Source organism: Lautropia dentalis (assembly GCF_003892345.1).
GTDB classification, from domain to species: Bacteria; Pseudomonadota; Gammaproteobacteria; order Burkholderiales; family Burkholderiaceae_E; genus Lautropia; species Lautropia dentalis.
Window position 1 is genome coordinate 1,369,456 of record NZ_RRUE01000001.1, and the last position, 57,671, is coordinate 1,427,126.

The following is a 57,671-nucleotide window of genomic DNA, read 5'->3' on the forward strand; positions in this document are numbered from 1 at the left end:
TGCCGACGGCACGGTCGAACAGCCGCTGCAGCGCGAGCGCCAGCCGCAGCCGGCCCAGGGCGCCCCGGCCAGCCACGCTGCCGGGGACGCCCCTGTCACCCGCACTTCTGCCGATGGGAGCAGCACGGGCAACGACCGCGCCGTGGCCGTGGCTACCGTGGCCGGGGCCGTGTCACCCGTCGAGGTCTCGGCCGAGATCCTGAAGGTGCTGCGCGACCGGGCGCTCGACAGCATGGGAGCCGGCCCGGAGGAGCTGGCCGGTGCCGTCATCACGGTGCCCGCCTACTTCGACGATGCCCAGCGCCAGGCCACGAAGGACGCGGCCCGGCTGGCCGGCCTGAACGTGCTGCGCCTGATCAACGAGCCCACCGCCGCCGCCGTCTCCTATGGGCTGGACGAAGGCGAGGAGGGCGTCTATGCCATCTACGATCTGGGGGGCGGCACCTTCGACGTGTCGGTGCTCAAACTCACCCGCGGGGTGTTCGAGGTCCAGTCCACCGCCGGTGACGTGGCCCTGGGCGGTGACGATTTCGACGCCCTGATCGCTGCCGGCTTCGTCCGCGATCACCAGCTGGGTGAGCCGGCGCAGCTGGCCAGCAAACAGCCGCAGCAGTGGCGCGCACTGCTGCTGATGGCCCGTCAGGCCCGCGAGGCGCTGACCGACGATGAGGTCGTCCGGCTGATGTTCGACCCCGGCACCGCCACCGCCCAGGTCGTACGTGTGGGCACACCCGTTGCCGGGGCCGCGGCGCAGGCGCCTGCCCCTTATGTTTCGAGCCTGTCACGCGCCCAGTTCGAGGCGCTGGTCGAGCCCCTGGTGGCCCGCACGCTGCGCATTGCCGACACGGCACTGCAGGACGCTGGTTTTTCCCCCGCCACCATCGATGGTGTCGTGCTGGTGGGCGGCGCCACCCGCATGCCGGTCATCCGCCAGGCGGTGGAAAGGCACTTCGGCAAGGCGCCCTACACCGGGCTGGACCCGGATCAGGTGGTGGCACTGGGGGCCGCCATGCAGGCAGCCCAGCTCATCGGCCAGCGCCGCGAGGGGCAGGACGACTGGCTGCTGCTGGACGTGACTCCGCTGTCGCTGGGCCTGGAAACCATGGGCGGCATGGTGGAAAAGATCATCCCCCGCAACTCGCCCATTCCGCTGACACGGGCACAGGATTTCACCACCTACAAGGATGGCCAGTCGGCCATGGCCATCCATGTGGTGCAGGGCGAGCGCGAACGCGTGCAGGATTGCCGTTCGCTGGCCCGCTTCGAGCTGCGCGGCATTCCACCGATGGTCGCGGGTGCGGCCCGCATCCGCGTGAGCTTCCAGGTGGATGCCGACGGTCTGCTGTCGGTGTCGGCCGTCGAACAGAGCACCGGTGTGGCGGCCTCCGTCACCGTCAAGCCCAGCTACGGGCTGGAAGATGCGGACATCGAACGCCTGCTGAAGGAATCGATCACCAGTGCCCGCGAGGACATGCAGTGGCGGGCGCTGCGTGAGCAGCAGATCGAGGTGGTGCAGCTGCTCGACATCACCCGCAATGCGCTGGCCGAAGACGGCAGCCTGCTGTCTCCCGAAGAGCGACAGGCCATCGATACCGCCATGGCGGCCGCCGATGAGGTGCTGGCCCGGGTGAAGGCGCTGGATGAGGGGGCATCGTCCGGCGGGACTGCCGGTGACAGCCAGACCGCCCCCGGGCGCGTGGATGCCTCTGCGGCTGCGGGAACCGGTGACACGGGCGCCGTGACGGATGCAGAGGCTGCGACAAGCAGTGATACGACTACTGTGACGGATGCCCCGGCTGTCGCCACCCCCGACGAGGCCACGCTGCTGGCCCTGCGCGATGCGCTCTCCGGCGCCCGGCTCGACCTGCAGAAAGCCACCGAACACTTTGCGGCCCTGCGCATGGACCAGGCCATCCAGCGGGCGCTGGCCGGCAGATCCATCGACGGCCTTTGACTGAACACACTGGGAGAAAGACTTGGCAACCATCAAGGTTCTGCCGCACGAGGAACTCTGCCCCGAAGGGGCCACATTCGAGGCGCCTGCGGGCATCTCGCTCTGTCAGGCACTGCTCGATCAGGACATCGAGATCGAGCACGCCTGCGCCATGTCCTGTGCCTGCACCACCTGTCACGTCGTGATCCGTGAGGGTTTCGACGAGACCGGCGAGCCCTCCGACATCGAGGAAGACCTGCTCGACATGGCCTGGGGCCTGGAGCCCGAATCGCGCCTGTCCTGTCAGGTCAAGCTGGAAGACGACACCAACCTCGTCATCCAGATTCCCAAGTACACGATCAACCACGCCAAGGAAGATCACTGAGCCCAAGGGAGCCTCTGCAAAAGTCTTGCGGCACTTTGGTCTCCATGCTCGGGCGATCCAGTGCGTTGCCATTTGCCGCCAATAGCGCTGCTGTTGCCGACAAATGGCGCCTTCTGGCTCATCCCGATCCTGGGCCCAAAGCGCTCGCAGACTTTTGCAGAGGCTCCCAAGCGTTACACTACTGCGCTGATGCGCATTGCACGGGGCCGCCGGGTCCCGTGCGCAACCCCTTCCTGCTGCCCGACCGTGCTGCCGTTTTTTCTGCAGAGGCCGGGCAGTTGTCGTTGCGGGTGTACGGAAGGCCCTGCGTGGCCGGGCAGTTTTCCGGGGTTCTGTCGTCGGACAGGGGCCGGGAACCAGGCCCCACCGCCTGTACCTTCTGGCCCGCCTTGCCGGCATTGCCGGTTTTCTCCTCCAACCCCTCGCGCATTCGAGGACATCGGCCGCACGGCCTGCCGTCCCTGCGCCTGTATATGTCAATGAACAAAGAGAAGTTGCCCTTCAAGACCTGGCTGTATTTTCTGGGTCAGTCCATCACCATGATCAGCATGGTCATGGCCGTTTCCATGGCGGCCCTGGCCGGCACCTCCCTGGCCCCGCAGGCGTGGATGGCCACCATTCCGTTCGGCTTTCAGTACCTCACGCTGATGGTGGTGGCCTATCCGGCCGCCCGCCTGATGGCCCGGCTGGGGCGCAAGAAAGTCTTCCTGATGGCTGCCGTGCCGCTGATGCTGGCCGGCGTGGCCGGCTACATTGCCATGCAGGAGCGCTCCTTCGTGCTGCTCATCTTCGCGCACATGATGCTGGGTGCCTTCATCTCGTGCGGCAACTTCAACCGTTTTGCCGCTACCGACGGCGTTCCGCCGGCCCTCAAGCCACGGGCCATCTCGCTGGTGGTGGCCGGTGGGGTGATTGCCGCCGTGGCTGGCCCGTACCTGAGCAGCACACTGCGTGAGGTCGAAGGGCTGCAGATGTTCGCGGCCAGCTACGCTGCCTTCCTGCCCATGGGCGTGCTGTCGTTCATCATCAACCTGCTGGCACCGGCCGATGCACCGGCCACGGGGTCGGCCCCACATGCCCGGGGCTTCTTCGGCAGCCTGCAGCTGGTGGTCAGCAACCCGATGGTGCTGCTGGCCGTGCTGTCCGCCGCGCTGGGGCACGCCATCATGAGCCTGCTGATGGTGCAGTCGTCGCTGCAGATGTCGTGCCTGAACATTCCGTTTGCCAGCGCCAGTACCGCGCTGCAGTGGCACGTGCTGGCCATGTTCATGCCGTCGTTCTTCACCGGACGGATCATCCAGGCCATCGGCATGCGCAGCATCATCTACGGCGGCATCGGCCTGCTGATCGCCAGCTGCATCATCAACGTCTATGGCCATTCCTATGGCGTGCTGACCTTCGGCCTGATCATCCTCGGGCTGGGCTGGAGCTTCTGCTACGTGGGCGGCGCCGCGCTGCTCACCCGCGTGACCGAACACATGCACGGCAACGTGGAAATCCAGGGCATCAACGACCAGATCATCGCCGTGATGGCCACGCTGACCGCCTTCACCGCCTCGATGCTGATGGCCTGGCCGGGCTGGTCCGGCACCAACCTGATCTCCATCGCCGTCTGCGTGGGGCTGGGTGTGCTGGCCGTCCGTGCCTTCCGCAGGGAAGGGCAGGAAGGAACGCCTGCCTGAGCAGGGCGCTCCTGCGCCCTGGGCTGCAGAAAAATGCCCGCGCGAAGCGGGCATTTTTCTGGACAGGCCGATGTGCAGGCCGCGGTGGCCTGCCTGACCACTGTGGCCTACTGCTCCCGCTTGAGCGCCGGGAAGAGGATCACGTCACGGATCGTCGGGCTGTCGGTGAGCAGCATCATCAGGCGGTCGATGCCGATGCCGCAGCCTCCGGTCGGGGGCATGCCGTATTCCAGCGCCCGGATGTAATCGGCGTCGTAGTACATCGCCTCGTCATCACCGGCTTCCTTGGCCTCGACCTGCTTTTTGAAGCGCTCGGACTGGTCCTCCGGATCGTTCAGCTCGGAAAAGCCGTTGGCAAACTCACGGCCCGTCATGAACAGCTCGAAACGGTCGGTGATGGTTGCATCACGGTCGGCTGCCCGGGCCAGGGGCGACACTTCGGCCGGGTAGTCGATGATGAAGGTCGGCTCCCACAGCTTCGATTCGGCCACTTCCTCGAACAGCGCCAGCTGCAGCGCACCGACACCCGCGCCGGCCGGCGGCTCGACGCCGTGTTTCTTCAGCTCGGCCCGCAGCCAGGTGGCGTCGTCCAGGCGGTCGGCCGGCAGTTCCGGCGCATGTTTGCGGATGGCCTCGACGATGGTCAGCCGGGCAAAGGGCTTCGACAGGTCCACCTCGCGACCCTGATAAGGGATGACCGTGCTGCCGCGGGCCTGCTGCGCGGCGTGGCGGATCACCTGCTCGGTGAAGTCCATCATCCAGCGGTAATCGGTGTAGGCCGCGTAGAACTCCATCATCGTGAACTCGGGGTTGTGCCGCGGGCTCAGCCCCTCGTTGCGGAAGTTGCGGTTGATTTCGAACACGCGTTCGAACCCGCCGACGATCAGTCGCTTCAGGTACAGCTCCGGCGCGATGCGCAGGAACATGGCCTGGTCGAGTGCATTGTGGTGCGTCTCGAAGGGCCGGGCCGTGGCGCCACCCGGAATGGGCTGCAGCATGGGGGTTTCCACTTCCAGAAAGCCGGCATCCACCATGAACTGGCGGATGGCGGCCATGGCCTTGCTGCGGATGATGAAGGTCTGGCGGGTGGCCTCGTTGCTCATCAGGTCCACATAGCGCTGGCGATAGCGCATTTCCTGATCGGCCAGTCCGTGGAACTTGTCCGGCAGCGGCCGCAGCGACTTGGTCAGCAGGCGCACGTGGCGGCAGCGAATGGACAGCTCGCCTTTCTTCGTCTTGAAGAGCGTGCCCTCGGCGGCCACGATGTCGCCCAGATCCCAGCGCTTGAAAGCCTCGTGCGTATCGGCACCGACGCCGTCGTCGTTCATCCACAGCTGGATGCGGCCGGTGGCGTCCTGCAGGGTGGCAAAGCTTGCCTTGCCCTGCACCCGCTTGAGCACCATCCGCCCGGCTACCGACACCTGCAGGTTCAGGGCCTCGAGTTCTTCGCGGGTCTGCTGGTCGTGTCCGGCTAGCAGGGCGCCTGCGCGGTGGGCTGGCACGAAGTCGTTGGGGAAGGGGACGGCCGTACTCTCGCGCAGGGCGGCCAGCTTGGCACGCCGCTCGGCGATGATCTGGTTCTCGTCCACCGCCGGCTCAGCGGCCGTGTCATGCGGCGCCGCAGTGCCTGTGGCCGCCGCAGCGTGCCGGTCCTGTCTGTCCATCGTATCGTTCGTGTTCATGGATCACACCCCCTGTTTCAGGCTTTCGGCGATGAAGTCGTCCAGATCGCCATCCAGCACGGCGCGGGTGTTGCTGGTCTCGAAATTGGTGCGCAGATCCTTGATGCGGGACTGGTCCAGCACGTAGGAACGGATCTGGTGCCCCCAGCCGATGTCGGTCTTGGCGGCTTCCACCTTGTCCTGCTCGGCGCGGCGCTTGCGCATCTCCAGCTCGAAGAGGCGGGCGCGCAGCATCTTCATGGCCTCGTCCCGGTTGCGGTGCTGCGAACGGTCGTTCTGGCACTGCACGACGGTGTTGGTGGGCAGGTGGGTGATCCGCACGGCGGATTCCGTCTTGTTCACGTGCTGGCCACCGGCACCGGAGGCCCGGTACACGTCGATGCGCAGGTCGGCCGGGTTGATGTCGATCTCGATGGAATCGTCCACTTCCGGATAGACATACACCGACGCAAAGGAGGTGTGGCGCCCGCCGCTGGAGTCGAAGGGGGACTTGCGCACCAGCCGGTGAATGCCGGTTTCGGTACGCAGGTAGCCGTAGGCGTATTCGCCCTCCACCTTCAGCGTGGCCCCCTTGATGCCGGCCACATCGCCTTCGCTCTCTTCGAGCAGCGTGGTGGTGAAGCCGCGGCGCTCGCAGTAGCGCAGGTACTGGCGCAGCAGCATGGCGGCCCAGTCGCAGGCCTCGGTACCGCCGGCACCGGCCTGGATTTCCAGGAAGCATGGGCTTGGGTCGGCCGGGTTGGAGAACATCCGGCGAAACTCCAGCGCCTCCACGCCTTCCTGCACCTTCAGCGAATCGGCTTCCAGGGCCTCGAGGGTGTCGTCGTCGTTCTCGTCGCGGGCCATGGCGAAGAGGTCAGACGTATCGCCCAGCGTGGCGGTCAGGCCCTCGATGGCGCCGACCACGTTGTCGAGCGCCCGTTTTTCCTTGCCCAGCTCCAGTGCAGCGGCTGCATCGTTCCAGATGTCCGGCGCCTCGAGTGCCGAGTTGACCTCGGTCAGGCGGTTTTTCTTTTCTTCGAAGTCAAAGATACCCCCTGAGATCCTCCAGCCGCTGGCCGAGGTTCTCCAGGCGGGCCTCAAGCTGATTCAAGCGCTCGGCATCCATCTGAGTGTGTTTTGTGGTGGTCAGAGTAACCCCCGATTATATCAGGTGAGTGAGTGTTACAGCGCGTGCTGCCTGTGATGGTGGCCGATGTGGTGAGCGCTTCGATACCGGCCTGCTGTATCTGTCCGACCATGGCGAGTCGCTGGGGGAGTCGAGGTCGGCCCCGAACACCACCCGCTGGCCGGCCGCGCCAAGGACATGGGATCGGCCACGGTGCTGGTCAGCCTGCTGCTGGCGGCATTGGGGTGGTTGGCCACGGTCGCGCACAATTTTCTGTGAAAACTCTGTTCTCCGGGCAGTATCCGTGCAGCAAGCGCTTACGGCTACCGTGAAGTCACCGCAGTGCCTTCCCCGTCCGGACCTCTTGTGTCAGAGCGCGCCATGAACACGCATGCGTTGTTACCGTGGATGAAAAAGAGGCGATGCTCAAAAGGAAGCCATTTTCTGCAGCGTGTTGGCGTTGCGGGTGGTCAGCGTCAGTCCAAGCTTCTTTTCCAGAAACACATTGCCCAGCCGGCTGCGTGCAGCACTTCCGGGGATGTACATGTAAGCACAGTGTGGCCGGATGCACAGACACTCGCTGCCAAGGTCGAGCTGCTGCAGGCCGGCGGTGTCTGACAGTGGCTGATTGCACAGGGCAAAGAATACCCGCCGGATATCGAATGCTGCCCCGGTGAACGGATTGCCCTCCAGTGCCTCCCGAAGCTGTGTCTGCGTCTTGATGATCACAGGCAGATCGACTTGCAGGGCCGTTTTCAGCAGGTGGTGAATGTGTTCCGCTGCTGCTTCGGCCGTCAGCGACGTGTTCAGAATGATGTTGCCACTCTGGATCCAGGTGCGCACGTCGTTGAAGCCATGGTCGCTCAGCACTGCGCGGACATCAGCCATTTTCACAGCGTTTCTGCCACTGGGCATCAGGCCGCGAAGGAATGCAACGAAGGTGTTCTGATTCATGGTTAAAGGGGAAACCATTCAATATGCTGCCAAGCGCCCCGGCCCGGTAAGCCGCTGCGGCGACTTCGCGGTACGCGTGAACGACTTTCTGACGGCCGGGCGTCAGCCCGATTGTCGGAAAGTGTTATAGAGCAGCCCCATCACTCACCCTTCGGCGCCACCACCGTCTCCACCGACTGCCTCAGCTGCGCCTGCATCTCCCGGTTGGTCTTCTCCACCGACAGCACGAAGTCCTGCCACGGCACATCGGTCATGCCCACCAGCCCCAGATGGCCATTTTCGCCATCCAGCCAGCGGCCCGTCACCGGCTGGTCCAGATACTGGAACCAGTGCGCCCCCACGAACTGCCGGTTGGCCAGCACCGATTCGAGCATCTTCCGGTAGGCCGGCCCCCGCTCCGCCTCGGTGTTGACCACCATCACCCCCGGCCAGAAGGGACCGCGGTCGCTCGAACCGAAATGGAACTCCGTCAGCAGCGCCGGCTTGTCCGTACGGGCAAAATCCTCGGCCTCGAAGCCTTCCTTCAGCGACGGAATGTACAGATTGAAGCTGATCACGTCGCACCATTTGGCGCACGAAGCCACCGATTCCGGCGTACGTCCCGCAAAGCGGCTGCCCAGATACAGATGGTGCGGTGCGTGCTTCTTCAGGGCCTTCTTCACCTGGCCATAGTAGCTGTCGGCATGCAGACGCAGGAAGGCCGACAGGTCGGCCGCCACCTGCGGATTCTTTCCGTCGGGCAGCTGTTCGCCCTGCAGGGCACCCTCCACCTGTTTCCAGTCGTTCACCGGCCGCTGCCAGGCTTTGGCCAGCTCCTGCACATTGCCGTCATAACGTTTTTTCAGCAGACCGACGAAGGCCCGCTTGGCGTGCGCCTGCGGTTTGGCGGCATCCATGGTCAGGGCAGAATAGGCCACCGCATAGCGCACCTGCGGATCCTGTGCCGAACCATCGCCCCAGCCCAGTTCGTTGTCGACGAACCAGCCGATCAGGTAGGGGTCGTTCTCGCTGCCGGTGGCTTCCTTGCGCAGCGTCTGCTCCAGCGCCATGCCGAAGGCTGGATCGAAGGGGTCCGGAATGCCCGACCACCAGTTGCTGCCATCGCTCAGGCGGGCAAAGGGGCCGGAGACGTGGGCAATGCGGGTGTAGGGCATCCTGCTGTGCATGATGCTCTCGTCGCTCCAGGCGCCCACGGTGTTGAAGCCCCAGGCCTTGAGGCGCTTGCCGGTACGGGTGACCCAGCGCTGCGGCCAGTCCTTGCCGTCACGGCGGAACAGGTTGGCCTGGTAGAAGTTGAAGGTCTCGCCCTTCAGGAAGCGGCGGTTCTGCTGGGCGCCGCTGTCGGCGGGCAGGGCTTCGGTACTGTCCTTCCTGCGTAGGAAACGGTACTCCTGCATGCCCTTGACGGGCAGGCCGGTGAACTGGAATTTACGCCCGCCCACGAAGGTCTCGCTGTTGTCGCGCTGCACGGCATTGACACCGAAGGAAAGGAAGGGGTTGCCCTCCGGCGTGATCAGGATGTGGCGCTGGCTGCCATCCTTCAGGACGAGCTTGCCGGTGCGGAACCAGCCGGTACCGTGACCACCGCCTTCCAGATCGCGCAGCCCGCCGAAGCGGTCCAGCGCTGTAGCGTTCGCGCCTGATTCACTGTCCTGCTGGGCCGCCAGCGCCTTCGCAAGCTGCTGGTCGGCCTGCCGGGCGTAGAGCGCGAAGTCGGCCCGGGCATCCTTAACGGCTGCATCCCAGGCCTTTTCCCGACGGGCCTTCTGGGCCCGGGTCAGCTTCCTGCCGTGGGCGCGCTGCTTCGCAGCGGATTTCCGCGCGTGCCGGCGGCTGCGTTCGGACTTGCCATGCCGCTTTTTGGTGGTGGCCTCATGCCCGTTGCTGCTGCCGGCGGCAGCCGATGCACCTTTCTGCAGGCGGGCGGCCTCGGCGCGCTGTACTTCCTCGGGGGCATTGGCGGCGAGTGCACGGGCGATCTTCGTGGGCAGATGGTATTTGCCGGGCCAGTCGCTCCGGGTGTACTGACCCCAGGCATCGACGATGTCGGTGTAGGCGTCACGCAGGTCATCGGTCCCGATGGGTGCAAGGAACAGCTTGCCCAGCCGGATCTTCTGCTCGGCCCCGGGGGGCGGCATGCCGATGCGGACAGCCTTGATGTGTGCCGTGTCGATCGTGCCGGTGGTGGTCTCGACCAGACCCGTTGCCGCGTCTTTTGCCACCCACGGGATGACGGGACCGGCACGCATGCCCATCTGCAGTGGCAGTGTGGCCTGCAGGGGCAGGCCGAGTGCGAAGGGGCCGCTGGGCGGCAGGGCCAGCGTGGCCTGCAGCTGCTGGCCCTTCTCGTCTTCGAGCTGCAGCAGCAGCGTCAGCGCCCATGGCATGGCGTTCTGGATGTGCATGCGCAGGCTCTGCACGGCCTGCCAGTTCCAGACGCCTTCGCGAGGTCGCAGCACCAGCCAGCCGGGTTCCTGCGCACCATTGGCAACCGGTGCGAAGGCCAGCGTCACGAAGCCATCGCTGTCGACCGGGCTGACATTGGGGGCACCGGGCCCCGCCTTTTCAACCACATAGGGCAGGGTGTCCTTCTGGGCCGCTGCGTCGGTGACGGCCGGATCGGCCACCAGCTGGGCCGAGGCCATGGGAAGCGGGAGAGCCAGGGCCAGGGCCAGGGTCACCCGTGCAAGGCGCCGCCGGGTGGACGACGGGGTGGCAGAAACGGGGAAATCGTATGAAATCAATGAAACGCCTCCGAAAAAGGGGGGCCGGCCAGCCTTGCCCGCGCAGTACACCCTGTCGGCACACGGGGTTGGCGCCAGCGCGGGGACGAATGAGTCCGTGACACGCTCTATCCCCTTGCGAACGCGGGAGCAACGAAAATGGCCGACAGGGCACGGCGAACTGGCAGTGCCCGAAGATCCCGCGGCCCTGACGCCCTGGGAGCCTCTGCAAAAGTCTGCGAGCGCTTTGGACCCAGGATCGGGATGGGTCAGAAGGCGCCCTGTCGGCAATAGTGGGGCTATTGGCGGCAAATGGCAACGCACTGCTCAGTCATCCAGCAGCAGCTGGTCGATCTGCAGCGAGACGGCACCGCGGCCGCGAAAATCGTCCCGCTGGATCCGGTACGACAGCAGGGCCTCGGGGGGCAGGGCCTCGGTACGGCCGAAGAAGATGGCCGACAGGCGCTGGCCGGGCTCATCCGCGGGGCTGAGTTCGAGCTTCAGGTGCCGGTTGTTGATCAGGCGCTGGTTCCGGACATTGAAACGGCCGGAAAACAGCGGTGGGGGAAAGCCCTGCCCCCAGACCTGGGTATCGAACAGGTCCAGGGTACCGATGTTCAGGGATTCGGGCGGCAACGGGCCGTCGGTGGTGACATCGCGCAGGAAATCCTCGTCGCGTGACAGGGTGCGCACGGCGTCTTCGAACGCCTCGCGAAAGGCATCCAGCTGGCCGGCCGGCAGGGTCAGGCCCGCTGCCATGGCATGGCCGCCGAACTTCACCAGCATGCCCGGGTGGCGCTTGTCGACCAGATCCAGCACGTCCCGCAGGTGCACGCCGGCAATGGAACGGCCGGAACCGCGCAGCATGCCGTCCTGATCGGGCGCCAGTGCGATGGTCGGCCGGTGATAGCGGTCCTTGATGCGGGAGGCCACCAGGCCGATCACGCCATGGTGCCAGTCATCGTCGTGCACCACCAGCGAACGGGCGTCCGGGGCCGGATCACCGATCAGTGACAGCGCCTCTTCGCGCATGCTGCTCTCGAGGTCGCGCCGCTGCCGATTGATCTCGTCCAGCGCAGTGGCCAGCTCCGTGGCATGTGCCATGTCGGGCGCCAGCAGGCATTCCACGCCGATGCCCATGTCGGCCAGACGCCCGGCCGCATTGATGCGCGGACCGATGGCAAAGCCCAGGTCCATGGCGTTGAGGGTTGGCCCTGCACGGCGCGCCACCTGCAGCAGCGCGGCGATGCCCGGCCGTGCCCGGCCGGCGCGGATGCGCGACAGCCCGGCGTTGACGATGACCCGATTGTTGTGGGTCAGTGGCACCACGTCGGCCACGGTACCCAGCGCAGCCAGATCGAGCAGCGGTGACAGCGACGGCGGTGCCCCCTCGAAGCGCCCCAGCTGGCGCCGGTGGCTGCGCAGTGCGATCAGTACGTAGAGCATCACGCCCACACCGGCCAGGTTCTTGTCCGGGAACGGACAGCCCGGCTGGTTGGGATTGACGATGGCCAGGGCTGCCGGCAGTGTCTCGGCCGGCAGGTGGTGGTCGGTGACGATCACCGGCAGGCCCAGGCTGTTGGCATGCTCGACACCGGCCACGGAGGCAATGCCATTGTCCACCGTGACCAGCAGGGCTGGCCGCCCCAGCCGGGGATGGACGAGCGCGGCATCGACCACCTCGGGGGTCAGCCCATAGCCGTTCTCGAAGCGGTTGGGCACGAGGTAATCGACCGTGGCGCCCAGCATCCGCAGCCCCTCCACGGCGAGCGCAATGGCGGTGGCGCCATCGCAGTCGTAGTCACCCACGATCAGGATCGGCTCGTGATCATCGATGGCGGTACTGATGCGTGCCACGGCAGCCGGCAGGCCCAGCAGTGCATCCGGGGGCAGCAGGGCGCCCAGATCCAGTTTCAGCTCGTCGGGGTGACGGATGCCGCGTGCTGCCAGCAGCCGCGCCATCAGGGGGTCGACCCCCGCCTGCAACAGGGTCTGGCGTGCGCGCAGATCCACCGGGCGGGTATGGAGCCGGACGGCCGGTGCGGCTGGCGCGGGGACAGGTGAAGCGGAAACGGTCGAAGGGGTCTGCAGCGTCATGGGGCCTCATCGCGAAAGAGCAGGGACAGGGCGTCGTGATCCCTGCCGGGGGTGGCGGGATTCTCAGCCCCCTTTCGGCCGGTCGTCGCGCCACCGGCTGGCCTTCCTGTGGCGGATGGTGTACCCCGGTGATCCCCTCGGCGATCCATCAGCCAGCGCACCAGCCGGGACAGCAGACCACCTGCCGTGGCCTGCCGGGAGGCCGCACCGGTGTCTGCTGGCGTGATCGCACGGGCCGGGAATGGCACCATGGATGTCATGGCGGCCGGCAGGCCGGTGGCATGCAGCCAGTGCACCCCCTGGGTGCCGGCCAGCAGGCACGAAAAATGGGCCGGATCGGTGGCCAGCCAGTCATCGAGTACCGGCAGGGCGTCCAGCCAGGCGCCGAGATCCTGCTGCACGCGCGATGCCAGAAAGCGGGTATCGGGCTGCAGTCCCTGTGCAAGAAGCCCCTGCAGTGCACGGGCGGCCTCCGGACGGGCCGGGCCATTGAGCCAGACCCCGTTGACGGGCAGGTCGTGGGCCTCGTGCAGGTTCAGCTGGTGCCAGGTCATCTGGATTTCGTTGAGCAGCTGGCGAAAGCGCCGGTCATCCGGGCCCTCGGGCATCAGCGCATCGACGTGCTGTTCGCCGGCCGTCTCCAGCGGCGTGCATTGCAATTGCCAGCTCCCGGCACCCGGTAGCGGCGTCACCAGCCAGTGCGTGGCGTCCAGCATCGTGATGGCGTGTTCCCGCTCGGCCAGCAGCGGGGACATGGCTTCGACCAGCCGGCGGGCCAGGGCATCGTCCACCAGCGCCTGCAGGCGCGTATCGACCAGCATGGCGTCGGTGGTGAGGCGGAAGGTGACCGGCTGTATCAGCCAGCAGGGCGCCTCGTGGCAGGCAGACGCTTCGGCTGCGGCCGGGGGATTGCCGGCATGTCCGTGTTCCAGGGCGGTGTCATGCATCTGCCGCCCGGCTGCCACGCCAGCCGACTGCGCGCCGGCCAGCGCCTGGACGGCCGCCATGGCCCCGTCGGGCAGCTGCAGTGGCGCAAGGGCCGGATGCTGGCGCAGCCAGCGGTCATGAGCCCAGTCGGTGCCGGGCGACAGGGTCAGCGTCTGCATCTGCAGCGTTCCCCGTGCCAGCGCAGCGCGGACGCCGGGCAGGGCGTCCTGCAGCAGCCCGCCCGCCAGCCAGGGGGCCGGCAGCAGGGCGCCCGGCAGAAGCCGGGTAGGGCGTTCAGACGGATTCCGGGATGAAGTGGTGTTCACGGCAGCTATTCTAAGATATGGGGCATGTCGGAATGTTTGCGTCATGCGGCCAATATTTCAGGCGCCGGCTGTGGCAAACTGCCGTTCCTTGCCGCTGTCCTTGCCGGGGCCCCTGCGACAGTTCCGCGGCACCCTGGTTCCCAGGCCCGGGGTCCAGTACGCTGTCATTTGCCGCCAATGGCTCTGCCGTTGACGACAGGACGCCTGCTGGCTCATCCCGGTTCCGGACCCAGGGCGCTCGCAGACTTTTTCAGGGGCTCCCCGGCATGGGATGGTTCAGCCACCGTGCCAACGGATGGCCGGCATCACCCGGATGGGGCGACATCCCGTCGCATCCATCCCCGCCCGGCGCGGTTCGCCGGTATGGTGGAGTCTGGTTTTGCTGTCCCCCTTCGAATGGTTCATCGGTCTGCGCTATACCCGCAGCGGCAAGCGCGCCGGCAAGAAAAACGGTTTCATTTCCTTCATCTCCACTCTGTCGGTGGCCGGCATTGCCCTGGGCGTGGCGGCCCTGATCATCGTCATGTCGGTGATGAACGGCTTCCAGAAGGAGGTCCGTGACCGCATGCTGTCGGTGCTCTCCCACGTGGAGGTGCTGCATGCCGACGGCCCGCTGCAGGACTGGCAGCCCCTGGCCGACAGCCTGCGGGGCAGGGATCACATCACCGGTGCCGCGCCCTTCGTGGCCGGGCAGGTGGTGCTCAGCCGCGGCGAGACGGTGCGTGGTGCCCTGGTGCGGGGCATCGAACCCTCGCTGGAATCGCAGGTGTCCGACATGACGGAACAGGTCGTCACGGGCAGCATGGATGCACTGCAGCCGGGCAGCTTCGGCATCATCATCGGTCGGGTGATGGCCGAGCAGCTGGGGCTCTTCGAAGGGGACCGGCTGGCCCTGATCGCGCCGCAGGGCACGGTGAGCCCCGCCGGCGTGGTGCCGCGGATGAAGCAGTTCGTCATCAGGGGGATCTTCGAGTCCGGACACTACGAGTACGACAGCACGCTGATCCTGATGAACATGGCCGATGCCGCCACCTTCTTCCGTACCGGGGGAGCGATGGGGCTGCGGCTGCGGCTCGACGACATGCAGCAGGCCCTGGCCGTGGGCGAGCAGCTCAAGAAGCAGCTGGGCCCCGCCTACCTCGTGCGCGATTGGTCGCAGGAGAACCGGGTCTGGTTTGCGGCCGTGCAGGTCGAGAAGCGCATGATGTTCATCATCCTCGCGCTGATCATCGCCGTGGCGGCCTTCAACCTGGTCTCGATGCTGGTGATGACGGTCACCGACAAGCGTGCCGACATCGCCATTCTGCGCACACTGGGTGCCTCACCGAAGTCGATTCTCTCGATCTTCATGGTGCAGGGTTCGCTGGTCGGGCTGCTGGGCACGGCGGCTGGCGTGGCACTGGGCGTGCTGGTAGCACTGAACATCGGGCCGGTGGTGGGCTTTTTCGAGCAGCTGCTGGGTGTGCGTCTGCTGCCGCCCGGCATCTACGTGATTTCCGCCCTGCCCAGTGACCTGCGTCTGGCCGATGTCAGCTGGGTGGCCCTGATCTCCTGCGTGCTGTCGCTGCTGGCCACCATCTACCCCAGCCTGCGGGCCGCTGCCGTGCGCCCGGCCGAGGCCCTGCGCTACGAGTGAGGGCATCGCCCGCATTTCCGGCATTCCGGCTCAGGCATCCAGGCATCCAGGCATCCAGGCATTTTCGCCCATCGTCGATCTTCCCTTGCAGATTCATTCCGCCCGTGACCGCATCCTCCCACCACGACACCTCCGCCCCGCATCCAGCGGCGTCTCCGGACAGCCGGCATCCCGTCCTGCACTGCGAGGGCCTGAAGAAGGACTACGACCAGGGCGGGCGCCAGCTTGCCATCCTGAAGCACATCGATTTCAGCGTGGCGCCGGGTGAAGTGGTGGCCATCGTCGGCGCCTCCGGCTCCGGCAAGAGCACGCTGCTGCACCTGCTGGGCGGGCTGGACCAGCCCTCGGGGGGCTGGGTGGCGGTCGATGGCGAGCGGCTCGATACCCTCACGGAAAAGGCCCGCGGGACATTGCGCAACCGCAAGCTGGGCTTCGTCTACCAGTTCCATCACCTGCTGGGCGAGTTTTCTGCCCTCGAGAACGTGGCCATGCCGCTGCTGATCCGTGGCAAGCCCCGTTCCCGGGCGCTCGAGGCCGCGGCCGCCATGCTGGCCCGTGTCGGGCTGGCAGAGCGGGGCGAGCACCGGCCCGGCGAGCTGTCGGGTGGTGAGCGCCAGCGGGTGGCCCTGGCCCGTGCGCTGGTCACGCGCCCCTGCTGCGTGCTGGCCGATGAGCCGACCGGCAACCTGGATGCCCGTACGGCCGCTGGCGTGTTCGGCCTGCTGCAGAATCTGGCCCGGCAGCTGGGCACTGCCGTGGTGATCGTCACCCACGATCTGGAGCTGGCCGCCCGTGCCGACCGTCGTGTCACGCTGCGTGACGGACGGCTGGTTGCGCTGTGACGGTCCGTACCTTTGCTTGCCCCCTTCGACACCTCCCGGAGCGTGTCATGGACTCATTCGCCATCACGCTGGCCCAGTCGTGTACTGACCTGGGCGCAGCACAGGCAAGGCCGGCAGCCTGATCTGGCAGGGTAACGCCGATAGCGCACGGCTGGGACCAGTCCGCAGGGAAAACCTTTTGGGCGCGCATGACTGTGCTGGCAGTACCTTGAAGCCATCGGGATCTGCGACCCAGCCTCCTTTTCCTGCACGCCCAGAAAGGACATGCGGGGATGAATGAGTCCCTGACACGCTCCACGCTCCAGTCATGCTGATCGATACCCACTGCCATCTCGACGCCCCCGAATTCGATGCCGACCGTGACGCCGTGCTCGCCACGGCCCGTGCGAACGGTGTGGGGGCCATCGTCATCCCGGCCGTCTTCCGTCACGAATGGGACGATGCCCAGGCGCTGGCCGACGCCCATGCCGACGTGTATTTCGCCCTGGGCATCCATCCGCTCTACGTGGATGACGCCGCCGATGACGACCTCGACGCCCTGCGCCAGCGTATCGAGGCGGTACGGCACCATCCACGCCTTGCGGGCATTGGGGAGATAGGGCTGGACCATTTCGTGCCGGGGCTGGACCTGGTGCGTCAGCAGCGCTTCTTCGAGGCCCAGCTGGCCATGGCGCGCGACTTCGACCTGCCTGTGATCCTGCATACCCGCCGCTCGGTCGATGCCGTCACCAAACAGCTTCGCCGCTACCGCCCATCTTCCGGTATTGCCCATGCCTTCAATGGCAGCCCGCAGCAGGCCGGCATCCTGATCGGTCTGGGCATGGCCATCGGCTTCGGGGGGGCCATGACCTTCGAACGTGCCCGCAACATCCGGCGCCTCGCCTGCAGCCTGCCCGACGACTGTCTGGTGCTCGAAACGGATGCCCCCGACATTCCACCCGCGTGGGTGCATCCGGGCCGCAACGCCCCGGGTGAGCTGGCGCGGATCGCCGATGTACTGGCAGGGCTGCGCAACCACAGCACCGCCGGCATCGCCGCGCTGACCACCCGCAACGCCCGCCGGGTTCTGCCCGTGCTGCAGGCGGCTGGCTGACCCGTTGCCGCTTCCGGGTTCCGGCTGGCGGATGCATGCCACCCCGATACCCCGGTCTGGCAGCCGTCGCACAAGGCATCCATTCGTCGGATGATGGCTGCCATCTGTCGGTACATCTGGCGTTTTGCAAATTCTTCCACGCCCTCTGTAGCAGGGGCGTAGCCGACGTTACTTTCGTCACATCGGCGCGGGCCTGCCGCTCATAAGATCGCGCTTGATAACGCGGCTGGTCTGTGCCCGGCGTCATGCCGGTCAGTGCCGGGGTGCCGTCCTGCGGCCCCGCCACCAGCCATTTCCCTGATGGCTGTTTCACGTTCCCAGAGGCAAGTTCGTGTCCTCACGCATCGATCCCTCCCTGTACCCCCGCCTGCATGAGCAGCTGGCGGACCGCTTTGGTACCGTGGTGTTCAAGCTCCTGCCCGACATTGCCGACGCCCTGCTGGCACACGGAGCCGAAGGGCTCGACGCCAATGTGGCCGCCAAGCTCACCGATACCGCCCGCCTGCTGCGCGAAGAGGCCGCTGTGCGTGCCGAGATCGCACTGGAAAATTTCGTGGGCATCGACCTGGGCAGCATGTCGGAAGAGTCGTCGCTGCCTGTGACCGTGACCGATCTCGGCCAGCCGGTGGCCGGCGCCGACATCGGCCTGCTCGAACAGATTCTCGCGCGTGAGCTGGCCAGCACCGTGCGCAGCAGCTTCGGCGGCTCGTACCTGAACTACCTGCGCCGGCTCGAGAGCCTGGCCGAAACCCCGCTGCGCGACGACCAGCACCCGCTGGGCGCCCGGGCGCTGGCGCTGGCGCTGATCATGGCGCTCAAGCCGTTCACGCACCTGCAGCCCATCTCGCTGCACCTGCGGCCCATCGTGCTGGCCCAGGCCGTCTTCCCGCTGGCCCGCCTGCTGGCCGACTGCGATGCCGCGCTGCGTCGCGAGGGCGTTCTGCCCTCCCAGCCGGGGGCCAGCCTGCAGATCGCCACGCCCACGCACAGCAGCGTCCGGACGCTCTCGAATGTCCCGGCTGCAACTTTTGCAGAACACGGAGAATCCTATACTGGTATCTTTCCAACCGAAGACCTTCGAAACAGCTTTGTACAGCACGCCTCGCACCAGGTGCTGAACGATATTCGCGCCTCCGCCGTCATGGCCGCCAATCCCCTGTCGACCCGACATCCCCGTCTGTCTGCCCACCGCAATGCCACGCGCCTCCCGCATGTGGAGGATATCGAGCGTGATGCCGTTGCGTTCGCACAACACCTGAAGGTGGCCCCGTTCAGCCAGCAGGCGCGCACCCGGTTCTTCGACCAGATCCGCCAGCAGATCATCGCTGCCGGTGGCGATACCGCCGTGCTGGCCGTGGTCGATCTGGTGTCCACGCTGTTCGACTATGCCGGCAGCGATACCCGTCTGCCCGAGGGCGCACGCATCCTGCTGTGGCGCCTGCAGATGCCCGCCATCACCCTGGCCAGCCTCGATGCCGGCTACCTGAGCGACGACTCGCGTTCGGTGCGCCGCCTGGTCGAGCAGCTGGCGGCCATCGCCATCAGCTATCCGGAAGACATGCGGCCCGACAAGCCGCTCTACCAGCGGCTGCAGACCATCGTGCGCGCGGTGGAAATCGTCGCCCACGCCTTCCACATCCGCAGCCAGGTGCTGACCGACCAGGTCGATCACGAATATCACCGGGCCACCGAGGGCATGCGGCGCCTGCTGTCCAGCCTGTCGCGCAGCCGCCGGCACACGCATCGCCAGCGCCGCCAGCGCCCGAACCGGCGCGATTTCAGTCGCCGTCCGTCGCCGGCCCGCGAAAGAACGGTGTCGGAGGACATCCGCCGCCTGCTCGATCACCGGCTGGGCGCCAACAGCATTCCCGCCTCGGTCCGGATGTTCCTGTACGACGTGTGGCTGCGCCACCTGCGTACGGCCGTGCTGCGTGACGGCACCGACAGCCAGGCCTACCGGCTGGCCCTGAAGGTGGTGGACGACCTGCTCTGGACGCTGGGCCGCGAGGGCGCCGATCCGCGGGCCCGCACCGAGCTGGTGCAGAGCATTCCGCCCATGCTGCAGATGATCAGCAGCGGCATCCGCGATGTCGGTGGCGAACCGGACAACTTCCGCACCTTCTTCGACGAGATCTTCGTCATCCACCTGCGCCGTATCCAGGGCGAGGAAGGCTCGGCAGCCACGCTGATCGCCCGCGAGGCGGCCGAGGTCACGTCGCTGCCCACCGGCACGGCACCGCAGGCCGGCACGGGCTATCTGCACGAAGGCAACGTGCGGGATGCCCAGCAGATCCATGCCCAGCTGCAGCAGCCGCGCACCGCGCCTGCCCGTGCGCGACACGATGCCACGCAGCCGGCCGCACCGGCTGCGCCTGAGCAGGGTGATGCACACCCGGCGGCCATGCCGGCCGGAACGCCTCATGACGGGCAGTCCCCGGCTCCGGCAACGCAGACGGCTGGCGCACACGCGGCCGACCGTCATGCGCCCCACACCCTGCAGGCAGCCCCGGAGGCACACGCCACGCAGACCTGGCCTTCGACGCTGGCGGCCCGGGTGGCAGCCCAGGCCATGTCGGCTGCAGCGGCCGGCGCCCAGGCGGCCGCTCACCCCGGGAAGGCGGGGCTGGCAACACAGGATGTCCGGACGCACACGCGTGTGACGGTAACAGACGGCGGCGCCACCGTACCTGCCACGCTGACCGGTCTCGATCCGGCCAGCGCGGCCGCGGCCCGCGAACGTCTGCTGGACCTCATTCGCCGCACACGCATGGATGACCTGCCCAATGCACCGCGCCGCTTCAACCTGCCGCCCGAGCGCTTTGCCTCGGCCCTGGCGCCCGGACGCTGGCTGGAACTGATCAGCCGCACCACGGGCCGCGTCGAGCACGCCAAGGTTGTGTGGATCAACGAACGGCGCTCGATGGTCCTGCTGCTGCTGGCCCCGGGCAACCGGATCATGACGCGTGAGATCAGCTCGCTGGTCAAGCGTGCCCGCCAGGGACGGGTCTTCTTCGTCTGGTAAAAGGGGGGGGCAGGCCCAGGCAAAAGGTGGCCAGAGGCGGCAAAAGCCCGCAAAAGGCCGCCCCGGAAAAATTTTTCCCCGAAGGGTTTGCATTTTCTGCAAACCCTTCTATAATGCCGACTTCACTGCAGGACAGCAGGCGCGTAGCTCAGTTGGTTAGAGCACCACCTTGACATGGTGGGGGTCGTTGGTTCGAATCCAATCGCGCCTACCACATTTCTCAAAACGGGTTGCGACTTCGGTCTCGGCCCGTTTTGTTTTTTGGGCCCGGCTGCACCTTCTGCCAAACCGCGCTGCAAACGTGTTATCATCACAAGCTTACTTCTGAACGTCGGGCGGGTCTTAGAAGTGCCGCTGGGGTTCTGGTACGGGTGTAGCCGGAAAAAGGCTGTTTCAAGGCTGTTCTGCGGGTTTTCCCGGGCAGCAGCTTTTTCCCGGGCGCCGGTATCGCCAGTCGCCACCTCGATCGGACGCAGAAGCTATCTTGAGAAGACAGACCCATGTCCAAGATGAAAACCAAGAAGAGCGCGTCCAAGCGGTTTCGCGTTCGTCCGGGCGGTACCGTCAAGCGCGGTCAGGCCTACAAGCGTCACATCCTGACCAAGAAAACCACCAAGAACAAACGCCACCTGCGTGGCGCGGTGGACGTCCACGAGGCAGATACCCGGAGCATCCGGGCCATGATGCCCTACGCCTGAACCTGACCGAACCGGAGTTTTCATACCATGCCACGCGTCAAGAGAGGGGTTACCGCACGGGCCCGTCACAAGAAAGTCCTCGACCAGGCCAAAGGCTATCGCGGCCGCCGCAAGAACGTATACCGCATCGCCAAAGAGGCGGTCATGCGTGCCGGGCAGTATGCCTACCGCGACCGTCGCAACCGCAAGCGCGTCTTCCGCGCCCTGTGGATCACCCGCATCAACGCCGCTGTGCGTGAACACGGGCTGACCTACAGCGTCTTCATGAACGGCCTGCTGAAAGCCAACATCGGTCTGGACCGCAAGGTGCTGGCCGAGCTGGCCGTCAACGACAAGCCGGCGTTCAGCGCCATCGTCGAACAGGTGAAATCGACGCTGGGCGCCGCTGCGGCCTGATCGGCTGAAGGCGTACCGGAGGGCTGGCCTCCACCGGGGTTCGCTGTCCTGGCCGTTGCACGACGGGGTATCGGCCGGCGCAGATGAATCACACGGATGGAGGTGGCCACTGCCGGCGCCCGAAGGACGAATGGGGATCGATAGCCGCACCGCTCTGGTGTCCGGGTATCGGTCCCCATTTTGTTTGTCGCACCACGCCATTTTGTTCGTCGTGCCGCACCGTTTTATTTGACGCCCCATGCCGTTTCGTTCATCGTGCCGCAGCGTTCTGTTTGTGGCGCCACACCGTTCCGGTTATCGTGCAGCCCCGTTTTGTTGGCGCTATGCCGTTCCGTTCGTCGTGGCGCCCCCTTGTGTTGTGGCGCCATGGCGTTTCGTTCGCCGCACATCCGGAGGTGGCAGTGCGATCCGAACATGGCAATGCGATTCGGGCATGGCAGTGCGGTACCTGCCGGGGCCGGTGGTGCTGACGATACATCGTTGCACGGCATCGCCCGGGCGGGCGCCGGTGTGCCGCAGGCATTTTGCAGAGGTTCCCAAGGACACGGAAACACATGAAGCATGATCTGAACACGCTGATCGAAGAGGCGCGCAGCCGCTTCGCGGCGGTCAGGGACGAAGCAGCCCTGGCCGATGCCAAGGCCGCCTTTCTGGGCAAGACCGGCGCGCTGACCTCGCTGCTCAGGGAGCTGGGCAAACTGGTGGGGGCCGAAAAGGCCGAACGGGGCAAGGCGCTCAACCAGGTCAAGCAGCGCATCGAGGCGCTGCTGGCCGAGCGCGCCGAGGCCATTCGCCAGGAGCGGCTGGAGGCCCGTCTGGCCAGTGAGCGTCTGGACGTTTCGCTGCCGGGGCGCGGTGCCGGCCGGGGCGGGCTGCATCCGATCACGCTGGTCATCGAGCGCATCGAGCAGATCTTCCGTTCCATCGGTTTCGATGTGGCCGACGGCCCCGAAATCGAGGAAGATCATTTCAACTTCACCGCGCTGAACATTCCTCCCAACCATCCGGCCCGCTCGATGGCCGACACGTTCTACATCGAACGTCCTGGCAGCGTACCGGCGGATGCCGCCGCGGAACCCCTGGTGCTGCGCACCCACACCAGCCCGATGCAGGTGCGCTATGCCCAGATGAACAAGCCGCCGCTGAAGGTGATTGCCCCGGGCAAGACCTACCGGGTCGATTCCGACGCCACCCATTCGCCGATGTTTCACCAGGTCGAAGGGCTGTGGATCGACGAGAACATCAGCTTTGCCGACCTGAAGAGCGTCTACACCGATTTCCTGCACCAGTTCTTCGAACGTGACGACATCGAGGTGCGCTTTCGGGCCTCGTATTTCCCGTTCACCGAACCCTCGGCCGAGGTCGACATGCGCTTTGCCGACGGGCCGCTGGGTGGGCGCTGGCTGGAAGTCTCGGGGGCCGGGCAGGTGCATCCGCAGGTGGTGCGCAATCTGGGGCTGGACCCGGAGCGCTACATCGGCTTTGCCTTTGGTTCGGGCATCGAGCGGCTGGCCATGCTGCGCTACGGCGTGGATGACCTGCGCCTGAACTACGACAACGACCTGCGCTTCCTGCGGCAGTTTGCCTGATGCGCCGGACGGCGGTACACGTGCAGCGGTACCGCTGTCCCGCTCTTTTCTTCATTGTGCATTCGAACACGAAGCGTCCCGCAGCGCCCTGATCCCGGCGGCGCCACACCATGCCGGTGGCGGTCTCCACTTTTGCCCGCCGGAATTGGGCCTGCCGGAATCCGCCCCCTGTCCCGACTGACAGTCCGGGACTCCGGAATGACGGGCTGGGGCGCTTCGTTCAAAACCTGGTTGATCCGATCATGAGAATTCCCGAGAAATGGTTGCGCCATTACTGCAATCCGCCGCTCGATGCGGCGGGGCTGGACCATGTCCTGACGATGGGCGGGCTGGAAGTCGAGGCCCGTGAGCCGGTGGCTGCGCCGTTTTCCGGTGTGGTGGTGGCGCGCATCCTCACGGCCGAGAAGCATCCGGACGCCGACCGCCTGCAGGTCTGCCACGTGGAAGTGGGGCAGGGTGAACCGGTGCAGATCGTCTGCGGTGCGCCCAACGCCCGAGCCGGTCTGGTCACGGCCTGCGCGCTGCCGGGGGCCGTGCTGCCCGGAGACTTCCGCATCAAGAAAACGAAGATGCGGGGGGTGGAAAGCGGCGGCATGCTCTGCTCGGGCCGCGAACTCGGCATGGGCGATGATCATGCCGGCATTCTGGAGCTGCCCGCTGATCTGACGCCGGGTGAGGATCTGCGCCAGGCGCTGGATCTGGACGAGGAAGTCCTCGAACTCAAGCTCACGCCCAACCTGGCCCACTGCATGTCGGTGCTCGGGGTGGCGCGCGATCTGGCCGCCCTGGCCAATGCACCGGTGCAGCTGCCCACCTTTGCGGCAGCTCCCGTGTCCATCGACGACAGGCTGCCGGTCGATATTCAGGAACCCTCGCTGTGCGGCCGCTTTGCCGGCAGGATCATTCGCGGTGTGAATGCGGCAGCGCCCACGCCCGACTGGATGAAGCAGCGGCTGGAACGTGCCGGCCAGCGCCCGCTGTCGGCGCTGGTCGACATTTCCAACTACGTGCTGCTGGAACTGGGCCGGCCCACCCACATCTTCGACCTGAATGCGCTGAAGGGCGGCATCCAGGTGCGCTGGGGCCGGCAGGGCGAACGGCTCGAACTGCTCAATGGCCAGACGGTCGAGGTCGGGCCGGATGCGCGAGCGCTGCCGGTGGGCGTGGTCTGTGACGACACCGGTCCGGTGAGTCTGGCCGGCATCATGGGCGGTCAGGGCACGGCGGTCGATCCGGAACGCACGACGGATGTGTATCTGGAGGCGGCCTTCTGGTGGCCGGCAGCCATCATGGGCCGGCCGCGCCGCTTCAATTTCACCACCGACGCGGCCCAGCGCTTCGAGCGTGGGGTCGATGCGGAGACGGTGGTCGATCACCTCGAATACCTGAGCCAGCTGGTGCTGCAGATCTGCGGTGGCCAGGCCGGTCCGGTTACCGATCAGATCACCGGGCTGCCCGAGCGCAGGCCCGTGCAGATGCGCCTGTCGCGCCTGCGCCGGATCAGCGGCCTGTCGCTGGAGGCCGCCGACTGCGTCGATGCCTTCACACGGCTGGGCTTCGTGTTCGAGCAGAAGGCGGTCCCGGCGGCAGACGGTCAGGATGCCGATGCCGTATTTCTCGTCACGCCGCCGTCGCGCCGTTTCGACATTGCCATCGAGGAAGATCTGATCGAGGAAGTCATCCGCCTCTACGGTTACGACCGCGTGCCGACCCGGCCGCCCCTGGCCCGCATCCAGATGCGTCCTGCACCGGAAAGCCAGCTCAGTGCCCTGCGCCTGAAGCGCCGCTGGGCCGACCGCGGCTATCAGGAGGTGATCAACTACAGCTTCGTGGCCGAGGAGGACGACCGGCGCTTTCGCACCGAAGGCGAGGCCATTCACGTACAGAATCCCATCGCCTCCCACATGAATGTGATGCGGACCTCGCTCTGGAGCGGGCTGCTGACCAACCTGCGGCTGAACCTGAACCGCAAGGCGGAGCGGGTACGCCTGTTCGAGACGGGCCGTGTGTTTCTGCCCGCACCGGGACAGCCGGCCGGTCCGCTGGCGCTGGCCGGCATTGCCCAGCCCATCCACCTGGGGCTGCTGGCCTTTGGTCCGGTGCTCGAACCGCAATGGGGCGCCTCGCCCCGTGCGGTGGACTTCTTCGACCTGAAAGGCGACATTCAGGCCGTTCATCCGGAGGCGAAGCTGCAGTTCGTGGCCGACACCCATCCCGGTCTGCACCCGGGCCAGTCGGCCCGTATCCAGCTGCCCGATGGCACTTTCGTGGGCTGGATCGGGGCACTGCATCCACAGCTGGTCGACGCGCTGGACCTGCCGGGGCCGGTCTTCCTGGCCGAACTGGATGGGGCCCCCCTGATGACCCGCACGCTGGCATCGGCACGGCTGGACAGCCGCTTCCCGCCGGCCATCCGCGACCTGGCCGTGGTGCTGGACGAAGCCGTGCCGGCCGCGGACGTGGAAGACGAGATCTGGGCTGCGGTGGGACAGGATCCATCGGCTGCTTGCGTCCGACACGTCATCCTGTTTGATCAATATCGCGGTAAGGGATTGGAAAATAAGGAGAAAAGCCTTGCGTTCCGCCTCTGGATGCAACATACTGACCGTACGATGAACGATGAGGAAGTCGAGGCCGTGGTGGCCATGGTCCTCGGGCGGCTGACGGCACGCTTTGGTGCCCGGCTGCGGGCCTGAGCAACTTCTATAATGACGCACATGGAACCGGAAACCACCGAACTGGAGCCCGGGCAGAGCCTGGCCGATGCGCTGGCCAGGCCCGCCTTCACGCTGACCAAGGCCGCCCTGGCCGACATGCTGTTCGAGCGGGTGGGGCTGAACAAGCGTGAGGCCAAGGACATGGTCGAGACCTTCTTCGAGGAGATCAGCGCTGCGCTGATCCGCGGAGAGAGCGTCAAGCTGTCGGGCTTTGGCAATTTCCAGCTGCGCGACAAGCAGCAGCGTCCCGGGCGCAACCCCAAGACCGGCGAGGAAATTCCCATTTCGGCCCGGCGGGTGGTCACCTTCCATGCCTCGCAGAAGCTCAAGGCCCAGATCGAAGCACCCCGCCGTCCGGGTAGCCCGCTATCCCTTGGCGCCATTTCCGGCCAGACTGAATCATGAGTGCATCCGCCGCCAGGGCAACCGAAGCCCGCAACACACCGCTGCCTCCCATTCCCGCCAAGCGTTACTTCACCATTGGCGAGGTGAGCGAGCTGTGTGGTGTCAAGCCGCATGTGCTGCGCTACTGGGAGCAGGAGTTCACCCAGCTGCGCCCCATGAAGCGTCGCGGCAACCGTCGCTACTACCAGCACCACGAGGTGCTGCTCATCCGCCGTATCCGCGAACTGCTGTACGAACACGGCTTCACCATCAGCGGTGCCCGCAACCGCCTGGCCGAAACGGCCCAGCCCGGCCGCAAGAAGGAAGCCGAGCTGACCCAGCCCGTGGACATCACGCTGAACCTGCGCCAGTCCGATGTGGAAGCCATCCGCCAGGATCTGATGGTGGCGCTCGACCTGCTGCGCGACCTGCCGGGCTGATCCTGCGCCCCTGTCGTCCTGTCCTGCTCGACATGCTGAGTTCCGCCGCCTTCACCACGGGCTTCGGCGTGAGCCTGAGCCTGATTCTGGCCATCGGCGCCCAGAATGCCTTCGTGCTGCGGCAGGGCATCCGCAACGAACACGTGCTGCCCGTCGTACTGGCCTGTGCACTGTCCGACGCCATCCTGATTTCCTTTGGGGTGGGCGGCTTTCGGGAAATTCTCGCCGGGGCACCCTGGATCGATCCGCTCCTGCGTTACGGTGGCGCGGCCTTCCTGGCCTGGTATGGCGCCTGCAACCTGCGTTCGGCCTTCCGCGCTACCAGCGGTCTGGCTGTGGATGGCGGGCAGGCGGCCAGTGTCTGGCGAACGCTGGGCATGTGCCTGGCCATCACCTGGCTCAACCCGCACGTCTATCTGGACACGGTGGTGCTGATCGGCACCATTTCCACCCAGTTTCCGGGTCAGGAAGGGGCGTTTGCCGCTGGTGCCACCTCGGCCTCGTTCGTGTTCTTCTTCGTGCTGGGCTTCGGGGCGCGCTATCTGCGCCCCTTCTTTGCCCTGCCACGCAACTGGCGGGTGCTGGAAGGGGCCACCGGGTTGCTGATGTGGGCCATTGCCGCCAGCCTCGTGACCGGGGGCTGAGACGCCGTCATATCCCGGACTGGACTGGCCCCAAATCCGTATGCTGCCGGCTCAGGGCTTGCGGTGGAATTCTGCGCCGAAGCTCACTGGCACCTGGTCGGCAATGGTCAGCAGGCCCATCACATCGATCAGTTTGTTCACGCCTTCGCCCAGACCCAGTTCCTGCGTGTTCAGGATGACCGGATTGACCGTCTGCACGTCGATGATGTCGGCCGTGCGCCGGTAGACGCTCAGGGTGGCGTCGATGTCGGCCTTGCTGCCGTGCAGATCCAGTTTCAGCGGCTGTTCCAGCGTCAGACGCTGGCCCACGGCCAGTTTGTCGATGGTCGCCATGTCGACCTTGCCGGTGATGGTGGCGGCACCGAACTTGCCGGTCTCGAACACCCAGTCACGCAGGCGTTCATCGCGCAGGTCGACGCTGGTTTTGACGCTCTTCAGGTCCACATTCAGCGTGAAGCTGCCGTCGGCCTCCAGCCGGGCGGTCGAGGCGGTGAAATTCGATTCCTCGGTGACGCTGCGTTTTTTCTGGTTGACCTTGATGCTCAGAAAATCGATATCGGCATTGTCGGCCTGCCAGCTGGCGGCGCCGGCCTGCGAGGCAAAGGCAATCAGGGCAGCGGCCAGAACGGTCAGCGATTTTTTCATCTGTATATCTCCTTGGGGGCGCACGGCATGATCTGCCTTCAGGTGCCATGAAAATGAAAGAGCAGGGTAGAGAGGGAACAGGCGCGTGCCGAGGCATGGAAGGAACCGGGAAGCTGCAGGGAGGAACCCCGAAGCTGCCAGGGTTCTGTGACACCTTGACGCCATGCCCGGACGAGGCATGCACCGGATACCCGGCACCCGGGTGCATGCCGACAGAGCACGCCATGATAGTCGTTCGGACCCGGCGGATGCTTACAGCAGGTGAGAGATGAGAGGTATCAGGGCACATCCAGTCCAGAGGCCCTGCAACCGAACGGCCCTGCAACCGAACCGGGATTTCCGGGCTTGCAGAATGAGGCACCCGCGAGTCTCTGCAAAAGTCCTGCGGCATCCCGATGGACCGAATTCCACCCAGCCTGCCGACGCTGCAGTCGCGCGGCATTGCCATGCAGACGATCCCGATGGACCGAATTCCGCCAGCCTGACGACGCCTCGCGGTACAGGAGCAGGCCAGCACAGCGGCATGCCATGACCGCGTGAACGCTCCACTTCTGATGCCGATCAAAATGGGGGGCGCAGCAGGACAAAAACGAGAAGGACAAAACGGAAAAGCCGGCTGGCCATCCGAAGATGAACCAGCCGGCTCTTGAGGATTTTTGGTCGGGACGGAGTGATTCGAACACTCGACCCCTTGCACCCCATGCAAGTACGCTACCAGACTGCGCTACGCCCCGACAGATCTGCAGTATAACCGAAAATTTCCGGGCTTGCCAAGTCACATGGGGCCAGATTGCAGCGGATTCGAACATCCTGCGCCCCTGCATGGGGCAACGGTACAACTGCCAGGCAGCCACACGCCAGCGAAGGGTATCCCGGACAGCACGCGGGTGTGCCTCTCTGCACTGGAGCGTGTCATGGACCCATCTGTCCCCGTGCCCCCCGAATCCCTGTTCTGGCAAGCCCACATACCCCCAGACAGTACGAAGAAACCCCGCATTCAGTGCAACACCGACGCCCCGCCCACCGTGTTGCTCACCGACGGCGCCGCCGTGGCCGTGCCGCCCACCAGTGGTGCGGCCACCGGGGTACCCGAGAGGTTGCGGGCCGTGGGCTGGCGCAGGTGGGCCGTGGTGGGGGCCTGGCGTTCGAACATCTCCGGCAGCGGCATGGCCTTGCCGAAGAAGTCGCCCTGCAGGTACGACACGCCCAGATCCGTCAGGCGTTCGTAGATGGCGGCGTTGTGCACGTGTTCGGCGACGGTGCGCAGCTTCAGGCGTTTGGCCACCCGCACGGTGGAAAGAATGATCTCCTCGTCGATCGGGTTGGACATCAGGTTGCGCACGAACGAGCCGTCGATCTTCAGATAATCCAGCGGGAAGCGCTTGAGGTACTCGAAGGTGGCCAGACCGGTGCCGAAGTCGTCCAGTGCAATGCCGAAGCCCTGGTCCTTCAGGTCGTCCACCAGTCGCGAGGCGGCAGCCGGGTTGCGGATCGCCTCGCTCTCGGTGATCTCGAACACCACCTTGGCGGCCGGAATGGCGCAGTTGGCGCGCTGTTCACGGATGAAGCCGGCAATGGTGTCGTCGCTCATCGTGGCCCCGGCCAGGTTGATCGAGCATTTCCAGGTCAGCGCCAGTGCCTCGGGGTTGGCGGCCAGCCATTCGAAGGTCAGGCGGATGACGGCCCGATCCAGTGGTACCGACATCTGCGCCTGCGAGGCCAGTGTGAGGAACTCGGGCGGGCGTATCAGCTGGCCGGCCTTGTCGCGCAGCCGGGTCAGCACCTCGTAGGAGCGCATCTGCGAGGGCGCCTCGGGGTCGATCAGCGGCTGGGCATACAGCTCGATGCGGTCGTTGCGGATGGCGTCGCGGATGTGTTCGATCTTCTTCTGGTGGGCGCGGCGTGCGTCGATCATCGTCTGCGACAGGGGCTCGACGAAGAGCTGTGGGTCGCGCACACTGGCCGCAATGGCCTGCGCATCCGACAGCGCCGACAGGCAGTCCTCGCTGCTGATCTGTGAGTTCGGATCCAGCAGCAGCCCACCGATGTGACATTGCAGGCGGATACTGCCATGCTCGGTCTGGAACACCTGCCCGGAGAGCTGGGTGTAGATCTCGCGGGCCACGGCACGCACCTGCGCCACCGTCTCGGCATGAATCAGCAGGGTGTAGCGGCCGGCCGACAGGCGCGCCGCCAGATGGGTACCGTTCTGCTGGATCAGCAGCTGGGCCGTGGCCTGTTCCAGCTGCATCGCCTCCACGGTGCCACACAGGTCGTGAATGGCGTCGTAGTTGCTGATGTAGAGGCCGATCAGGCCACAGCGTGGACGCTGCGGCGCAGCCAGCCAGTCGGTCAGTTCGGCAATCAGGCCGCGGTCGTTGAGCAGACCGGTGCTCATGTCCTGTCGTGCCTGACGTGACATGCGGGCCAGCGCCAGACTGCGGTCGGAAGCCAGTGCCTGCAGCAGCTGGGCGGCCAGGACGGCGCAGCACAGCAGCAGCGACACGCCCACCGTATCGGCAAAGCCCTGGCCATGGCTGTCGCTGACCGCATAGGCGCGGCTGGCCAGCAGGGGCAGGCCAGCCAGCAGCAGCGTGTAGGCATCCACCCGGCCTGCAGCCTGCGAGGCCGCTGCCCAGATCAGCGGCACGAACACGGCAAACAGCACGAGGCCGGCATACTGGCTTTCGCCCAGCCGGTGCAGCACGAAGGCCACGGCACCGATGCCCAGCACCACCAGCACGGTGGGCAGGCTGAAATGGGGAGCGGGTTGCCGCAGGGCCGGCAATTCGGCCTCGTCGGCCGTCAGGTGGGCCGGGCGCAGCAGCGCCAGCAGGGCCGGACAGATCAGCAGCATGCCCTGCGCGTCGGCCAGCCAGCTGGCCAGCAGCAGCTGGGGCAGCCCGTGGACATTGACGGGTGGAACCTGGAAGAACCAGACGAGCCCCGCATAGAGCAGGGCGTTGAGGGGGGCCGACAGCAGCAGCGAGACGGCCAGAAAACGGCTGACCGAATCCAGCCGGTACTCGGGCGGTTTCCATTCGGCCATGCGCCGCAGCAGGCGGATGGCCTGCCAGGGACCGGGCAGCGACGCCACGGCGATGATCAGGGCATAGCGGGGGTCCTGCGTGGCCAGCAGGGCCCAGGCACCGGCACCGCAGGCAGCCACCGGCAGCCAGCGGATGCCGTAGTACCAGCCAAAGGCAAAGCCCACGGCGGCCGTGGGCCAGACCAGCAGGTGCCAGGCCGAGCCGGCCGAAACCAGCTGGGCCAGCGCGCACAGCGCGGCAGCAAGCCCCGCGGCAACCAGGCAGCGTGCCGCCAGGGGAAGATGCTCGAAATCGGTCAGGCGCTTCAAACCGGCTCCTCGGAAAAACACGGGAAGCGGGAGCCGGCCTGCGGACCCGTGGACGGACGATGCGGGCTTCCGGGTGAAGCCGTCACATCGTCCGTCCGGACAGCTCCGGACAGGGACAGAACCTGGAGTACCTCTGCAGAAGTCCTGCGGAGGTTCCCTTATGCCGCCATCAGCTCGCGCAGCACGAAGGGCAGGATGCCACCATGCAGGTAGTAGTCCACCTCGATCGCGGTGTCGATCCGCGACAGGAGGCTGACCTCGAACGACGAGCCATCGGCACGACGGACCGTCATGTTGATTTCCTGCTGTGGTACCAGTTCATCCGGTACCACGATGTCGATGACTTCGTCACCCCTGATGCCGAGCGATTCCCATGAGTCGTTGTTGCGGAACTGCAGCGGCAGCACGCCCATGCCGACCAGGTTCGAGCGGTGGATCCGCTCGAAGCTGCGGGCCACCACTGCCTTCACGCCCAGCAGCTGGGTGCCCTTGGCGGCCCAGTCACGGGAGCTGCCGGTGCCATACTCTTCACCCGCAAGAATAACCGTTGGTACGCCGTCTGCCATGTATTTCATGGCCGCGTCGTAGATTGCGAGACACTCACCGTCGGGTTGATGCAACGTCATGCCGCCTTCCTCGCGCGAACCGTCCGGTTTGGCCGGCAGCATCAGGTTCTTGATCCGTACGTTGGCGAAGGTGCCGCGCATCATCACGTCGTGGTTGCCGCGGCGCGAACCATAGCTGTTGAAATCGGCCTTCGTCACATCGTTGGCCAGCAGATATTTTCCGGCCGGCGAGGTTTCCTTGATCGAACCGGCCGGCGAGATGTGGTCGGTGGTGATCGAGTCGCCGAACAGCGCCATGATGCGGGCGTTGCGGATTTTCGGCACCGGTGCCGGTTCCATGCCGAACCCGGCAAAGAAGGGGGGCTGGGCGATGTAGGTGGATTTCGGCCAGTCGTACACTTGCCCCTCGGCCGACGGCACGGCATTCCACAGCGGATGGTCCTTCGTGAGGTTGCTGTAGAGACGGCGGAAGGTATCGGCATCCATGGCAAAGCGCATCAGGTCGTGCACTTCCTGCGTGGTCGGCCAGATGTCCCTGAGCCAGACATCCTCGCCATCGCGGTTCTTCGCCACCGGCTCCTTCGTCAGATCCTTCAGCACCGTCCCGGCAATGGCGTAGGCCACCACCAGCGGCGGCGAGGCCAGGAAGTTGGCGCGGATGTTCGGGTGGATCCGGGCCTCGAAGTTCCGGTTGCCCGACAGCACGGCCGCACAGACCAGATCGTTCTCGACGATGGCCTCGTTGAACTCGGGACGCAGGTCGCCCGCGTTGCCGATACAGGTCGTACAGCCGTAGGCGGCCACGGCAAAGCCCAGCGATTCCAGATACGGCAGCAGGCCGGTCCGGGCCAGGTACTCGCTCACCACCCGCGATCCCGGGGCCAGCGAGGTCTTGATGTGCGAGGCCACCGTCAGACCCTTCTCGACGGCCTTCTTCGCCACCAGGCCGGCCGCCAGCAGCACGCCCGGGTTGGAGGTGTTGGTGCACGAGGTGATGGCGGCGATCAGCACGTCGCCACTGTGGATCTTCACATCACCGGCCTGCACTTCGGTCTTCAGGTCTTCGGGCTTCTTGTTGAAGCCGTTTTCCTTCACCGGCGCCGAGAAGAGCGTCTCGAAGGTACGCTTCATGTCGGTCAGCTCGATGCGGTCCTGCGGACGCTTCGGACCGGCCAGCGACGGCACGATGGTATCCAGGTCCAGTTCGACGACCTGCGAGTAGTCCAGCTGGCCGGCGGCCGGAATGCCGAACAGTTCCTGTGCCCGGAAGTATTTCTCGAAGGCGTCGATCTCCTCGTCGGTACGACCCGAGCCCCTGAAGTATTCGATGGTCTTCTCGTCGACCGGGAAAAAGCCCATGGTCGCACCGTATTCGGGGGCCATGTTGGCAATGGTGGCACGGTCGGGCAGGGCCAGCGACTGTGTGCCCTCGCCGAAGAACTCCACGAACTTGCCCACCACCTTGGTGGCACGCAGCAGCTCGGTCACGCGCAGCACCAGGTCGGTGGCGGTCACGCCCTCGCGCAGCTTGCCCTTGAGGTGCACGCCCACCACGTCCGGGGTCAGGAAGTACACCGGCTGGCCCAGCATGCCGGCCTCGGCCTCGATGCCGCCCACCCCCCAGCCGACCACGCCGATGCCGTTGATCATCGTGGTGTGGCTGTCGGTCCCGACCAGCGTGTCGGGGTAGTAGATGGTGCGGTCACCATCGGTCTTCTGGTGCACGCCGCGGGCCAGATACTCGAGGTTGACCTGGTGCACGATGCCGATGCCCGGGGGCACGACCTTGAAGGTGTCGAAGGCCTGCATGCCCCATTTCATGAACTGGTAGCGCTCACGGTTGCGCGAGAACTCCAGCTTCATGTTCAGATCCAGCGCCGTCACGTCGCCATAGTGGTCGATCATCACCGAGTGGTCGACCACCAGGTCCACCGGCACCAGCGGCTCGATGCGCTTGGGATTCTTGCCCAGATCGGCCGCAACGTTGCGCATGGCTGCCAGGTCGGCCAGCAGCGGCACGCCGGTGAAGTCCTGCAGCACCACGCGGGCCACGATGAACGGAATCTCGTCCACCCGTTTGGCGTTCGGTGCCCAGTTGGCCAGCTGCTCGATGTGCGTTTCCGTGACCTTCTTGCCGTCACAGTTGCGCAGCACCGACTCCAGCACGATGCGAATGGAAACCGGCAGGCGGTTGATGTTGGGGAAGCGCCGAGCCAGAGCTGGCAGCGAATAGAAGGATGCGGTCTTGCCCGACGCAAGCGGGTAGGACTGCAGGGTATCGAAGGTATTGTGTGCCATCTCGTAATCCTCGAATACAACGTTCAGACAGGGGACAGGGCAAGACCATGACATCCTGCCAGGCGACCGGGCAGGGACACGGACCAGGGAATGGGAGAGGCAGTCAACATCGTGCGTGGGTCATGATTCACTCCTGGGATTCACTCGTGGGTGTGGGGTGATTCGGGTCGCAGGCCACCATCGAGCATGTTCAGCACGCCCATGCCGGGGATGGTCAGGTCTGCGGGTTTCTGGTTGGACGGGCAGGCACGCAGCCAGCGTGCCTCGGTGTATTCGCGGTCTTCGCGCCGGTTGTTGGGCAGGGGCGGTGAATAGAACACCACCGTGTCGATGCGGTAGTGCGACTGCAGGTCGCCACTGACGGTGGACTGGCTGACGATGGTGCTGCGGCCGGTGTCCCTGCAGACCGAATCGGCCACCCAGCCGAGCCCTTCGCGGCGGAAGGCACCCAGCGTGCAGGCGCCGCGCTTGCCCACCTGGCGGTCGAGATGATGTTCGGGCGTGTCGGTCTGGTCACCCACGCACAGCTTGACCGGTTCGAGCCCCAGCTGTTCGCTGGCACTGTTGCGGATCTCCCAGAGCCCGGGCCTGCGGCGTGGATGGTCGAGCCGGCCGGCGGGGCTGGGGGCAGCGTCGGGAGGCGTGACGACCTCGCTTCTGAGCGGTGCGTCACCGTCTCCATCACCATCGGCTGCGGCGGCAGGCAGGGCAACGAAGAGGCCCGCCAGCATCGCCGGCACGAGCAGGACCGTTCTGCACCACGACGGCACAGACAGGGAAAAGGACGGAAGGGAAAGCAGGGCAGGGTTCTTCACGGAAATATCTACACCATGGCCGGACGACAGACGCGCCCATGGTAATGGGCTGTCAAGTGCCTGTCTTCGATACAGATCATCCGCCGGTGTTGCGTGCAGACCACGGGCAACAGGAGCCGAAGAGCCGGCCTGCGCGGCAGACAGAGGCGGGGCATGGAACTGCACATGGGGTGTCTCCCTGTTTTTTCACTGGCCGGCCGGGTGGCCCGAAGGTGCCCGGCCTGGCCGTCCGGATACCACTGCCGCAGGCATCAGCCTCGCGACAGGGCCTGCTGCTGAGCCGGATGCACGCAGGCGTCGACCAGACGCTGGCCGGTCTTCTGGTTCATCAGCATCGATTTGTTGCGGATCTGGATGAAGAGCGTTTCGGCCCGCACGTCTTCCAGACGCAGCGCGCCGGTGGAAGAAATCACGGGCTTCATCAGCCACTGCTTGCCCTTGAAGCGCAGATCGACATAGCCCGGGTGGGCAGCGCTCTCGCTGATGTGGACCTGCTGGCGAAACTCGCAGGTGCTCACGCCCTGATTCACGCGGGCCATGGCCTCCATCTGGAGGGCGTCGGCGGCCGGCACGGCCATGGGCGCAGCCACGGCAGCCGTCGCAGCGGCCTTGCCGGCAGGCCGGTGGGCCTTGCCATGGGTGTGGCGGGCGTTGGCGGCCGGTTTGCCGGAATCGGCGGCAGCTTCGGCAGCGGGCGCCACCAGCAGCGAGGCAAGCGCGAGCGACACGGCGAGCGTGCAGCCACGCAGCAGCGGCCGGGAAGCCGAAGAGGGGGTACGAACGCCGGAACGGAACGACAGGGTGAGCATGACAGGATTTCCTGGAAGATCGGGCTGCGTGGCAGCCGGGGAAGGGGGAATGCCGCTGTGGCGGGACTGGGCGCCGCCGTCACGGCCGGTTGTTCATCTGCAGCAGGCAGGTCAGCCTGGGGAACTCCGGCAAACCTGCCGAGGTGCCCTGGCTCCCTTCGAAGACATCAGCAGGCAGGACACGAACATCGCCACTGATATCCCCACGGGGTGATAGCCGACCACCGGGAACCCGTCAAGGGCACGAAACATCCTGTTGATGTTGGCCACGACCTGTTCCAGGCACTTGTCACTATCGAACATCTGGCCCCGTTCCGATGGGCTGGAAAAACGGTATTCACTCCCCCTGTTGTCGTCATTGCACATCCCCGGCCTGCGATAGGCTTGCCGGGGCGTCCGGCTTCGCGTCCCTCCGGACGTCGCCAAAGAAGGCAGCCGCTGCCTCTGACGGCAGGGATACCCCCGTACGGTGCGCCCGCTGCAGCACCTGCCACCAGTAGCGGTAACTGGCGCGGTCGTGCAGATGGCCATCGTGCCGGACCGGCCCCCAGCCGGCTTCCCGGGCCGCCAGCAGGATGCCGGCGGCCTGCTGCACCTCGTTCAGCGCCGGGCGGAAGGCGGCGATGATCGGCGCCACCTGCACCGGATGGATGCTCCACTTGCGCTGGTAGCCGAAGTCATGTGCGGCACGCTGCGCATCACGCCCGGCGGCCTCACCGTCACCAATGGCCAGCGTGACGCTGTGCACGGCCACCTTGCCATGGGCGTGTGCTGAGAGGGCGATGTCGGCCAGCGCCCGGGCCAGCAGCGGGTGTTCAAACTGCCGGCTGCCATGCAGGGCATCACTGCCCACGGCGCCACCGAAGCTGCTCACGTAATCCATCAGTCCGAAGCACAGCGCCTCCACCCGCGGGTGGGCCGCGATGGCATCGAGCCGGGCCAGCGCCGCCGGTGACTCGATGAGCACCTGCAGCGGCACCGGGGGCTCCCGGCCGAGGCGGGCCTCGTGCTCGCGCAGCAGGGCATCGGCCTGCGCCACGGCAGCGACATCCTGCACCTTGGGCAGCGTCAGGTAGGCCAACCGCCGGCCGGCACCGCCCATCAGTGCCTCGACCTCGCCGGCAAAGGCCGGATGGCCGACCGCGTGGGTGCGGGCGCCGACGCGGCCGAAGCGGTTGCCCTCACTGGCAATGCCTTCGGCCATCAGCCGGGCATGTGCCAGCTCGTCACCGGCCGCGGCGCCGTCCTCGCAGTCGGCCGTCACGTCCAGTACCGGCCCGAGCCGCGCCTGCAGCGCCAGTGATTTGGCCAGCAGGGCAGCGCTGCCACAGTAATGGTCACAGACCGGCAGACCTGGCTGCCGGTCGTGCTCCCGGTACAGCACCGCGTCGGGAGAGAGGGGCGCTGCCCGGCCAGCCATGCAGCGTCAGCCGACCAGGTGCTTGACACCGTCGCGCTCGCCCTGCAGCTCGGCCAGCGTGGCCTGCATGCGTTCGCGGCTGAAGGCGTCGATGTCCAGCCCTTCGACCAGCGTGTACTCGCCATCCTTGCAGGTGACGGGCATGCCGTAGACGATGTCGGCCGGGATGTCGTAGGCGCCGGTGGACGGGATGCCCATGGTGACCCACTTGCCGTGGGTGCCCAGCGCCCAGTCACGCATGTGGTCGAGCGCCGCGTTGGCCGCCGAGGCAGCCGATGACAGGCCACGGGCCTCGATGATGGCGGCACCGCGCTTGCCCACGGTGGGGATGAAGGTGTCCTTCACCCAGGCGTCGTCGTTGACCAGTTTGGGCAGCGCGTCGCCGTTGCTGGTGGCAAAGCGGATGTCCGGATACATGGTGGGCGAGTGGTTGCCCCAGACCACCAGCTTCTCGATGGAATCGACGGTGCGACCGGTTTTGGCGGCCAGCTGCGACAGGGCGCGGTTGTGGTCCAGGCGCAGCATGGCGGTGAAGTTTTTCTTCGGCAGGTCGGGGGCCGACTTCATGGCGATGTAGGCATTGGTGTTGGCCGGGTTGCCCACCACCAGCACCTTCACGTCACGGCTGGCATGGTCGTTGAGCGCCTTGCCCTGCACGGTGAAGATGGCGCCGTTGGCCTCCAGCAGGTCCTTGCGCTCCATACCCTTGCTGCGCGGACGGGCACCGACCAGCAGCGCGTAGTCGGCATCCCTGAAGGCCACGTTCGGGTCGTCGGTGACGACCACGCCGGCCAGCAGCGGGAAGGCGCAGTCTTCCAGCTCCATCACCACACCCCTGACGGCGGGCAGGGCCGGCGTGATGTCGAGCAGCTGCAGGATGACGGGCTGGTCCTTGCCCAGCATGTCGCCATTGGCAATGCGGAACAGCAGGGAATAGGCGATCTGGCCGGCTGCGCCGGTGACGGCTACACGTTTCGGTGCTTTCATGAAAGTTCCTGAAAAGTTGAAAGAAAGACTGACGTTGCCGGAACACGCCTGCGGGTGCCCGTTGCGGCCCAAAGCCGGGCAGGGCGGCGCCGCGTGTACCGGCTCCACAATGTCGAATGATGCCGGCAATGGTAGGCCGATGGTTGTTGCAGGTCAAGATATCCGCTATCTTATATAAGACATAGGACTTTCCCCGAGGACGCCGTGCTCCTTCGCCCCCGGCGCCTTTCATTCCCCTGATTTCCGGCCATGAATGCACCTGCTCCGCCGCGCTTCCAGCCGCTCTACCAGCAGATCCGCGAAGCCATCCTGCACGCGCTGCAGGCCGGCGAATGGCCGCCGGGCGGGCTCATTCCCAGCGAGACCGAGCTGGCGCAGCGCTTCGGCGTGAGCCAGGGCACGGTGCGCAAGGCCGTGGAGGTGCTGACTGCCGAGGGGCTGCTGGTGCGCCGCCAGGGCAAGGGCACCTATGTGGTGTCGCACGACGAGAGCCAGGCGCAGTTCCGCTTCCTGCGCCTGCGCCCGGACGAGGGGCCGGCCGTGCAGCCGGTCAGCCGGATGATCCACTGCCGGCGCGTGCGGGCACCGGCCGACGTGCAGCGTGCGCTGTCCCTGCAGGGCAGCGACACCGTGCTCTACATCCAGCGGGTGCTGGTGTTCGGGGAGGATCCCGTCATCCTCGACGATATCTGGCTGGCCGGGGAGGAGTTTCGCCGCCTGACCCCGCAGCGGCTGGCCCACCAGTCCAGCCGCCTCTACTCGATGTTCGAGACCGAACTGGGTACCAAGATGCTGCATGCGCGCGAGCGCATCCGTGCCGTGGCCGCCACGGCAGAGCAGGCCGGTCTGCTGGCCATCGAACCCGGACAGCCGCTATTGCTGGTGGAGCGCGTCACCACCACCTTCCACGGACGGCCGGTCGAACTGCGCCGCGGCCTGTGTCGTACCACGCACCATCACTACGCCAACGAACTCTGAGGCTCCCTGTGGCAAGTTCCGCAATGGCCATGTGGCGTGCGTATCCCGGGCGCCGCCGATGGCCATGACGCCGGAACGGTCCCGTGTACGACGCCCGGTTGCCCGAGGGCAGTCAATCCGTGGCCGGCCCCTGTCCGGCACGCACGAGCTTCGGCCTGACGTGCCTCCTCGGTGGCACGAACAGCGCTTTCGGCCTGTTCCGCCTGGGCCGCCTTCAGGGCCTCGTCCGCCTTGCGGGCTTCTTCGATACGACGGGCTTGACGGCTCTCTCCATTCCCGTGATGGGCACCATCCACCCCGCCGCCGGTCAGCTGTGATAGGCATTCCGTTACGTTGCGAAAACACATTTTGCAAACCCGCCGACCGATTGGGAGTAGCTTTGCCACACGGCAAGAACGCTGCATGTTGTTGCCAATACGACCAAAGATCGCAGCGGAATGGCTATGGGAATCATTCCACGCCCATCAGCCCTCACTGACTTTGATCTTGCGCAGAAGGCGGCCCGGTTCGCGTTGTTCGGCCGCAAAAAATGCGCAACAATAGGTCCATTATCCCTATGGTCAGTCGGGCTTTGGCGGCGGCTGGCCCTCTACCGGTTTCCGGGCAGGGGGCAGGGCGCAGGAGACCGCTCGCGCAGGCCCGTCTGTCCGGATGCATTCTTCTCATACACGTGTGCTGAATCACAAACAGGATTGGAGGATCGATATGGCAGATATCGGAGCCAGCAACGGCAATGGGCTGGTCAACAGCGGCGTCTCCATGGCGCAGGGCCACCCCGCCGAAACCCCCGAACAGCGCCGGGCACGACGGGCGGCCGTGAAGAAACCCACCAACGTCGGCCTCGACCAGCTGCTGGGTCACTACCTTCCGGCCATGGCGCCAGCGGCGCAGGTATCCATCCTGCACCGTGCCAGCGGGATGCTGATGTTCCTCCTCGGCATCCCGTTCGTGCTTTATCTGCTCTCCCAGAGCCTCACCTCCGAGGCCAGCTTCGCGCAGTATTCGGCCGTGGTGCATTCCTGGTTCGGCAAGCTCGTCCTGCTGGCACTCATCTGGGCGTTCTGCCATCACCTGTGCGCGGGTATCCGTTTCATCATCCTCGACATGCACTTCCTTACCGAAAAGCCCCAGGCCATGCGCAGTGCCCTGGTCGTGCTGGGCGCCAGCCTGGTCATGACGGCCATCTTCGGCGGCATGCTGCTGTTCTCCTGAACCCGTTTCCCTTTTCCATTTTTCCTTCAAGGCTCGACATGACCATCCAGCGAATCGTGTCCGGCGCCCACTACGGCATGCGCGACTGGCTTGCCCAGCGCCTTACCGGCGTGATCATGGCGCTTTACGTCATATTCCTGCTCTGCAGCATCTGTACGCTGCCCCAGCTCGACTACTACAACTGGTCGCAGCTCTTTTCGGGGCAGTTCATGAAGGTCGCCACCATGGTGGCGCTCCTGGCCGTGCTCTACCACGCCTGGGTCGGCATCCGCGACCTGTACATGGACTACCTGAAGAACACCCTGGTGCGCCTGCTGCTCGAGACCGGTACCATCGTCCTGCTGGCCGGCTACGCCGCCTGGGGCGCCTTTATCCTCTGGAGGGCCTGACGTCATGGTCGACTACCTGAACAAGCTCTCCAACAGCCTGCCGCGGCGCAAGTTCGACGCGGTCATCGTCGGTGCCGGCGGTGCCGGCATGCGCTGTTCGCTGCAGCTGGCCGAGGCCGGCTACAACGTGGCCGTGCTCTCCAAGGTCTTCCCCACGCGTTCGCACACCGTGGCGGCGCAGGGGGGCATCGGTGCCTCGCTGGGCAACATGAGCGAGGACAACTGGTACTGGCACATGTTCGACACCGTCAAGGGTTCCGACTATCTCGGTGACCAGGACGCCATCGAGTTCATGTGTCGCCAGGCCCCGCACGTGGTCTACGAGCTGGAGCACTTCGGCATGCCGTTCGACCGCAATGCCGACGGCACCATCTACCAGCGTCCGTTCGGTGGCCACTCGGCCAACCTGGGCGAAAAACCCGTGCCCCGTGCCTGCGCCGCAGCCGACCGTACCGGTCACGCGCTGCTGCACACCCTCTACCAGCGCAACGTGCGTGCCCGCACCACCTTCTTCGTCGAATGGATGGCGCTGGACCTGATCCGCAACGCCGACGGTGACGTGCTGGGCGTGGTGGCGCTGGAAATGGAAACCGGCGAGGTCATGATCCTCGAGGCCAAGGTCACGGTGCTGGCCACCGGCGGTGCCGGCCGCATCTGGCAGGCCTCCACCAACGCCTACATCAACACCGGTGACGGCCTGGGCATGTGTGCCCGCGCCGGCATCCCGCTGCAGGACATGGAGTTCTGGCAGTTCCACCCCACCGGCGTGGCCAACGCCGGCGTGCTGATCACCGAGGGTGTGCGCGGCGAGGGCGGCATCCTGCTGAACAAGGACGGCGAGCGCTTCATGGAACGCTACGCCCCCACGCTGAAGGATCTGGCCCCGCGCGACTTCGTGTCCCGCTCGATGGACCAGGAGATCAAGGAAGGGCGCGGCTGCGGCCCGCACGCCGACTACGTGCTGCTCAAGCTCGACCACCTGGGCGCCGACAAGATTCTCAAGCGCCTGCCTTCCATCCGCGAGATCGCCCTGAAGTTTGCCAACGTCGACCCCATCAAGGAGCCGATTCCGGTGGTGCCCACCATCCACTACCAGATGGGCGGCATTCCCACCAACTATCACGGCCAGGTGGTCGTACCCAAGGGCGACAACCCGTCCAGCGTCGTGCACGGCCTGTATGCCATCGGTGAGTGCGCCTGTGTGTCGGTGCACGGTGCCAACCGGCTGGGTACCAACTCGCTGCTCGACCTCGTGGTGTTCGGTCGTGCGGCCGGCAATCACATCGTCGAATCCGGCTTCAAAAACAACACCCACCAGCCGCTGCCGGTCAACGCCGGCGATTTCTCGCTGGCCCGGGTGGCCAAGCTCGATGGTTCCACCTCGGGCGAGCGCATCCAGGACGTGGCCGGCGACATCCGCCGCGACATGCAGTCGCACTGTGGCGTGTTCCGGACTTCCGCCCTGCTGTCCGAAGGTGTGGGCAAGATCCTCTCCCACTACAAGCGTGCCGAGCACATCCACCTGCAGGACAAATCGCAGGTGTTCAACACGGCCCGTGTGGAGGCCCTGGAGCTGGCCAACCTGATCGAAGTGGCCAAGGCCACCATCATCTCGGCCGAGGCCCGCAAGGAAAGCCGGGGCGCGCATGCCCACAGCGACCATCCGCAGCGCGACGACGTCAACTGGATGAAGCACACGCTCTTCTACCCCGAAGACAACCGCCTCGAATACAAGCCGGTCGTGCTCAAGCCGCTGACGGTCGAGTACTTCAAGCCGAAGCCGCGTACCTTCTGATTTCCGAATCCCTTTTCAGCATTGGCGGCGTCCGTCATCTCCGGTGACGGACGCGGACACCGAAAGGCACATCATGGCCAACACGAATACCCGGAGAATGAAATTCTCCATCTATCGCTTCGATCCGGACAAGGATCAGAAACCCTACATGCAGGATCTGGAAGTGGAGCTGCTACCCACCGACAAGATGCTGCTCGATGCGCTGATGCGCATCAAGGCCCAGTCCGACGAGAGCTTTGCCTTCCGTCGCTCCTGCCGCGAGGGCGTCTGTGGTTCCGACGCCATGAACATCAACGGCAAGAACAGCCTGGCCTGCATCACCAACCTCAAGACGCTCAAGGAACCGGTGGTGCTCAAGCCGCTGCCCGGCCTGCCGGTCGTTCGCGACCTGATCGTCGACATGACGCAGTTCTTCAAACAGTACGAGTCGATCAAGCCCTACCTGATCAACGACACGCCGCCCCCCGAGAAGGAGCGTCTGCAATCGCCGGTCGACCGCGAGGAACTGGACGGCCTGTACGAGTGCATCCTGTGCGCCTGCTGTTCCACCTCCTGCCCGTCGTTCTGGTGGAACCCCGACAAGTTCGTCGGTCCGGCCGGCCTGCTGGCTGCCTACCGCTTCCTGGCCGATACGCGCGACCAGGCCACCTCCGAGCGTCTGGACAACCTCGAAGACCCGTATCGCCTGTTCCGCTGCCACACCATCATGAACTGCGTCGACGTGTGCCCGAAGGGTCTGAACCCCACGCGCGCCATCGGCAAGATCAAGGAACTGATGGTCCGCCGTACCGTCTGATCCCCCGGGGGCGCCGGCGCGCGTCATGGACTTTCGCTGACCCAGGGGGCCTGGGTCTGTCATGGCGTCTCGCCGACCCGGCGACACCGGAGGTTGTCGAGGGCTCACACTGACCCTGCGAGGCCGGACGAGCCAGCGACGCCGGATCGTGTCATGGGGTCTCGCGGACATGCATGCGTCGATGACGCTTGAGTCCATGACACGCGCCAGACTGCCGGAAAGCCAGATGCACCCTGTGTACGCAAGCTAGGGAAACCGTTAATGCCTGCCATCAGTCACAATTCACTTCCAGATACCGGCGACGATGCAGCTGCCCGTTACCGCCGTCTGCGCTGGCGAACCCGGCGCGGCCTGCTCGAAAACGACATCCTGCTCAATCGTCTGCTGGACAGCCGCGCTGCCGGGCAGGGCTTTCTCGAATCCGAGATCGCCGCGCTCGACCGGCTGCTCGACCTGACCGATCCGGTGCTTCTCGACCTGATCCTGGGACGGACCGAGCCCGAGGGCGAGCTGGCCACGCCGGATATCGTCGCGCTGCTCGCAGAGATCCGCACCCTCTGAGGTGCCGCAGCAGCCCCGAGTCCATCAACCTGGAAGAGATACCAATGACAACCTCAAAGACCGCCTACACTGCCTCGCTGTCGTTTTCGGACGGTTCCGCCGGTGCCGAATTCCCCGTCTACCGGGGAACCACGGGGCCGGACGTCATTGACATCCGCAAGCTCTACGCCAGCACCGGCAAGTTCACCTTCGATCCGGGCTTCATGTCCACCGGCGCCTGCGAATCGGCCATCACCTACATCGACGGCGCCAAGGGCGAGCTGCTGTACCGGGGCTACGCCATCGAGGATCTGGCACGCCACTGCGACTACCTGGACGTCTGTCACCTGCTGCTCAAGGGCGAGCTGCCCACCCCCGAGGAAAAGGCCGACTTCGACTACGTCGTCACGCACCACACCATGGTGCACGAGCAGATGGTGCGCTTCTTCAGCGGCTTCCGGCGTGACGCTCACCCGATGTCGGTGCTGGTGGCCTGTGTGGGCGCGCTGGCTGCCTTCTACCATGACTCGCTCGACATCACGCAGGCCGAGCACCGTCATGTGGCTTCCATCCGCCTCATCTCCAAGATGCCGACGCTGGTGGCCATGGCCTACAAGTACTCGCAGGGCCAGCCTTTTGCCTATCCGCGCAACAAGCTGAGCTACGCTGCCAACTTCATGCACCAGATGTTCTCGACGCCCTGCGACGAGTACGTGCCCAATGAGGTGCTGGTGCGCGCGCTGGACCGCATCCTGATCCTGCACGCCGACCACGAGCAGAATGCCTCCACCTCCACGGTGCGTCTGGCCGGCTCGTCGGGCGCCAACCCGTTTGCCTGCATTGCGGCCGGCATTGCCACACTGTGGGGGCCTGCCCACGGTGGGGCCAACGAGGCGGCACTCGTCATGCTCGAAGACCTGCTCGCCCAGGGCGGGGTCGAGAAAATCGGCGAGTTCATCAAGAAGGTGAAGGACAAGGAATCGGGCGTCAAGCTGATGGGCTTCGGCCACCGGGTCTACAAGAACTACGACCCGCGCGCCAAGCTGATGCAGGAAACCTGCGCCGAGGTGCTGCAGGAGCTGGGCCTCGGCAACGATCCGCTCTTCAAGCTGGCCATGGCGCTGGAAAAGATCGCCCTCGAAGACGATTACTTCGTCTCGCGCAAGCTGTACCCGAACGTCGACTTCTACTCGGGCATCGTGCAGCGCGCCATGGGCATCCCCACCAGCATGTTCACCTGCATCTTTGCGCTGGCCCGCACCGTGGGCTGGATTGCGCAGTGGAGCGAAATGCTGGGCGATCCCGACCAGAAGATCGGCCGGCCGCGCCAGCTCTACATCGGCCAGACCCGGCGGCCGATCACCACACCGTCCACCAAGACGGTCACCTACAGCTGGGAAGCCTCGCCGCACTGAGCGCGGGCGCCGGGGCAGGGCACATTCGTGCGCTGCCCCGGCCAGCGGGGCAGTTGCAGTCCGGAGCAATTTTTCGCCCCACTGCAGCGCCATGGGCCGACGGTGAAACTCTCCGCTCCAGCCCCTCCGACCAGATACCCGGCCGGAAAACAGAGAACGCCAGCGCGTGTCAGGGACTCATCCCTTGCCGCGCTGGCGTTTTTTGCTCTGTCCGTCAAAGCCCGGGTAAGGGGGCTCCCGAACGATCCCGAACCTTACAACCCGAAATTGCGGCTGGTCTCCAGCCGCACGCCATGCAGGGCGGCCTCTTCCAGAAAGGCCAGATGCGCGGCCTCGAAGTTTGCCACCGGGCTCATGCAGTCGGTCAGCAGCACGAAGCGCGCCAGGTGCTCCTTCGGCAGCACCTCGAACAGATCCCGCATCGTGGCTGCCACGCAGTGGGTGCTGGCCTCGCCGGCCACCACCACCTGGCCGCCGGCATCGGCAATGCGCCCGACCAGTGCCGTGTTGAGCTGCGAAGCCGGATCGGCCGGGTCGGGCACCTCGGCACGCAGCGCACTGTAGTGTTCGGTCAGCGGGTGCATGCCCTTGAATACCGTGGTAACGGCCCGGCTGCGCTGCTGCTGCCAGTGCTGCACCGATTCCAGCACCACCGGGTGCAGGCCGTGTCCCCAGCTGCCAATTTCACAATGCACCGGCCAGACCATGTGCGTATAGCGGCCCCGGGCTTCCAGTTCGTCCAGATAGGCCTGCGCGCGTTCGTGCAGCGCCGGATCGGCCGGGCGAAAGCGTCCCGCCCGCATGTCGGCTGCCGGAATGGGCGTGAACGGTGCCACCTCGCCCCCCCTGGCCGTGCGCCAGAAGGTGGGGTGGGCAATGTCGTAATACTGGTGCGAATCCATCGTCAGCACGATGTCATCGATGCGGGCCGCATTGCCCTCTAGCCATGCGCCCAGACGCTGCATGTCGGCATGGGCGCCCATCACGGGCAGGGCGGGATAGACCATTTCACCGGTCACCCCGGACACACTGGCGGGAATGTCGCAGAAATCCTTCTGCGCATCGATGATCAGGACGAGATTGGACGCTGTCATGGCAACCCTGTCACGAAAGGGACTTCCATTTTACGGGAAGCATCCGGCCCGCTGTTGCCGTCCGTCGGCCCGGCCCCGTGTCATGAAACGGAAACGCACCCCGGAGAACGCATGCCCTGACAGAAGTGCCCTGCCCAAACGGGCCGGGAAAACGAGCTGGATACGCCAATCCACCCTGAGCGTATCAGGGACTCCTCTGTCCTCGTGAAACGCCTTTGGGGCGCACGGAACAAGGCGCAGCAGAACCGCATGATCCCCATGGTTCGGGAGGCGCTGCCAGCACAGTCACGCTGGGGGTCTCCCTTCGGACAGGACCGTGACCTTCATCCGCCTCCCATGATGGCCCCGATCACGTGGATCACCACGATCTTCAGGATGGTCATCGACGGGAAGATCATCGCGTAGCCGATGTCCGGCTTGTCGGTGCCCAGCGTGCGGCTGGTGAAGGCGATGATGGCCGGGTTGCCGGTGGCACCCGACATGATGCCGGCCGCCATGTCGAAGGGCAGCTTGAACACGTACAGGCAGATCAGCAGCACCGTCAGGCTCAGCACCGTGACGAACACGATGCCCAGCAGCAGGTACAGCCCGCTGTGGCTGACCGTTTCCACGAAGGTCTTGCCCGACGACATGCCCACCTGTGCCAGAAAGAGCGAGAGACCGAAGTTGCGCAGCGCCAGGTTGGCCGGCACCGGCATCGTCCAGGTCAGCCGCCCGGTGCTGCGGATCTTGCCCAGATAGAGGGCCACCAGCAGCAGCCCGGCAAAGCCCAGCGCAAAGCTCACGCCCGGCAGGGAAATGGGAATGGCCCCGAGGCCCAGACCCAGCGCAACGCCCACACCAATGCCGATGAAGCTGATCTCGCCACTGGCCCGCACTGAGTCGCCGAACACGCGGCGCAGTTCCGGAATGTCCTCGATGTGCGCCAGCACGCCGATCTGGTCGCCGATCTCCAGCGTGGAATCGAGCGTGACGCTGATGTCCTCATCCACCCGGCGCACGTGCAGGAAGCTCGTTTCCACCTTCAGAAGCTTCTTGACCTCGCGGATGGTCAGCCCGGCCAGCTTGGTGTTCGACACGAACAGCCGCAGATAGTCCAGCTCGCCATGGCTGCGGCGAAAGGTGTCGCCCACGTGCACGCCCAGCATCTGCTCGGCCTTGAGCATCTGTTCGGTGTCCACCCCGGTGATCAGCACCACGTCGCCCAGCTGCAGCGGACCGTGGACCTCGGCCGAGTGGGCCTCGCCATCGCGGTAGACCGTGGAGGCCGCCACACCGTCCGGCAGCCAGCCGGCCAGATCGTGCAGCGTCTTGCCCACCACATAGCCGTTCTCGATGCGAACGGCGTACATCTTCAGCGAAATCCGCTCCTGCGGCGCAATTTTTGGGCGAAACACCGCGTTGTACAGGCCGATCACCAGAATGGGGATGGCCACGCCGAACGGGTAGGCCACCGAGTAGCCGGTGGCGGGCAGGTTGTCGCCGGTCAGCGCCATGGCCGCCTGCAGCGAGGAGGTGCTGGTGCCGGCACCGGCAAATACACCCAGTGTCTCGGGTAGCGAGGCATCGGGGAACAGCCAGATCGAGGCTACCGTCATCACCGCCATGATCAGCACGCCGATCACCGATGCCGCATTGGCCTTGAGCCCCAGCGGACTGGTCAGCCCGTCGAAGAACTGCTTGCCGTAGGCCAGACCGACCCCGTACAGGAACAGCAGCAGGCCCAGCGCCCCCATGCTGGACGGCATGGCCGCCCCCGGCGCAAAGGCGCCGACGGCCAGCGCCACGAACAGCACGGCCCCCGAACCCAGCGAGAAGCCGCGGATACTGACCGCACCGGCCATGTGGCCCAGCGCGATGGTTGCAAACAGCGCCAGCATCGGCTGGGCAGTGAGAAAGTCGGCCAACTCGGTCATCAGGTGGATCTCCCGGAGATCATTCTCGAACCTTGAATATTGTGAACGATATCCGTCCGTTGCGGGGGGATGGCCGTGCGTGCAGGTGGGGCGGGCACGGTATCCCGACGCCCAAAGGCACCACTGCCGCTATACTGGCCTGCAGTCCTGTTCCCCCGGCCGGCACGGCCTGCACCTTCGATGATGACCAGTTCCAGTCTGGCCAACGCGCTCGTCTTGTTTCACTTTCTGCTGGCGCTGACGCTGGCCCTGCGCGTCATCTATTCCCGGCGGGCCAGCAGTGCAGCCCTGGCCTGGCTGACGGTGCTGTTCGCCTTTCCGCTGGTAGGGGTACTGGCGTATCTGCTGATCGGCGAGCCGCGACTGGGGCAGGCCAGGGCCCGGCGGCGGGCCGAGCTGGTGAGCTTTCACGGCGCGTTTGCCGACCGTTTCCTGCCGCCCCAGACCGATCCGGTCTGTGAAACGCGGTTCCGGCAGATCGCCCATCTGGTGCGCGCCGATTCCGGCTACGTGGCCACGGGCGGCAACCACACCCGGCTGCTGTCCGACACCGACGCCATCCTGCAGGCCTTCATTGCCGACATCCGCGCGGCGCAACGCACCTGCCTGATGGCCTTCTACATCGTCGAGGGCAGTGGCCGTGTCGAAGCCGTGCTGCAGGCCCTGATGCAGGCAGCCGGGCGGGGCGTGCGCTGCCAGTTGCTGGCCGATGCCCTGGGCAGTGCCGCATTCTGGCGCTCGGGCTGGCCGGCCCGCCTGCGTGGCGCAGGCGTGGAAGTGACCCGCGCACTGCCGGTGGGGCTGCTCAAATCGTTCTGGGTACGCAGCGACGTGCGCAACCACCGCAAGCTGCTGATCGTCGACTACCGGGTGGCCTACACCGGCAGCTACAACCTGGTGGACCCGGCGCTCTTCAAGCAGAATGCCGGCGTGGGCCAGTGGGTGGATGCCGTGATGCGCTGCGAGGGCCTGGTAGCCCAGGAGCTGGCAGCGGTCTTCTACGGCGACTGGGCCGTGGAAAATGCCCACAACCTGTCGGCCACGCTGGAGCAGCTGGCCGGCTATGTGGAAAAGATGCCGCCGCTGGTGGAGCCCTCCACCGGCGGCACGCTGATGCAGGTGATTCCCTCCCAGCCCGGTGGCGACGCGGCGCTGGTCTACGACGTGATCACCAATGCGCTGAACGTGGCGCAGGAACGGGTGGTGATCAGCACCCCGTACTTCGTGCCGGACGATGCGCTGCTCAACACGCTGGTCATGACGGCACGGCGGGGCGTGCAGGTCACGCTGATCGTGCCGCGCCATGTCGATTCGCGCCTGGTGCGCTATGCCAGCCGCACCTACTACCAGCCACTGCTGGATGCCGGCGTGCAGCTGATGCTGTTCGACGGCGGCCTGCTGCATACCAAGGCGGTGGTGATCGACGACAGCTTCGCGCTCTTTGGCACCGTCAACATGGACATGCGCAGCTTCTACCTCAATCTGGAGCTGAGCCTGGCCATCTACACGCCCGAGACGGTGGCCACCATCCGGGCGCTGCTCGATCATTATCTGGCGCACAGCGAGGCGCCGGACATTGCCCAGCATCCGCCCCGCATCCAGCGCTTCATCGAACGCTGCGTGCGGCTGGTCAGTCCGTTGCTGTAGACCCCCATCAACGAAAGCCCGACGGCGGACACCCGTCAGGGAATACACAGGAGGACACCATGCATGATCACGACATCCTCACCAACCCGCTCACCAACAAGGGCACGGCCTTCACCCAGGAAGAGCGAAAAAAATACGGCCTGACCGGTCTGCTGCCCGTGGCGGTGGAAACCCTCGACCAGCAGGCCGCCCGCGCCTACCGGCAGTACAGCAGCTACGAAAAGAACATGGAGAAATACATCTTTCTCGACCAGCTGCACAACCGCAACGAGGTGCTCTACTACCGGCTGCTGGCCGACCATCTGGCCGAGATGCTGCCCGTGGTCTACGACCCGACCGTGGGCGAGGCCATCAAGAAATGGAGCCGCGACTATCGTCGCTCGCGCGCCGTGTATCTGGACGTGAATCACCCCGAAAACATTCGCGCCTCGTTCGGGGCGACCGGCCTGGGGGCCGGTGATGTGGACCTGATCGTCGTCTCGGATGCCGAAGAGATTCTGGGAATCGGCGACTGGGGGGTGAATGGCACCGACATTTCGGTGGGCAAGCTGGCCGTCTACACGGCAGCGGCCGGCATCGACCCGGCCCGTGTCATTGCGGTCAATCTGGACGTGGGTACCGACAACGAGGCCCTGCTCAACGATCCGGCCTATCTGGGCAACCGCCATGCCCGGGTGCGTGGCGAGAAATACGATGCCCTGATTGCCGAATACCTGAAGGTGGCCAGCGAACTGTATCCGCAGGCGCTGCTGCATTTCGAGGATTTCGGCCCCGCCAACGCCCGCCGCATCCTGGTGGAGAACCGCGAGAAATACCGCATCTTCAACGACGACATGCAGGGTACCGGCGCCATCGTGATGGCGGCCGTCATTTCTGGCCTGAAGGTGACGAAGCAGCGCTTTGCCGACCAGCGGCTGGTGGTCTATGGGGCCGGTACCGCCGGCACCGGCATGGCCGACCAGATCAGCGCCGCCATGCAGCGCGAAGGGCTGTCGCGTGAGGAGGCCAGAAAACGCGTCTGGCTGATCGACCGCAATGGTCTGGTCACCGACGACATGCCGAACCTGCCCAACTACCAGCAGGCCTATGCCCGGCCCGCCGCCGAGGTGGCATCATGGGCGCGGGAGGGTCGGTCCGGTGATAACGGTCATGAACATGCGGCAAGCGCGGGTCATGCCGGTGCCGGCCATCAGGGCGGCAATCCGGCCGCTGGAAAAATCGGCCTGCTGGAAGTGGTCAAACGGGTGAAACCGACCATCCTGATCGGCACCTCCACGGATCACGGTGCCTTCACTGAAGACGTGGTAAAGGCCCTGGCTGCCGGTGTGGAACGCCCCATCCTGCTGCCGCTGTCCAACCCCACCGAGAAGATCGAGGTCATGCCCTCGGAGGCCATTCCGTGGTCGGAGGGCAGGGCGCTGATGGCCACCGGCATTCCGCTGCCACCGGTGCAGTACAACGGCACGGCCTTTCACATCGGTCAGGGCAACAATGCACTGCTCTATCCGGGACTGGGGCTGGGCGTGATCGTCTCGGGGGCGAAGCACGTGACCGACGGCATGCTGCTGGCCGCAGCCGAAGCGGTGGCCTCGCAGGTCGATCCGCAGGATCTGGGTGCTTCGCTGCTGCCGCCGGTGGACAACCTGCGCGCCTCGTCCGCCACGGTGGCCGTCGCGGTCGCGAAACAGGCGGTGGCCGACGGGGTGGCCACGAAACCGGCCGACAACTGGGTCCAGGCCGTGCAGGACGCCATGTGGCAGCCGGTGTACCGTTCGTGATCCTCAGAACGGCGCAAACAGGTCGTTCAGCGCCTCGGCCATGGTCGGGTGCGTGAAGATCTGGCTGCGCACGTAGCCGGCCGGCACGCGGTTGTCGATGGCCATCTTGAACAGGTTGATGATCTCGTGGGCCTCGGCGCACAGCAGCGTTACCCCCAGGATCTCGCCCGAACCGGCATCGACCACGGCCTTGAGCAGCCCATCGGTCTGGCCCAGCACCTTGGCTTTGGGAATGGCCTCGGCCTTCAGGGTGCTGACCTTCACGTTGCGGCCGGCCTTGCGGGCGGCCGTTTCGGTCATGCCGATGTGACCCAGCGGCGGATTGGTGAACACGGCGGTCGGGAAGATGGCCCGGTCACGACGGCTGCGACGGCCTTCGCCCAGCAGCTCGTCACGCACGATGCGGTAGTCGTCCAGCGAGATGTAGGTGAACTGCGGGCTGCCGGCCACATCGCCCATGGCCCAGATGTGCGGCGTGGCATGCAGGTGGTCGTCCACCTCGATGAAGCCGCGGGCGTCCACGCGCACACCGGCCTTCTCCAGATCCAGACCCTGTGTATTGGCACGGCGCCCGGTGGCCAGCAGCACGGCGTCCGCAGCAAACGAACCGCCGCTGGTCACCACCGTGGTTTCGGTGGCCGTATTGTCGAAGCGCTCGACCTTCACGCCCAGCTGGATCTTCACGCCACGCGCTTCCAGAATGCGGCGCATCTCGCCGGCGATGTCGCGGTCCTCGCGCGGCAGGAATTCGTCGAGGTTGTCCAGAATGGTCACCTCGGTCCCGAAGGCGCGGTACATGAAGGCAAATTCCAGCCCGATGTAGCCGCCCCCCACGATCACCATGCGCTTCGGGCGTTCGGCCAGCGACAGGATGCCGGTGCTGTCGTACACGCGGGCACCGTCCACCCCCGGAATCGGCGGCACGGCCGGCACGCTGCCGGTGTTGATGAAGATGCGTTCGGCCCGGATCTGCCGCTCGCCCTGTTCACCGGCATTGCCTACGGCACCGGTGATGCTCACCGTCTGCGCATCGATGAAGCGGGCACGGGCGTTGATCACGCGCACCTTCTCCATGTTGTCCAGTTTGGCGAAGTTGGCGGCACGCAGTTTGGGGATCAGGCCGTTCTTGGCCTGCATGGCGGCGCAGAACACGGCATCGCCACTGTCGGCGCAGGCCGCGCGGCGCTGGCCTTCCACCAGCAGTTTCTTGGAAGGGATGCAGCCGATGTTGATGCAGGTGCCGCCATACATCTGGTCGGAAGCCTCGACCAGGATCACGTCCTGGCCGTGCTGGGCCAGATCGGCCGCCAGTGTCTTGCCGGCCTTGCCAAAGCCGATGATCAGGTTCTGGGTGGAGAGTGTTTGCATGATGAACCGGGAAAGAATCCGAAGAAAAGAAGAAGGGGAGTTACCGGGTTGCGGAACATCTGCCTGTCCCATGGGCACACCGCAGCGTGATGCGAATCCATGGCACGCAAACTGATCGATGCCCCACAGGCATGCCGCAGCGTGTGCATGTCAGCACGGCGCCGTTGCGAAACGAACGCGCCCGCTGGCAACCCGGTAACAGCATGGGGTCAAAGATAGCGGCATATCCCCTTCGCCGGTTTAACCGCACGTTCCGGATCCTGTCCCCTCGTGCCTGCGAACCGATGATCGGCCGCATCGGCGGGATGAGCGACAGTGGCCGGTGTGTCAGGCCGTGAATCCTTTGGCGCGCCTGACACACGGCACACCGCCGACGGTCTCTCTGAATCGCCCGGGCAAGCATTTCACGCCACGCACGCGGGATGCGATCCGGGCATGGCGTGCGTGGTGGGCCTGCCTGCACCTCGCTACCCTGTTCATGCCCCGGACAACCGGGGCTTCGGCCAGCCAGACCCGGCATGATTGCGTCCCCATCCCGATACCCCCACGGTTTTCCCCCGACCGTGAATATGCGTCACAATCGGTGCCAGCACGGGGGCTGGCAGTGGCCCCCGGACAACCGCAGGAGTTCGAGTGGACTACAAGGATTACTACAAGATCCTCGGCGTGGACAAACAGGCCAGCGCCGACGATATCAAGAAGGCCTACCGGCGGCTGGCGCGCAAGTACCACCCCGATGTCAGCAAGGAACCGGATGCCGCCGAGCGCATGTCCGAGATCAACGAGGCCAATACGGTGCTGTCCGACCCGGAGCGGCGCGCGGCCTACGACCAGCTGGGCGATGCCAGCCAGTTCCAGCAGGGCGGGTTCCGCCCGCCGCCGGGCTGGCAGGGTGCCCGGGCCTACGGCAACTTCGACGATGCCGGCGGTTTCGGCCAGGCGGGAGCGCACGGCTTCGGCCATTCGGCCGGCAGCAGCCAGGGTTTCGGTGGCTTCGGCGGGGGCGAGCACTTCAACGACAGCGGCGACTACAGCGGCTTCTTCGAGGAGCTGTTCGGCCGCGGCCAGGCGTTCCGGCAGGGCGGCGGCCAGCGACGTGACATGCGTGGCTCCGACCAGCATGCAACCATCGAGCTGACGGTGCCGGAGAGCTACAGCGGCACCACGCGCATGCTGGCGCTGCGCACGGTGGAGCTGGACGATCAGGGCCACGCCCACGAACGGGTGCGCGAGCTGGAGGTGAACATCCCGAAAGGTGTGCGCGAGGGCCAGATGATCCGCCTGGCCGGCAAGGGCCAGCCCGGCATCGGCAAGGGCGCCCCCGGCGACCTGCTGCTGCAGGTGAGGTTCGTGCACGACAGCCACTGGCACACCGAGGGCAAGGACGTGTACCAGCAGGTCTACGTCACGCCCTGGCAGGCGGCACTGGGCGGCCCGGTCGAGTTCCAGACGCTGGCCGGTACCTTCGAGATCAACGTGCCCGCCGGCAGCCAGCCGGACCGCAAGCTGCGCATCCGCGGCAAGGGACTGCCCGCGAAGGAACCGGGCGACCTGTATCTGGTGCTCGACATCCGGGTGCCGGTCCCCGACACCGATGCCCAGCGTGACGCCTACGCCGCCCTGGCGAAGGCCTTCGGCAACCCGACGACCTGAAAGGAGCGTGCAGCATGAACAGCAACACTTCCGGGCAGCACACAATCGACGTGCTGGAACACCACAGCCTGACCATCACGCAGTTTGCCCAGGCCTGCAACGTCACCGAGACCTGGATCGTGCAGCGGGTGCAGGGGGGCGTGGTGCACCCCGATGCCGGCGCACCGGGCGCCATGCCGGAGGGCACCGGCCAGCCGGTCGGGGCAGGGGACAGCGCCCCCGCCTCGCAGCCGCCTGGCCGTGACGTGCAGGCGTGGCGCTTTTCCGGGCACGGCATCGTCCGCACCCGTCGCATCGCCGACCTGGAGCGCACCTTCGACGCCGATCCGCAGCTGGCCGCCCTGACGGCCGACCTGATGGAAGAGGTGCAGCAGCTCCGTGCCCTGCTGGGCCAGCGGCGCTGAGCAGCGCGTTTCACCATGAAAACCGGAACCCTTTGCAAAAATCCTGCGGCGCTTCGATTCCCATGCCCGGGCGATCCGGCGTTGCCATTTGCTGCCAATGGCCCTGCCATTGCCGAAGGATGATGCCTTCTGGCTCATCCCGATCCTGGGCTCAAAGCGCTCACAGACCTTTGCCGAGGGTTCCTAGGGGAAAACCATGAGACGGCCACCCGTCGGGCGGCCAAAAGACCGTACTCACGGTGCTATTATGCGAACTGATTTTTCAGTCTCGCTGGTCCGGACGGACGGGAAGGTCTGAACGCATCTGCGCACCGCCAGTGGCCGGATGCTGCAGAGCACGTTCAACGTTCCAAAGGCCGGCCGGTTGCTGCATGCAGGCCCTGAAAGCCTCGGCCCGCATGTGCTACGGGATGACCGCCCGGCACAGCTTTCAACGAGAAACTCGTTTGAGGTGAAGCAAACATGATGAGCGCCTTTCGCCAGAACTCCTATCTGTTCGGCGGCAATGCCCCCTTCGTGGAGGAGCTGTATGAAAGCTACCTCCAGAACCCTGCCTCGGTCGACGAGGCCTGGCGTACCTACTTCGACAACCTGCAGTCGCTGCCCGCCTCCGACGGCAGCACCGAAACCCGCGATGTGGCCCATGCGCCCATCGTCCAGTCGTTCGCCGAGCGCGCCCGTTCCGGTGCCCTGCAGCCGCAGCAGATGGGCGGCAACATCGAAACGGCCCGCAAGCAGGTCCACGTCGCCCAGCTGATCGCCGCCTACCGCTGGCTGGGCTCGCGCCACGCCGACCTCGATCCACTCAAGCGCCTCGACCGCCCCGACATTCCCGAACTGTCGCCGTCGTTCTACGGCTTCACCGAGGGCGATCACGCCCACATCTACTCGGCCGCCAACACCTTCTTCGGCCTGGACAACGCGCCGCTGCGCGACATCCTGCAGGCGCTGCGCGAAACCTACTGCAGCACCATCGGTGCCGAGTTCATGCACATGTCCGATCCGGCCGCCAAGCGCTGGATCCAGGAGCGGCTCGAAACCGCCCGTGGCCGTTTCGGCTTCGATGCCGACACGAAAAAACGCATCCTCGAGCGCCTGACGGCTGCCGAGGGCCTCGAGCGCTACCTGCACACCCGTTACGTGGGCCAGAAGCGCTTCTCGCTGGAAGGCGGCGAGAGCTTCATCGCCGCCATGGACACGCTGGTCCGCGAGGGCGGCAAGCACGGCCTGCAGGAAATGGTCATCGGTTCGGCCCACCGCGGCCGCCTGAACCTGCTGGTCAATGTGCTGGGCAAGATGCCGAAGGACCTGTTTGCCGAATTCGAGGGCAAGCACGCCTCCGATCTGCCCAGCGGTGACGTCAAATACCACCAGGGCTTTTCCAGCGACGTCTCCACCCCGGGAGGCCCGATGCACCTGTCGCTGGCCTTCAACCCCTCGCATTTGGAAATCGTCAGCCCGGTGGTCGAAGGTTCGACCAAGGCCCGCCAGGTCCGCCGGGGCGACCGCAACGGCTCCGACGTGCTGTCGGTGCTGGTGCACGGCGATGCTGCCTTTGCCGGCCAGGGCGTGGTGATGGAAACGCTCAACCTCACCGAGACCCGCGGCTATGGCACGCGCGGCACGGTGCATCTGGTCATCAACAACCAGATCGGCTTCACCACCTCCGACACGCGCGACTCGCGTTCCACGCTCTACTGCACCGACGTGGTCAAGTCCATCGAGGCGCCAGTGTTCCACGTCAACGGTGACGATCCGGAAGCCGTGGTCTTCGTCACCCAGCTGGCGCTCGACTACCGGATGAAGTTCCGCAAGGACGTGGTGGTCGACATCGTCTGCTTCCGCAAGCTGGGCCACAACGAGCAGGACACCCCGTCGGTCACCCAGCCGCTGATGTACAAGCGCATCAACGTGCATCCGGGCACCCGCAAGCTGTACGCCGAACGTCTGGAGGCCCAGGGCACCATCGGCAAGGACTACGCCGACCAGCTGGTCACCGCCTACCGCGATGCCATGGATGCCGGCAAGCACACAGTCGATCCGGTCATCACCAGCCACAAGAGCCGCTTCTCGTCCGACTGGACCCAGTTCCTCAACAAGAAGTGGACCGACGCGGCCGACACCGGGCTGCCCGTGGCCGAACTGAAGCGTCTGGGCGAGAAGATCACCCAGGTGCCCGAAGGCTTCAAGCTGCACCCGCTGGTGCAGAAGGTCATTGCCGACCGCCGCAACATGGCGCTGGGCGAGCAGCCGCTCGACTGGGGCATGGCCGAGCACCTGGCCTTCGCCTCGCTGGTGGCCGCCGGCTACCCGGTGCGGCTGTCGGGGCAGGATTCGGGCCGCGGCACCTTCTCGCACCGCCATGCCGTGCTGCATGACCAGAACCGCGAGAAGCGCGACCAGGGCAGCTACATCCCACTGCAGTATGTGTCGGAAGACCAGGCCCAGTTCATCGTCATCGACTCGGTGCTGTCCGAAGAGGCCGTGCTGGCCTTCGAATACGGCTATGC

43 protein-coding genes, 2 tRNA genes and 1 pseudogene (2 of these 46 only partly in view) are annotated in these 57,671 nt (G+C 65.8%); 29 read left to right on the forward strand and 17 right to left on the reverse strand.

Annotated elements, in window-relative coordinates; genetic code table 11:
• The 3 genes from hscA to EHV23_RS05295 all read left to right on the forward strand — a co-directional run.
• A protein-coding gene (gene hscA, locus EHV23_RS05285; protein ID WP_420813044.1) for a Fe-S protein assembly chaperone HscA crosses the window boundary here: on the forward strand, positions 1–1,954 show its 3' portion. It extends 92 nt beyond the left edge of the window; the window shows 1,954 of its 2,046 coding nt (coding positions 93–2,046); its start codon lies beyond the left edge, outside the window; the stop codon is at positions 1,952–1,954.
• A gap of 22 nt (positions 1,955–1,976) precedes the next feature.
• Positions 1,977–2,318: an ISC system 2Fe-2S type ferredoxin gene (fdx, locus tag EHV23_RS05290; RefSeq protein ID WP_125095013.1), complete on the forward strand. Its 342-nt coding sequence runs from the start codon at positions 1,977–1,979 to the stop codon at positions 2,316–2,318.
• Positions 2,319–2,797: 479 nt separating this feature from the next.
• Positions 2,798–4,000, forward strand: coding sequence for an MFS transporter (locus tag EHV23_RS05295; RefSeq protein WP_158615844.1), 1,203 nt, complete (start codon positions 2,798–2,800; stop codon positions 3,998–4,000).
• A 107-nt stretch (positions 4,001–4,107) separates the two neighbouring features.
• On the opposite strand, the gene lysS is transcribed toward EHV23_RS05295, so the two are convergent.
• Both lysS and prfB read right to left on the reverse strand, forming a co-directional pair.
• A complete protein-coding gene (gene lysS, locus EHV23_RS05300; protein WP_420813045.1) occupies positions 4,108–5,664 on the reverse strand; it encodes a lysine--tRNA ligase in 1,557 nt (518 codons plus the stop codon).
• Between the two features lie 21 nt (positions 5,665–5,685).
• Positions 5,686–6,790 (reverse strand): peptide chain release factor 2 gene (gene prfB, locus EHV23_RS15520; RefSeq protein ID WP_203228879.1). Its coding sequence is split into 2 segments (ribosomal slippage): positions 5,686–6,708 and positions 6,710–6,790, totalling 1,104 coding nucleotides; the frame shifts between segments, so codons are not numbered across the junction.
• Positions 6,791–6,958: 168 nt separating this feature from the next.
• Here prfB and EHV23_RS05305 point away from each other — a divergent pair.
• Positions 6,959–7,069 (forward strand): annotated as a pseudogene (locus EHV23_RS05305) (diacylglycerol kinase); the annotation flags it as partial.
• Between the two features lie 147 nt (positions 7,070–7,216).
• Here the strand turns inward: EHV23_RS05305 and EHV23_RS05310 are convergent.
• From EHV23_RS05310 to EHV23_RS05325, 4 genes are all read right to left on the reverse strand, one after another.
• Complete coding sequence (locus tag EHV23_RS05310; protein ID WP_338034492.1) at positions 7,217–7,762, reverse strand: DUF1697 domain-containing protein; 546 nt, start codon at positions 7,760–7,762, stop codon at positions 7,217–7,219.
• 122 nt (positions 7,763–7,884) lie between these two features.
• Positions 7,885–10,488, reverse strand: coding sequence for a beta-galactosidase (locus EHV23_RS05315; RefSeq protein WP_125095016.1), 2,604 nt, complete (start codon positions 10,486–10,488; stop codon positions 7,885–7,887).
• 306 nt (positions 10,489–10,794) lie between these two features.
• The gene (recJ, locus tag EHV23_RS05320) at positions 10,795–12,564 is read right to left on the reverse strand and encodes a single-stranded-DNA-specific exonuclease RecJ (RefSeq protein WP_125095017.1); all 1,770 of its coding nucleotides are present in this window, start codon (positions 12,562–12,564) and stop codon (positions 10,795–10,797) included.
• Positions 12,561–13,817: a hypothetical protein gene (locus EHV23_RS05325; RefSeq protein WP_125095018.1), complete on the reverse strand. Its 1,257-nt coding sequence runs from the start codon at positions 13,815–13,817 to the stop codon at positions 12,561–12,563. The genes recJ and EHV23_RS05325 overlap by 4 nt, the downstream gene beginning before the upstream one ends.
• Before the next feature lie 379 nt (positions 13,818–14,196).
• Here EHV23_RS05325 and EHV23_RS05330 point away from each other — a divergent pair, with 379 nt between their 5' ends.
• The 12 genes from EHV23_RS05330 (at position 14,197) to EHV23_RS05385 (ending at position 27,278) form a co-directional block, all read left to right on the forward strand.
• The gene (locus tag EHV23_RS05330; RefSeq protein WP_203228880.1) at positions 14,197–15,453 is read left to right on the forward strand and encodes a lipoprotein-releasing ABC transporter permease subunit; all 1,257 of its coding nucleotides are present in this window, start codon (positions 14,197–14,199) and stop codon (positions 15,451–15,453) included.
• 104 nt (positions 15,454–15,557) lie between these two features.
• Complete coding sequence (gene lolD / locus EHV23_RS05335; protein WP_125095019.1) at positions 15,558–16,295, forward strand: lipoprotein-releasing ABC transporter ATP-binding protein LolD; 738 nt, start codon at positions 15,558–15,560, stop codon at positions 16,293–16,295.
• Between the two features lie 307 nt (positions 16,296–16,602).
• Positions 16,603–17,388 carry a TatD family hydrolase gene (locus EHV23_RS05340; RefSeq protein ID WP_125095020.1) on the forward strand — a complete coding sequence of 262 codons (786 nt, stop codon included), beginning with the start codon at positions 16,603–16,605 and terminating at the stop codon, positions 17,386–17,388.
• Between the two features lie 331 nt (positions 17,389–17,719).
• Positions 17,720–20,410: a DUF1631 family protein gene (locus EHV23_RS05345; RefSeq protein ID WP_125095021.1), complete on the forward strand. Its 2,691-nt coding sequence runs from the start codon at positions 17,720–17,722 to the stop codon at positions 20,408–20,410.
• A gap of 137 nt (positions 20,411–20,547) precedes the next feature.
• Positions 20,548–20,624: transfer RNA gene (locus tag EHV23_RS05350), tRNA-Val, on the forward strand.
• Between the two features lie 286 nt (positions 20,625–20,910).
• On the forward strand, positions 20,911–21,108 hold the full coding sequence (gene rpmI / locus EHV23_RS05355; protein WP_125095022.1) for a 50S ribosomal protein L35: 198 nt from the start codon (positions 20,911–20,913) through the stop codon (positions 21,106–21,108).
• Between the two features lie 27 nt (positions 21,109–21,135).
• The gene (gene rplT / locus EHV23_RS05360; protein WP_125095023.1) at positions 21,136–21,504 is read left to right on the forward strand and encodes a 50S ribosomal protein L20; all 369 of its coding nucleotides are present in this window, start codon (positions 21,136–21,138) and stop codon (positions 21,502–21,504) included.
• A gap of 554 nt (positions 21,505–22,058) precedes the next feature.
• Positions 22,059–23,093: a phenylalanine--tRNA ligase subunit alpha gene (pheS, locus tag EHV23_RS05365; RefSeq protein ID WP_125095024.1), complete on the forward strand. Its 1,035-nt coding sequence runs from the start codon at positions 22,059–22,061 to the stop codon at positions 23,091–23,093.
• A gap of 242 nt (positions 23,094–23,335) precedes the next feature.
• Positions 23,336–25,789 (forward strand): phenylalanine--tRNA ligase subunit beta, encoded by a 2,454-nt coding sequence (gene pheT, locus EHV23_RS05370; protein ID WP_125095025.1) that lies wholly within the window; start codon positions 23,336–23,338, stop codon positions 25,787–25,789.
• Positions 25,790–25,810: 21 nt separating this feature from the next.
• The gene (locus EHV23_RS05375) at positions 25,811–26,215 is read left to right on the forward strand and encodes an integration host factor subunit alpha (RefSeq protein ID WP_125095545.1); all 405 of its coding nucleotides are present in this window, start codon (positions 25,811–25,813) and stop codon (positions 26,213–26,215) included.
• Positions 26,212–26,634 (forward strand): MerR family transcriptional regulator, encoded by a 423-nt coding sequence (locus tag EHV23_RS05380; RefSeq protein ID WP_125095026.1) that lies wholly within the window; start codon positions 26,212–26,214, stop codon positions 26,632–26,634. Before EHV23_RS05375 ends, EHV23_RS05380 begins: the two co-directional genes overlap by 4 nt.
• 32 nt (positions 26,635–26,666) lie before the next feature.
• Positions 26,667–27,278, forward strand: a complete 612-nt coding sequence (locus EHV23_RS05385) for a LysE/ArgO family amino acid transporter (RefSeq protein WP_203228882.1) — start codon at positions 26,667–26,669, stop codon at positions 27,276–27,278.
• Between the two features lie 51 nt (positions 27,279–27,329).
• Here EHV23_RS05385 and EHV23_RS05390 read toward each other — a convergent pair whose 3' ends face one another.
• From EHV23_RS05390 to EHV23_RS05425, 8 genes are all read right to left on the reverse strand, one after another.
• Positions 27,330–27,923: a YceI family protein gene (locus EHV23_RS05390; protein ID WP_125095027.1), complete on the reverse strand. Its 594-nt coding sequence runs from the start codon at positions 27,921–27,923 to the stop codon at positions 27,330–27,332.
• 657 nt (positions 27,924–28,580) lie between these two features.
• Positions 28,581–28,657 (reverse strand) — tRNA-Pro (locus tag EHV23_RS05395).
• 263 nt (positions 28,658–28,920) lie between these two features.
• The gene (locus EHV23_RS05400) at positions 28,921–31,281 is read right to left on the reverse strand and encodes a sensor domain-containing phosphodiesterase (RefSeq protein ID WP_125095028.1); all 2,361 of its coding nucleotides are present in this window, start codon (positions 31,279–31,281) and stop codon (positions 28,921–28,923) included.
• Positions 31,282–31,439: 158 nt separating this feature from the next.
• Positions 31,440–34,145 (reverse strand): aconitate hydratase AcnA, encoded by a 2,706-nt coding sequence (gene acnA, locus EHV23_RS05405; protein ID WP_125095029.1) that lies wholly within the window; start codon positions 34,143–34,145, stop codon positions 31,440–31,442.
• A gap of 140 nt (positions 34,146–34,285) precedes the next feature.
• Entirely contained in the window at positions 34,286–34,876 is a 591-nt protein-coding gene (locus EHV23_RS05410) for a DUF3617 domain-containing protein (protein ID WP_338034505.1), read from the reverse strand.
• Between the two features lie 335 nt (positions 34,877–35,211).
• The gene (locus tag EHV23_RS05415; RefSeq protein WP_125095031.1) at positions 35,212–35,769 is read right to left on the reverse strand and encodes a hypothetical protein; all 558 of its coding nucleotides are present in this window, start codon (positions 35,767–35,769) and stop codon (positions 35,212–35,214) included.
• A 355-nt stretch (positions 35,770–36,124) separates the two neighbouring features.
• Entirely contained in the window at positions 36,125–37,189 is a 1,065-nt protein-coding gene (locus EHV23_RS05420) for an HpcH/HpaI aldolase/citrate lyase family protein (protein WP_125095032.1), read from the reverse strand.
• Positions 37,190–37,195: 6 nt separating this feature from the next.
• A complete protein-coding gene (locus EHV23_RS05425; RefSeq protein WP_125095033.1) occupies positions 37,196–38,176 on the reverse strand; it encodes a malate dehydrogenase in 981 nt (326 codons plus the stop codon).
• Between the two features lie 249 nt (positions 38,177–38,425).
• On the opposite strand from EHV23_RS05425, the gene EHV23_RS05430 reads away from it, so the two are divergent.
• From EHV23_RS05430 to gltA, 8 genes are all read left to right on the forward strand, one after another.
• Positions 38,426–39,154: a GntR family transcriptional regulator gene (locus EHV23_RS05430; protein ID WP_125095034.1), complete on the forward strand. Its 729-nt coding sequence runs from the start codon at positions 38,426–38,428 to the stop codon at positions 39,152–39,154.
• A gap of 83 nt (positions 39,155–39,237) precedes the next feature.
• On the forward strand, positions 39,238–39,471 hold the full coding sequence (locus tag EHV23_RS05435; RefSeq protein ID WP_125095035.1) for a hypothetical protein: 234 nt from the start codon (positions 39,238–39,240) through the stop codon (positions 39,469–39,471).
• 442 nt (positions 39,472–39,913) lie between these two features.
• Complete coding sequence (sdhC, locus tag EHV23_RS05440) at positions 39,914–40,366, forward strand: succinate dehydrogenase, cytochrome b556 subunit (protein ID WP_125095547.1); 453 nt, start codon at positions 39,914–39,916, stop codon at positions 40,364–40,366.
• A gap of 38 nt (positions 40,367–40,404) precedes the next feature.
• Entirely contained in the window at positions 40,405–40,755 is a 351-nt protein-coding gene (gene sdhD / locus EHV23_RS05445) for a succinate dehydrogenase, hydrophobic membrane anchor protein (RefSeq protein ID WP_125095036.1), read from the forward strand.
• Between the two features lie 4 nt (positions 40,756–40,759).
• Complete coding sequence (gene sdhA / locus EHV23_RS05450; RefSeq protein WP_203228883.1) at positions 40,760–42,550, forward strand: succinate dehydrogenase flavoprotein subunit; 1,791 nt, start codon at positions 40,760–40,762, stop codon at positions 42,548–42,550.
• A 73-nt stretch (positions 42,551–42,623) separates the two neighbouring features.
• Entirely contained in the window at positions 42,624–43,346 is a 723-nt protein-coding gene (locus EHV23_RS05455) for a succinate dehydrogenase iron-sulfur subunit (protein WP_125095037.1), read from the forward strand.
• A 261-nt stretch (positions 43,347–43,607) separates the two neighbouring features.
• Positions 43,608–43,907, forward strand: coding sequence for a succinate dehydrogenase assembly factor 2 (locus tag EHV23_RS05460; RefSeq protein ID WP_125095038.1), 300 nt, complete (start codon positions 43,608–43,610; stop codon positions 43,905–43,907).
• A gap of 44 nt (positions 43,908–43,951) precedes the next feature.
• Positions 43,952–45,301: a citrate synthase gene (gene gltA, locus EHV23_RS05465; protein WP_125095039.1), complete on the forward strand. Its 1,350-nt coding sequence runs from the start codon at positions 43,952–43,954 to the stop codon at positions 45,299–45,301.
• Positions 45,302–45,555: 254 nt separating this feature from the next.
• Here gltA and EHV23_RS05470 read toward each other — a convergent pair whose 3' ends face one another.
• Positions 45,556–46,395: a cysteine hydrolase family protein gene (locus tag EHV23_RS05470; RefSeq protein WP_125095040.1), complete on the reverse strand. Its 840-nt coding sequence runs from the start codon at positions 46,393–46,395 to the stop codon at positions 45,556–45,558.
• A 323-nt stretch (positions 46,396–46,718) separates the two neighbouring features.
• Positions 46,719–48,311 carry an aspartate:alanine exchanger family transporter gene (locus EHV23_RS05475; RefSeq protein WP_125095041.1) on the reverse strand — a complete coding sequence of 531 codons (1,593 nt, stop codon included), beginning with the start codon at positions 48,309–48,311 and terminating at the stop codon, positions 46,719–46,721.
• A 180-nt stretch (positions 48,312–48,491) separates the two neighbouring features.
• Between EHV23_RS05475 and cls the strand changes: the two genes are divergently transcribed.
• Both cls and EHV23_RS05485 read left to right on the forward strand, forming a co-directional pair.
• Positions 48,492–49,958, forward strand: a complete 1,467-nt coding sequence (gene cls / locus EHV23_RS05480; protein WP_203228884.1) for a cardiolipin synthase — start codon at positions 48,492–48,494, stop codon at positions 49,956–49,958.
• 59 nt (positions 49,959–50,017) lie between these two features.
• Positions 50,018–51,736, forward strand: a complete 1,719-nt coding sequence (locus EHV23_RS05485) for an NAD-dependent malic enzyme (protein ID WP_125095042.1) — start codon at positions 50,018–50,020, stop codon at positions 51,734–51,736.
• Between the two features lie 3 nt (positions 51,737–51,739).
• Here EHV23_RS05485 and EHV23_RS05490 read toward each other — a convergent pair whose 3' ends face one another.
• Complete coding sequence (locus EHV23_RS05490; protein ID WP_125095043.1) at positions 51,740–53,104, reverse strand: FAD-dependent oxidoreductase; 1,365 nt, start codon at positions 53,102–53,104, stop codon at positions 51,740–51,742.
• Positions 53,105–53,737: 633 nt separating this feature from the next.
• Here EHV23_RS05490 and EHV23_RS05495 point away from each other — a divergent pair.
• From EHV23_RS05495 to EHV23_RS05505, 3 genes are all read left to right on the forward strand, one after another.
• Complete coding sequence (locus EHV23_RS05495) at positions 53,738–54,757, forward strand: DnaJ C-terminal domain-containing protein (RefSeq protein ID WP_125095044.1); 1,020 nt, start codon at positions 53,738–53,740, stop codon at positions 54,755–54,757.
• Between the two features lie 14 nt (positions 54,758–54,771).
• Entirely contained in the window at positions 54,772–55,161 is a 390-nt protein-coding gene (locus EHV23_RS05500) for a chaperone modulator CbpM (RefSeq protein ID WP_125095045.1), read from the forward strand.
• Between the two features lie 462 nt (positions 55,162–55,623).
• Positions 55,624–57,671, forward strand: partial view of a 2-oxoglutarate dehydrogenase E1 component gene (locus EHV23_RS05505; protein ID WP_125095046.1) — the 5' portion only. Its footprint extends 805 nt past the window's final position; 2,048 of the gene's 2,853 nt are visible here — the first part of the coding sequence; the start codon lies at positions 55,624–55,626; its stop codon lies off the right edge, out of view.

Bases quoted from the DNA above. Each gene is read 5' to 3' on its own strand.
- EHV23_RS05295 (WP_158615844.1), top strand. From the start codon at position 2,798: ATGAACAAAGAGAAGTTGCCCTTCAAGACCTGGCTGTATTTTCTGGGT.
- gltA (WP_125095039.1), top strand. From the start codon at position 43,952: ATGACAACCTCAAAGACCGCCTACACTGCCTCGCTGTCGTTTTCGGAC.
- pheS (WP_125095024.1), top strand. From the start codon at position 22,059: ATGAAGCATGATCTGAACACGCTGATCGAAGAGGCGCGCAGCCGCTTC.
- EHV23_RS05490 (WP_125095043.1), bottom strand. From the start codon at position 53,104: ATGCAAACACTCTCCACCCAGAACCTGATCATCGGCTTTGGCAAGGCC.
- EHV23_RS05455 (WP_125095037.1), top strand. From the start codon at position 42,624: ATGGCCAACACGAATACCCGGAGAATGAAATTCTCCATCTATCGCTTC.
- rplT (WP_125095023.1), top strand. From the start codon at position 21,136: ATGCCACGCGTCAAGAGAGGGGTTACCGCACGGGCCCGTCACAAGAAA.
- EHV23_RS05390 (WP_125095027.1), bottom strand. From the start codon at position 27,923: ATGAAAAAATCGCTGACCGTTCTGGCCGCTGCCCTGATTGCCTTTGCC.
- EHV23_RS05380 (WP_125095026.1), top strand. From the start codon at position 26,212: ATGAGTGCATCCGCCGCCAGGGCAACCGAAGCCCGCAACACACCGCTG.
- cls (WP_203228884.1), top strand. From the start codon at position 48,492: ATGATGACCAGTTCCAGTCTGGCCAACGCGCTCGTCTTGTTTCACTTT.
- EHV23_RS05430 (WP_125095034.1), top strand. From the start codon at position 38,426: ATGAATGCACCTGCTCCGCCGCGCTTCCAGCCGCTCTACCAGCAGATC.
- EHV23_RS05385 (WP_203228882.1), top strand. From the start codon at position 26,667: ATGCTGAGTTCCGCCGCCTTCACCACGGGCTTCGGCGTGAGCCTGAGC.
- EHV23_RS05475 (WP_125095041.1), bottom strand. From the start codon at position 48,311: ATGACCGAGTTGGCCGACTTTCTCACTGCCCAGCCGATGCTGGCGCTG.
- EHV23_RS05310 (WP_338034492.1), bottom strand. From the start codon at position 7,762: ATGGTTTCCCCTTTAACCATGAATCAGAACACCTTCGTTGCATTCCTT.
- EHV23_RS05420 (WP_125095032.1), bottom strand. From the start codon at position 37,189: ATGGCTGGCCGGGCAGCGCCCCTCTCTCCCGACGCGGTGCTGTACCGG.
- acnA (WP_125095029.1), bottom strand. From the start codon at position 34,145: ATGGCACACAATACCTTCGATACCCTGCAGTCCTACCCGCTTGCGTCG.
- EHV23_RS05410 (WP_338034505.1), bottom strand. From the start codon at position 34,876: ATGCTGGCGGGCCTCTTCGTTGCCCTGCCTGCCGCCGCAGCCGATGGT.
- rpmI (WP_125095022.1), top strand. From the start codon at position 20,911: ATGTCCAAGATGAAAACCAAGAAGAGCGCGTCCAAGCGGTTTCGCGTT.
- sdhD (WP_125095036.1), top strand. From the start codon at position 40,405: ATGACCATCCAGCGAATCGTGTCCGGCGCCCACTACGGCATGCGCGAC.
- EHV23_RS05375 (WP_125095545.1), top strand. From the start codon at position 25,811: ATGGAACCGGAAACCACCGAACTGGAGCCCGGGCAGAGCCTGGCCGAT.
- EHV23_RS05460 (WP_125095038.1), top strand. From the start codon at position 43,608: ATGCCTGCCATCAGTCACAATTCACTTCCAGATACCGGCGACGATGCA.
- sdhA (WP_203228883.1), top strand. From the start codon at position 40,760: ATGGTCGACTACCTGAACAAGCTCTCCAACAGCCTGCCGCGGCGCAAG.
- EHV23_RS05425 (WP_125095033.1), bottom strand. From the start codon at position 38,176: ATGAAAGCACCGAAACGTGTAGCCGTCACCGGCGCAGCCGGCCAGATC.
- EHV23_RS05500 (WP_125095045.1), top strand. From the start codon at position 54,772: ATGAACAGCAACACTTCCGGGCAGCACACAATCGACGTGCTGGAACAC.
- EHV23_RS05340 (WP_125095020.1), top strand. From the start codon at position 16,603: ATGCTGATCGATACCCACTGCCATCTCGACGCCCCCGAATTCGATGCC.
- EHV23_RS05415 (WP_125095031.1), bottom strand. From the start codon at position 35,769: ATGCTCACCCTGTCGTTCCGTTCCGGCGTTCGTACCCCCTCTTCGGCT.
- EHV23_RS05485 (WP_125095042.1), top strand. From the start codon at position 50,018: ATGCATGATCACGACATCCTCACCAACCCGCTCACCAACAAGGGCACG.
- recJ (WP_125095017.1), bottom strand. From the start codon at position 12,564: ATGACGCTGCAGACCCCTTCGACCGTTTCCGCTTCACCTGTCCCCGCG.
- EHV23_RS05470 (WP_125095040.1), bottom strand. From the start codon at position 46,395: ATGACAGCGTCCAATCTCGTCCTGATCATCGATGCGCAGAAGGATTTC.
- pheT (WP_125095025.1), top strand. From the start codon at position 23,336: ATGAGAATTCCCGAGAAATGGTTGCGCCATTACTGCAATCCGCCGCTC.
- lysS (WP_420813045.1), bottom strand. From the start codon at position 5,664: ATGGACAGACAGGACCGGCACGCTGCGGCGGCCACAGGCACTGCGGCG.
- sdhC (WP_125095547.1), top strand. From the start codon at position 39,914: ATGGCGCAGGGCCACCCCGCCGAAACCCCCGAACAGCGCCGGGCACGA.